Annotated in this window: 53 protein-coding genes and 1 tRNA gene (2 of these 54 only partly in view); 20 read left to right on the forward strand and 34 right to left on the reverse strand. The window is 72.7% G+C overall.

Annotated elements, in window-relative coordinates:
- Both HNR68_RS01360 and HNR68_RS01365 read right to left on the reverse strand, forming a co-directional pair.
- A protein-coding gene (locus tag HNR68_RS01360; protein ID WP_179716821.1) for a superantigen-like protein SSL4 crosses the window boundary here: on the reverse strand, positions 1-136 show its start. The gene continues 791 nt to the left of window position 1, outside the view; only the first 136 of its 927 coding nucleotides appear in the window; it begins with the start codon at positions 134-136; its stop codon lies off the left edge, out of view.
- Positions 137-248: 112 nt separating this feature from the next.
- Positions 249-1007 carry a GntR family transcriptional regulator gene (locus HNR68_RS01365; RefSeq protein WP_179716823.1) on the reverse strand — a complete coding sequence of 253 codons (759 nt, stop codon included), beginning with the start codon at positions 1005-1007 and terminating at the stop codon, positions 249-251.
- A 306-nt stretch (positions 1008-1313) separates the two neighbouring features.
- Between HNR68_RS01365 and HNR68_RS01370 the strand changes: the two genes are divergently transcribed.
- Entirely contained in the window at positions 1314-2363 is a 1050-nt protein-coding gene (locus HNR68_RS01370) for an SIS domain-containing protein (RefSeq protein WP_380575447.1), read from the forward strand.
- A 148-nt stretch (positions 2364-2511) separates the two neighbouring features.
- Here HNR68_RS01370 and HNR68_RS01375 read toward each other — a convergent pair whose 3' ends face one another.
- A complete protein-coding gene (locus HNR68_RS01375) occupies positions 2512-3354 on the reverse strand; it encodes an amidohydrolase family protein (RefSeq protein ID WP_179716827.1) in 843 nt (280 codons plus the stop codon).
- A gap of 184 nt (positions 3355-3538) precedes the next feature.
- Here HNR68_RS01375 and HNR68_RS01380 point away from each other — a divergent pair, with 184 nt between their 5' ends.
- A complete protein-coding gene (locus HNR68_RS01380) occupies positions 3539-4504 on the forward strand; it encodes an N-acetylglucosamine kinase (protein WP_179716829.1) in 966 nt (321 codons plus the stop codon).
- A 46-nt stretch (positions 4505-4550) separates the two neighbouring features.
- On the opposite strand, the gene dapA is transcribed toward HNR68_RS01380, so the two are convergent.
- From dapA to HNR68_RS01400, 4 genes are all read right to left on the reverse strand, one after another.
- Positions 4551-5393 (reverse strand): 4-hydroxy-tetrahydrodipicolinate synthase, encoded by an 843-nt coding sequence (dapA, locus tag HNR68_RS01385; RefSeq protein ID WP_179716831.1) that lies wholly within the window; start codon positions 5391-5393, stop codon positions 4551-4553.
- A gap of 31 nt (positions 5394-5424) precedes the next feature.
- On the reverse strand, positions 5425-6108 hold the full coding sequence (locus HNR68_RS01390; RefSeq protein WP_343049873.1) for a DUF3159 domain-containing protein: 684 nt from the start codon (positions 6106-6108) through the stop codon (positions 5425-5427).
- A gap of 85 nt (positions 6109-6193) precedes the next feature.
- The gene (locus HNR68_RS01395; RefSeq protein ID WP_179716834.1) at positions 6194-6928 is read right to left on the reverse strand and encodes an ESX secretion-associated protein EspG; all 735 of its coding nucleotides are present in this window, start codon (positions 6926-6928) and stop codon (positions 6194-6196) included.
- 145 nt (positions 6929-7073) lie between these two features.
- A complete protein-coding gene (locus HNR68_RS01400; protein ID WP_179716836.1) occupies positions 7074-8972 on the reverse strand; it encodes a hypothetical protein in 1899 nt (632 codons plus the stop codon).
- Positions 8973-9503: 531 nt separating this feature from the next.
- Between HNR68_RS01400 and HNR68_RS01405 the strand changes: the two genes are divergently transcribed.
- Complete coding sequence (locus HNR68_RS01405; protein ID WP_179716838.1) at positions 9504-10298, forward strand: SGNH/GDSL hydrolase family protein; 795 nt, start codon at positions 9504-9506, stop codon at positions 10296-10298.
- 349 nt (positions 10299-10647) lie between these two features.
- Here HNR68_RS01405 and HNR68_RS01410 read toward each other — a convergent pair whose 3' ends face one another.
- Positions 10648-13473, reverse strand: coding sequence for an AfsR/SARP family transcriptional regulator (locus tag HNR68_RS01410; RefSeq protein ID WP_246330368.1), 2826 nt, complete (start codon positions 13471-13473; stop codon positions 10648-10650).
- 305 nt (positions 13474-13778) lie between these two features.
- Here HNR68_RS01410 and HNR68_RS01415 point away from each other — a divergent pair, with 305 nt between their 5' ends.
- On the forward strand, positions 13779-14813 hold the full coding sequence (locus HNR68_RS01415) for an ADP-ribosylglycohydrolase family protein (RefSeq protein WP_179716841.1): 1035 nt from the start codon (positions 13779-13781) through the stop codon (positions 14811-14813).
- Positions 14814-14817: 4 nt separating this feature from the next.
- On the opposite strand, the gene HNR68_RS01420 is transcribed toward HNR68_RS01415, so the two are convergent.
- Entirely contained in the window at positions 14818-15327 is a 510-nt protein-coding gene (locus HNR68_RS01420) for an ion channel (protein ID WP_218888159.1), read from the reverse strand.
- Between the two features lie 264 nt (positions 15328-15591).
- Here HNR68_RS01420 and HNR68_RS01425 point away from each other — a divergent pair, with 264 nt between their 5' ends.
- Positions 15592-16818, forward strand: a complete 1227-nt coding sequence (locus HNR68_RS01425; RefSeq protein ID WP_425502848.1) for an IS30 family transposase — start codon at positions 15592-15594, stop codon at positions 16816-16818.
- Between the two features lie 184 nt (positions 16819-17002).
- Here the strand turns inward: HNR68_RS01425 and HNR68_RS01430 are convergent, their stop codons facing one another.
- The 5 genes from HNR68_RS01430 to HNR68_RS01450 all read right to left on the reverse strand — a co-directional run bounded on the left by HNR68_RS01430 (position 17003) and on the right by HNR68_RS01450 (position 21916).
- Complete coding sequence (locus HNR68_RS01430) at positions 17003-17773, reverse strand: transposase family protein (RefSeq protein ID WP_179724518.1); 771 nt, start codon at positions 17771-17773, stop codon at positions 17003-17005.
- Positions 17774-17952: 179 nt separating this feature from the next.
- Positions 17953-18783, reverse strand: coding sequence for a metal ABC transporter permease (locus HNR68_RS01435; RefSeq protein ID WP_218888492.1), 831 nt, complete (start codon positions 18781-18783; stop codon positions 17953-17955).
- A 44-nt stretch (positions 18784-18827) separates the two neighbouring features.
- Positions 18828-19670, reverse strand: a complete 843-nt coding sequence (locus HNR68_RS01440) for a metal ABC transporter ATP-binding protein (RefSeq protein ID WP_179716846.1) — start codon at positions 19668-19670, stop codon at positions 18828-18830.
- A 3-nt stretch (positions 19671-19673) separates the two neighbouring features.
- Positions 19674-20600 (reverse strand): metal ABC transporter solute-binding protein, Zn/Mn family, encoded by a 927-nt coding sequence (locus tag HNR68_RS01445; RefSeq protein WP_179716848.1) that lies wholly within the window; start codon positions 20598-20600, stop codon positions 19674-19676.
- 221 nt (positions 20601-20821) lie between these two features.
- Positions 20822-21916 (reverse strand): ABC transporter ATP-binding protein, encoded by a 1095-nt coding sequence (locus HNR68_RS01450; protein ID WP_179716850.1) that lies wholly within the window; start codon positions 21914-21916, stop codon positions 20822-20824.
- A 186-nt stretch (positions 21917-22102) separates the two neighbouring features.
- Here HNR68_RS01450 and HNR68_RS01455 point away from each other — a divergent pair, with 186 nt between their 5' ends.
- On the forward strand, positions 22103-23203 hold the full coding sequence (locus HNR68_RS01455) for a LacI family DNA-binding transcriptional regulator (RefSeq protein ID WP_179716852.1): 1101 nt from the start codon (positions 22103-22105) through the stop codon (positions 23201-23203).
- 94 nt (positions 23204-23297) lie between these two features.
- On the opposite strand, the gene HNR68_RS01460 is transcribed toward HNR68_RS01455, so the two are convergent.
- From HNR68_RS01460 to HNR68_RS01495, 8 genes are all read right to left on the reverse strand, one after another.
- Positions 23298-24950: a polyamine aminopropyltransferase gene (locus HNR68_RS01460; RefSeq protein WP_179716854.1), complete on the reverse strand. Its 1653-nt coding sequence runs from the start codon at positions 24948-24950 to the stop codon at positions 23298-23300.
- Positions 24947-25372, reverse strand: coding sequence for a DUF350 domain-containing protein (locus HNR68_RS01465; RefSeq protein ID WP_179716856.1), 426 nt, complete (start codon positions 25370-25372; stop codon positions 24947-24949). Before HNR68_RS01465 ends, HNR68_RS01460 begins: the two co-directional genes overlap by 4 nt.
- A 31-nt stretch (positions 25373-25403) precedes the next feature.
- Positions 25404-26333, reverse strand: coding sequence for a hypothetical protein (locus HNR68_RS01470; RefSeq protein ID WP_179716858.1), 930 nt, complete (start codon positions 26331-26333; stop codon positions 25404-25406).
- A complete protein-coding gene (locus HNR68_RS01475; RefSeq protein ID WP_179716860.1) occupies positions 26330-26767 on the reverse strand; it encodes a DUF4247 domain-containing protein in 438 nt (145 codons plus the stop codon). The genes HNR68_RS01470 and HNR68_RS01475 overlap by 4 nt, the downstream gene beginning before the upstream one ends.
- Before the next feature lie 3 nt (positions 26768-26770).
- A complete protein-coding gene (locus tag HNR68_RS01480) occupies positions 26771-27388 on the reverse strand; it encodes a DUF4178 domain-containing protein (RefSeq protein ID WP_179716862.1) in 618 nt (205 codons plus the stop codon).
- Positions 27389-27524: 136 nt separating this feature from the next.
- Positions 27525-30074 (reverse strand): trehalose-phosphatase, encoded by a 2550-nt coding sequence (gene otsB, locus HNR68_RS01485; protein WP_218888161.1) that lies wholly within the window; start codon positions 30072-30074, stop codon positions 27525-27527.
- Positions 30075-30399: 325 nt separating this feature from the next.
- Positions 30400-31839 (reverse strand): trehalose-6-phosphate synthase, encoded by a 1440-nt coding sequence (locus tag HNR68_RS01490; protein ID WP_179716866.1) that lies wholly within the window; start codon positions 31837-31839, stop codon positions 30400-30402.
- A 118-nt stretch (positions 31840-31957) separates the two neighbouring features.
- On the reverse strand, positions 31958-33400 hold the full coding sequence (locus HNR68_RS01495) for a threonine/serine exporter family protein (RefSeq protein ID WP_179716868.1): 1443 nt from the start codon (positions 33398-33400) through the stop codon (positions 31958-31960).
- Between the two features lie 221 nt (positions 33401-33621).
- Here HNR68_RS01495 and HNR68_RS01500 point away from each other — a divergent pair.
- The 7 genes from HNR68_RS01500 (at position 33622) to thpD (ending at position 39174) form a co-directional block, all read left to right on the forward strand.
- Positions 33622-33697, forward strand: a tRNA-Thr gene (locus HNR68_RS01500).
- Between the two features lie 111 nt (positions 33698-33808).
- Positions 33809-34282, forward strand: coding sequence for a DUF2127 domain-containing protein (locus HNR68_RS01505; RefSeq protein ID WP_179716870.1), 474 nt, complete (start codon positions 33809-33811; stop codon positions 34280-34282).
- Positions 34283-34557: 275 nt separating this feature from the next.
- Entirely contained in the window at positions 34558-35280 is a 723-nt protein-coding gene (locus HNR68_RS01510) for a trypsin-like serine protease (protein WP_179716872.1), read from the forward strand.
- 324 nt (positions 35281-35604) lie between these two features.
- Positions 35605-36177, forward strand: coding sequence for a diaminobutyrate acetyltransferase (gene ectA, locus HNR68_RS01515; protein ID WP_179716874.1), 573 nt, complete (start codon positions 35605-35607; stop codon positions 36175-36177).
- A 65-nt stretch (positions 36178-36242) separates the two neighbouring features.
- The gene (gene ectB / locus HNR68_RS01520; protein WP_179716876.1) at positions 36243-37490 is read left to right on the forward strand and encodes a diaminobutyrate--2-oxoglutarate transaminase; all 1248 of its coding nucleotides are present in this window, start codon (positions 36243-36245) and stop codon (positions 37488-37490) included.
- A gap of 166 nt (positions 37491-37656) precedes the next feature.
- Positions 37657-38067, forward strand: a complete 411-nt coding sequence (locus HNR68_RS01525) for an ectoine synthase (RefSeq protein ID WP_179716878.1) — start codon at positions 37657-37659, stop codon at positions 38065-38067.
- A gap of 204 nt (positions 38068-38271) precedes the next feature.
- Entirely contained in the window at positions 38272-39174 is a 903-nt protein-coding gene (gene thpD, locus HNR68_RS01530) for an ectoine hydroxylase (RefSeq protein ID WP_179716880.1), read from the forward strand.
- Positions 39175-39227: 53 nt separating this feature from the next.
- Here the strand turns inward: thpD and HNR68_RS01535 are convergent, their stop codons facing one another.
- From HNR68_RS01535 to HNR68_RS01545, 3 genes are all read right to left on the reverse strand, one after another.
- The gene (locus tag HNR68_RS01535; protein ID WP_343049874.1) at positions 39228-40505 is read right to left on the reverse strand and encodes an alginate O-acetyltransferase AlgX-related protein; all 1278 of its coding nucleotides are present in this window, start codon (positions 40503-40505) and stop codon (positions 39228-39230) included.
- Between the two features lie 46 nt (positions 40506-40551).
- Complete coding sequence (locus HNR68_RS01540) at positions 40552-41253, reverse strand: protein phosphatase 2C domain-containing protein (RefSeq protein ID WP_179716882.1); 702 nt, start codon at positions 41251-41253, stop codon at positions 40552-40554.
- Between the two features lie 175 nt (positions 41254-41428).
- Positions 41429-43486: a putative bifunctional diguanylate cyclase/phosphodiesterase gene (locus HNR68_RS01545; protein ID WP_343049875.1), complete on the reverse strand. Its 2058-nt coding sequence runs from the start codon at positions 43484-43486 to the stop codon at positions 41429-41431.
- A 143-nt stretch (positions 43487-43629) separates the two neighbouring features.
- On the opposite strand from HNR68_RS01545, the gene HNR68_RS01550 reads away from it, so the two are divergent.
- Positions 43630-44481, forward strand: coding sequence for a hypothetical protein (locus HNR68_RS01550; protein WP_179716884.1), 852 nt, complete (start codon positions 43630-43632; stop codon positions 44479-44481).
- 81 nt (positions 44482-44562) lie between these two features.
- Here HNR68_RS01550 and HNR68_RS01555 read toward each other — a convergent pair whose 3' ends face one another.
- Positions 44563-45996, reverse strand: coding sequence for an MBOAT family O-acyltransferase (locus HNR68_RS01555; protein WP_179716886.1), 1434 nt, complete (start codon positions 45994-45996; stop codon positions 44563-44565).
- A 167-nt stretch (positions 45997-46163) separates the two neighbouring features.
- Here HNR68_RS01555 and HNR68_RS01560 point away from each other — a divergent pair, with 167 nt between their 5' ends.
- Positions 46164-46982: a phospholipid scramblase-related protein gene (locus HNR68_RS01560; protein WP_179716888.1), complete on the forward strand. Its 819-nt coding sequence runs from the start codon at positions 46164-46166 to the stop codon at positions 46980-46982.
- Positions 46983-47023: 41 nt separating this feature from the next.
- Here the strand turns inward: HNR68_RS01560 and rlmB are convergent, their stop codons facing one another.
- The 7 genes from rlmB to HNR68_RS01595 all read right to left on the reverse strand — a co-directional run bounded on the left by rlmB (position 47024) and on the right by HNR68_RS01595 (position 52189).
- Complete coding sequence (gene rlmB, locus HNR68_RS01565) at positions 47024-47980, reverse strand: 23S rRNA (guanosine(2251)-2'-O)-methyltransferase RlmB (RefSeq protein ID WP_179716891.1); 957 nt, start codon at positions 47978-47980, stop codon at positions 47024-47026.
- Positions 47981-47984: 4 nt separating this feature from the next.
- Complete coding sequence (gene cysS / locus HNR68_RS01570) at positions 47985-49379, reverse strand: cysteine--tRNA ligase (protein WP_179716893.1); 1395 nt, start codon at positions 49377-49379, stop codon at positions 47985-47987.
- 71 nt (positions 49380-49450) lie between these two features.
- A complete protein-coding gene (locus tag HNR68_RS01575; protein WP_179716895.1) occupies positions 49451-50131 on the reverse strand; it encodes an HAD-IA family hydrolase in 681 nt (226 codons plus the stop codon).
- Between the two features lie 73 nt (positions 50132-50204).
- Entirely contained in the window at positions 50205-50399 is a 195-nt protein-coding gene (locus HNR68_RS01580) for a hypothetical protein (protein WP_179716897.1), read from the reverse strand.
- Positions 50400-50496: 97 nt separating this feature from the next.
- Positions 50497-50979: a 2-C-methyl-D-erythritol 2,4-cyclodiphosphate synthase gene (gene ispF / locus HNR68_RS01585; protein ID WP_179716898.1), complete on the reverse strand. Its 483-nt coding sequence runs from the start codon at positions 50977-50979 to the stop codon at positions 50497-50499.
- Positions 50976-51680 (reverse strand): 2-C-methyl-D-erythritol 4-phosphate cytidylyltransferase, encoded by a 705-nt coding sequence (ispD, locus tag HNR68_RS01590; RefSeq protein ID WP_179716901.1) that lies wholly within the window; start codon positions 51678-51680, stop codon positions 50976-50978. The genes ispF and ispD overlap by 4 nt, the downstream gene beginning before the upstream one ends.
- Positions 51681-51700: 20 nt before the next feature.
- Entirely contained in the window at positions 51701-52189 is a 489-nt protein-coding gene (locus HNR68_RS01595) for a CarD family transcriptional regulator (protein ID WP_009947449.1), read from the reverse strand.
- Between the two features lie 299 nt (positions 52190-52488).
- Between HNR68_RS01595 and HNR68_RS01600 the strand changes: the two genes are divergently transcribed.
- The 3 genes from HNR68_RS01600 to disA all read left to right on the forward strand — a co-directional run bounded on the left by HNR68_RS01600 (position 52489) and on the right by disA (position 55659).
- Complete coding sequence (locus HNR68_RS01600) at positions 52489-53067, forward strand: copper chaperone PCu(A)C domain-containing protein (protein WP_343049876.1); 579 nt, start codon at positions 52489-52491, stop codon at positions 53065-53067.
- A 115-nt stretch (positions 53068-53182) separates the two neighbouring features.
- Positions 53183-54553 carry a DNA repair protein RadA gene (gene radA, locus HNR68_RS01605; RefSeq protein ID WP_179716903.1) on the forward strand — a complete coding sequence of 457 codons (1371 nt, stop codon included), beginning with the start codon at positions 53183-53185 and terminating at the stop codon, positions 54551-54553.
- Between the two features lie 2 nt (positions 54554-54555).
- A complete protein-coding gene (gene disA, locus HNR68_RS01610; RefSeq protein WP_179724526.1) occupies positions 54556-55659 on the forward strand; it encodes a DNA integrity scanning diadenylate cyclase DisA in 1104 nt (367 codons plus the stop codon).
- A 4-nt stretch (positions 55660-55663) separates the two neighbouring features.
- On the opposite strand, the gene HNR68_RS01615 is transcribed toward disA, so the two are convergent.
- Positions 55664-56248 carry a hypothetical protein gene (locus HNR68_RS01615; RefSeq protein ID WP_179716905.1) on the reverse strand — a complete coding sequence of 195 codons (585 nt, stop codon included), beginning with the start codon at positions 56246-56248 and terminating at the stop codon, positions 55664-55666.
- A gap of 239 nt (positions 56249-56487) precedes the next feature.
- Between HNR68_RS01615 and HNR68_RS01620 the strand changes: the two genes are divergently transcribed.
- Both HNR68_RS01620 and HNR68_RS01625 read left to right on the forward strand, forming a co-directional pair.
- Entirely contained in the window at positions 56488-57393 is a 906-nt protein-coding gene (locus tag HNR68_RS01620) for an HhH-GPD family protein (RefSeq protein ID WP_179716907.1), read from the forward strand.
- Positions 57394-57671, forward strand: the 5' portion of a protein-coding gene (locus tag HNR68_RS01625) for a 2'-5' RNA ligase family protein (RefSeq protein ID WP_179716909.1). It continues 238 nt past the right edge of the window; the window shows 278 of its 516 coding nt (coding positions 1-278); its start codon is at positions 57394-57396; its stop codon lies off the right edge, out of view. It abuts the gene before it with no gap.

The raw sequence follows: 57671 nt of genomic DNA on the forward strand, positions 1-57671 counted from the left end.
AGGCCGCCGTCACCGACGCCGTGGCCGCCCCCGCGACCTGCGCCGGCTTGATCTCCAGCTTCCCGGACCCGTCCTTCTCGCCGACCTCGTCCTCGTCGTCCCGCTCGTCCTGCCGATCCTCTTCCCGCCTGACCATGGGACTCCCACGCTCGTCGAACGCACTCCCTCCAGGACGGGGAACGGCCGACCGGGCGCCCTTTCTCCTGCCAGACGACTTTCGTGAGGACCCCCACTCGGCGTAACGCCGCTCAGCTGGACGGCGGGTTGAGGCGGGCGACGAACTTGTACCGGTCGCCGCGGTAGATCGACCGCACCCACTCCACCGGGCGGCCCTCGGTGTCGAAGGAGTGCCGGGACAGCAGCAGCATCGGCAGCCCCACCTCGGAGCCCAGCAGCTCCGCCTCCTCCGGGCTGGCCAGCGCGGTCTCGATGGTCTCCTCGGCGTGCCCGAGCTCGACGTCGAAGTTCTCCCGCAGCACCTGGTACAGCGAGCCCCCGGACTCCAGCCGCCCGGTGAGCCCGCGGAACCGGGTCAGCGGCAGGTGGGTGGTCTCGATGGCCATCGGCTCACCGTCGGCGAGGCGCAGTCGGCGCAGCCGGAGCACGGTGGAGCCGGCCTTGGTCTCCAGCAGCTCGGCCAGCTCGGCGTCGGCCGGTTCCTCGACGACCTCCAGCAGGCGCGAGGTGGGCTGCCTGCCCTGCGCCCGCATGTCCTCGGTGTAGCTGCTCAGCTGCAGCCGCTGAGCGACCTTCGGCTTGGCGGCGAAGGTGCCCTTGCCCTGCACCCGCAGCAGCCGGCCCTCCACCGTCAGCTCGGCCAGCGCCTGGCGCACGGTGGTGCGGGAGACGTCGAACTCGGCGGCCAGCGACCGTTCGGTGGGGATCGGCGATCCGGGCGGCAGCGAGCGGAGCATGTCCAGCAGGTGCTGCTTGAGCCCCCAGTACTTGGGTTCGCGCTGCGCGCGCCCCGTCGAGTCCGCTCCGCCGGACGCGGACGTTTCGAGCATCGTTCCTCCTACCACCACGACCTGCCTGGAGCGCCGCGGCCGCTGCGTCACCGAAGTCGTCCAGGCCTCCAGCATGCCGGAACCGCGCGGCGCCGCGTGCGCCACCGGACGGCGTCGGCCCTGGAGCCCGGACCAGCCTTGTGCGTGGGTGCACAGTAACCCCGCGCGGTCGTGACACCGGGTGTGTCGCACCACATTCCTCGCGCGCGCCGCGAGCGCTCACCGCGCGGGCCCGCGGCAGGGCGGGCGACGATTGAGGTGCGCGGCGACCGCCGAGTACGATTGGTCTAGACCTCAAGCGAAGGGATGGGCCCGATGACCGCCACCCGTGGCCAGCACATGGCCGACGAGATCCGCCAGCAGCCCGCGATCTTCGCCGACCTGCTGGCGGCCCGGGACGCGATCGCCGACGTCGCCGCCGTGGTCGCCCAGCGCCGTCCGCGCTTCGCGCTGCTGGCCGCGCGCGGGTCCAGCGACCACGCCGCGCTCTACGCGAAGTACCTGGTCGAGACCCTGCTGCAGCTGCCCGCGGGGCTGGCCTCGCCGTCCACCACCACGCTGTACGGCGCGCAGCCGGACCTCACCGACGTGCTGCTGGTGTCGGTGAGCCAGAGCGGCGGGTCGCCGGACCTGCTGGAGGTCACCGAGTCCGCCCGCAAGCAGGGCGCGCTGACCGTCGCCGTCACCAACACCGCCGACTCCCCGCTGGTCACGGCCGCCGAGCTGTCGGTCGACGTCCGCGCGGGCCGCGAGCAGGCGGTCGCGGCGACCAAGACCTACGGCGCCACCCTGCTGGCCCTGTACCTGCTGGTCGACGCCGTGCGCGGCGGCACCGGCGAGCAGGCGGCGGACCTGCCGGACCTGGCCGAGCAGACCCTGGCCTCCGGTCGGGAGGCGGTGGACGAGGCGGTCGGCCGCTACCGCTTCCTGGAGCGCATGGTGACCACCGCCCGCGGCTACTCGCTGGCCACCGCCCACGAGGCGGCGCTGAAGCTGGCCGAGACCAGCTACCTGTCCGCCCGCTCCTACAGCGGGGCGGACCTGCTGCACGGCCCGGTCGCGGCGGTCGACGCGGACACCGCGGTGCTCGCGGTGGCCAGCCGGGGTCGCGGCGGTGCGGCGATGCGCGAACCGCTGGAAGCGGTGGCGGAACGCGGCGCGGATGTCTGCGCGATCGGCTCGGCGGCCCAGGACGTGCCGGCCACCCACCGGATCCCGGTCCCGGCCTGCGCCGAAGAGCTGGCGCCGGTCCTGGAGATCCTGCCGGTCCAGCAGCTAGCGCTCGGCCTGGCCCAGGTGCGGGGCTTCGACCCGGACAACCCACGGGGCCTGAACAAGGTGACCCGGACCCGCTGACCGCGGGCTCGCCGCCGCGCGCGGGACGGGATGCACCCGAGAAGAGCCCGCCTCACCGAGGGGGCGGGGTAAGGCGGGCACCGCCAGGTTACGCCGATCGGAGCAGGCCGCAAACGTCGGGGCGCGGTTGCGCCAGAGGCGGAAGTCCTCAGATGTCGTAGACCGCGCGGGCGTTGGCGTCGAAGACCGCCGCGCGCTGCCGGTCGTCGAGGTCCGCCAGCAGCTGCTTGGTCAGCTCGATGACCTGGCGGTACTCGGCCGCCAGCAGGCACACCGGCCAGTCCGAGCCGAACAGGAGGCGGCGGGGCCCGAAGGCCTCCAGCACCACGTCCACGTAGGGGCGCAGCCTCACCGGATCGGGTTGCCGTGCCCACTCGTCCTCGGTGACCAGACCGGACAACTTGCACACCACGTTCGGGTGGGCGGCGAGGGCGCGGAGGCGGTCCGCCCACGGCTGCAGCTCACCGCTGGCCACCGGCGGCTTCGCGCAGTGGTCGAGCACGAACGTCAGCTGCGGGAACTGGGCGACCGCCTTGGTCGCGGCGGGCAGCTGGTCGACCCGCACCAGCAGCTCGTAGACCAGGCCCGCGTCCTCGACCGCGGCCAGCCCGTTGAGCACGGCGGGCCGCAGCAGCCAGTCCGGGTCGGGTTCGTCCTCGACCTGGTGGCGGAGGCCCTTCAGCCAGCGCCCGGAGGGGTGGGTCTGCAGGCGGCCGATCTGCTCGCGCACGTCGCGGGCAGTCAGGTCGACCCAGCCGACGACCGCCGCGATGCGGTCGACCGTGTCGGCCAGCACCAGCAGCTCGGGGGTCTCGTCCGGGTCGGAGACCGTCTGCACGAGCACCGTGGCGTCCACGCCGGTGCCGCGCAGCGCCTCCTGCAGGTCAGCGGGCCGGAAGTCGCGGCGCAGCGGCTCCATCTCGGGCCCGACGATCCACGGCTGGTCGCGGACGTCGAGGTCCCACAGGTGGTGGTGGGCGTCGACGGTCATCGGCCCTCCTCGTCCACATCGGACGGTGCGGGCCGGGCGTGGTCGACCATGGTGCTTCTCCCCGACTGATCACGAAACGCCTCGATGTATAGCCGGTCCCGGACGCGGGGTCCAGCGGTTGGCGAGATCGGTCATGTTCGGGGTTGTCGTCCTGCCCGCCACCCCGGACGCGTAGAAAGGGCGCATGCACTGCGACGCAGCACCGGCCGTCCTCGGCATGGACGTCGGCGGCACCAGCAGCCGCGCGCTGGTCAGCGACCTGTCCGGCCGCGTGCTGGGCCGCGGCGAGGCCGCCGGCGGCAACCCGAACTCGCACCCGGCCGACGAGGCCGTGCGGCAGATCGCCGCCGCCACCCGGACCGCCCTGCGCGAGGTCGACCCGGCGCGGGTGCGCGCCGCCGTCATCGGCATGGCCGGGGTGAGCAAGATGGCCGACCCGCAGTTCCGCGAGCTGTTCGAGCGGGAGTGGGCGCGGCTCGGCCTGAGCTGCGGGATGCGCGCGATCAGCGACTGCGAGGTGGCCTTCGCGGCGGGGACGCCGGAGCCGACCGGCACCGTGCTCATCGCGGGCACCGGGGCGATCGCGGCCCGCATCGACCGGCACGAGCTCACCCGGACCGCGGGCGGCTACGGCTGGCTGCTCGGCGACGAGGGCTCGGCCTACTGGCTCGGCCGCGAAGCCGTCCGGGCCACCCTCGCCGCGCTGGACCGGGGCGAGGAGCTGCGCGGGCTCACCGCGGCGGTCCGCGAGGCCCTGCTCCCGGACGTGCCGGAGGTGACCCGCAAGCAGCTGATCACCGCGGTGAACGCGGAGCCACCGATCCGGCTCGCGGAGCTCGCGCCGCTGGTCACCGGGGCCGCGGACGCGACGGCCGCGGACATCGTGGCGCGCGCTGCGCGGGTGCTCGCCGACACCGCGGAGCAGACCCGCGCTCCGGGCGACAGCACCCCGATCGTCCTGGCCGGTGGGCTGGTCGCCCCGGGCAACCCGGTCGGCGACGCGCTCCGCGCGGAGCTCGCCGACCGCGGCTTCCCGACGCCGAGCACGGCGGGTCCCGGCGCGGCGGGCGCGGCCTGGCTCGCGGCCCTCGACCTCGCCCCGGACCCCACCGCCCTGCACCGCCACCTGCTCCCGGCGACCACGCCCTGACCGCACCGCCACACGCGGCGCGCGGTCCCGGGCGGTGGGACGGTCGTCAGAGGAGGCCGACTTCGGTGAGGGCGTTGCGGATGACCGCGAGCTCGGAGTCGTCGGCCTCCACCAGGGGCAGCCGGACGCCGCCCACGCGGTGACCGAGCAGGTTCAGCGCCGCCTTGACCGGGATCGGGTTCGTGGTCACCGACAGGGCGGAGAACAGCGGCTTGAGCTCGGCGTCGATCTCCGCGCGGCGCTCCGGCTCGTCGACCATCCGGCGCATCCGCTCGCCGACCAGGTGGCTGGCCACCAGGATGCCGCCGCAGCCGCCGAGGTCGAGCGCCTGCGCGAAGCCGTCGTCGTTGCCCGCGTACAGCCCGAGGCCGTCGATCTGGGCGAGCGCGGCGTTGTCCGCCTGCTTGACGTAGTCGATGTGCTCGACCTGGGCCAGCTCGGCGAGCAGGTCGTTGTCCAGCGCCAGCCCGATCCGCGACGGCACGTTGTAGAGCACCACCGGCTTCTGGGCGGCCCGCGCGATCTCGGTGAAGTGGCGCACGAGGCCGCGCCGGTTCGGGCGGTTGTAGTACGGGGTCACCGAGAGCACCGCGTCGGCGCCCAGCTGCACGGCCCGCTCGGTCATCGCGCAGGCGTGCGCGGTGTCGTTCGACCCCGTCGAGGCGATCACGGTCGCCCCGGCCGGGCGCTCGGCGCAGGCGAGCTCGATCAGGCGCAGGTGCTCCTCAGCGGTGAGCGTGGGGGCTTCGCCCGTGGTCCCGCACACCACCACCCCGTCGGACCCGTGGTCGACGAGGTACCGGAACAGGGTCATGAAGGCTTCTTCGTCGACGCGCTGCTGCTCGTCGAACGGGGTGACGATCGCGGTGATCACGCTGCCGAGAGACATGTGCGCATTCTGCGCGCAGCGCCCCGCGCTGTCATTCCCGGGTGCGCTCCGCCGCGACCCGCGGGTGCCGCAGGCCCGGGTGCTCCGCGGGCAGCGACCGCCGCACGACCCACCAGCTGCCCGCCACGCACACCGCCACGAGCGGCCAGGTCAGCACCACCTGCGAGACGGTCAGCGGCGTGGTCGCGCCCAGCAGCCACAGCGGGACGAACACCGCCAGCCGCACCACGTACTGCCCGACCCACACCCAGCTGCCGCGGCTGTACGCGCGCAGCAGGTCCGGGTCCCGGCGCCACCGCCGCGCCTGGCCGAGCGCCGTGCCGACCACGACGCCCAGCAGCGGCCACCGGACGGCGATGCTGGTCATCCAGGCCAGCGCGCTGAGCGCGTTGGTCACCAGCCGCGGCAGGAAGAAGTCCACCGCGTCCCCGGTGTAGAGCGCGATGAGCGCGCCGAGCGCCACGGCCAGCAGGCTGATCAGCACGGCCAGCGGGCGGGCCTTCTGGGACAGCCGCCACGCCGCCAGCACGGCCCCGACCACCACCGCCACGAGGCCGCCGACCGCGATCGACTCGCCGCTGAGGTACCACCCGAGGCCGAACGCGACGGGCGGCAGCATCGCGTCGACCGCGCTCGCCCGACCGCCGAGCAAGCGCATGAACGAATCGCGGTCGTCCTGGTCCTCGACGAGCTCCGCCTGCCGGTTCTGCGTCACGCCACCCAGCCTGCACCAAGGCCCGCCTCACGCGCACCCACCCGTGGCACGGACCTCGGCCGACGACCCGCGCGGCCGCCGCAGGTCACATGCGGGCCGGGCGGGCGCGGTCGACGAGCGCGGCCAGCTGGCCGGCGATCGCCCGCTTGTCCGCCGGGTGGCAGGTCACCACGTCCTGCGTCTCGGTCCGCTCGCCCTGCACGACGTAGCGCCCCTGGTCGTTGTCGAACCAGATCAGGTTCGGCAGCCGGGGCCCGGCGCGGCGGTCGCCGCTGACCACGAAGTGCCCGAGCCGGAACTTCTGGCGCGAGGTGATCGCGCGCAGCTGCGGCAGGCCCTCGATGTCGGCGTCCGCCGGGTGCCCACCGCTGCGGTCGGCGACCGCGCGCACCGCTTCCGCGGTCCCGGGCGGGGCGTCGGGAAGCAGGTCGGCACCGGCCCGGGGCAGGGCGTCCGGTGCCAGGAAGCTCATCCGCAGCCCGCGGCCGTCGAGCACGCCGACCACGCCGACCTCACCGGTGGCCACCACCCGCGCGGCCAGCCGGTGCCCGGCCCGCACGTCGAGCAGCCCGGCCGCCGCGATGGACACCTCGGAGCTGCACAGCAGGTAGAGCGCGTCCTCCACCTCCGGCTCCGGGCGCCCGCCGCGGGCCAGGCCGGTGGACTCCAGCTCCTGCCAGACCTGCTGGGCCAGCCGGGTGCGGTCCTCGCCCAGCTCCCCGATCCGGGGCAGCTCGAACGGGTACTGCCGCACGGTGAGGTTCAGCTGCTCACCGAGCAGGTCGACCGCGGGGATCGACAGGGTGATCGTCTCGACCATCGCACGCTCATCTCGAGTCCGGGTGCACCCGCCGGTGCTGGACGGTTGTCTGCTCTTCGGGCCGCTGGCGCGCGGCGCGCCCCCGCCGCCACGGGGGCGCTGCGGGCCGCGGGGCGCTGCCGCCGGCGCGCGCGGGACCAGTCATCTAGAAGTCCCGGTAGCTCGCGGGCGATTCGCCCAGCACCGGCGGCGCCACCAACCGGTTCTCGCCTTCGTCCTCGTCGAAGAGGTCGTCGGCCTCGATGAGGAACTGCGGCACCACGTTCCGCCCGTCCTCGCCCGGCTTGTAGCCGGCACCGGCCTGCAGGTCGCCGTCGGCGCGGCGCTCCTCCTTGAAGTCGTCGGGCGACCACGTGGGGTTGCGGCCGTACCCGGGACGCGCGGACGACGACGCGGCCAGGGAGCCCGTCGACCCCATCGGACCGAACCCGCCGTCGGCACGCTGCGTGAACTTCGGTGCGCGGGCCGGCGGCACCGGGCGCGGCGGTTCCGGACGCTGCTGCTGCTCCGGGCGGGGCTGCTGCTCCGGGCGGGGCTGCTGCTCCGGCTGCCGCGGCGGTTCCGCGTGCGGCGGCGCGGGCTGCGGCGGGCGGGTGCCCTGCGGAGCCCTCTCCGGAGCCGGGGGCGGCGGCCCCGGCGCGACCGGCGGACGCGGCGGCGGACCGCCCAGGGCGGGACCGCCCGTGGGCGGCGACGGCGGCCCCTGCGGCGCAGGGGGCGGCGCCTCTCCCGGCGGCGGCCCCGCGAAGCGGGGACCGGTCTCCGGCGGCACCGGGCGCGGGACGTCCTGCGGGGCCTCCGGCGGCGGGCCCGCGTCGGGGCGTGGCGGAGCCGCGGGGTGCGGGTCGACCTCGTGCCGGGGACCGTCGGGCGCGCCCTGCGGCGGGAGGTCCAGCGGTCCCGAGGGCGGACCCTCGCGACGCGGCGGGGGCCCGGCCTGGGCGTGCGGCTCGGCCTCGTGCCGCGGCGGACCGTCCGGCACCGGCTGGGCGAACGGGCCGCTCGGCGGACCCACCTGCGGTGCCGGGCCGTCCGGTCGCGGCGGCGGGCCGTCCACCCCGACCTGGGCGAACGCACCGCTCGGCGGCCCCACCTGCGGCGGCGCGCTGTCGAGCTGCGGACCGGGCGCGTCGGCGCGCGGGCCCTCCAGCAGCGGCGCGCTCGGGGCCGGCGGCTCCGGCGCCACCTGGCCGAGGGGACCGCTCGGCGGCCCCACCTCGACCCCCTCCGGGCGCGGCGGCGCGTCCAGCGGCGTCGGCTCGCCCGGCTCCGGGCCGAGCTGGCCGAGCGGACCGCTCGGGGGGCCCAGAGGGCCGTCGGGGCCCTCCCGGCGCGGCGGTGGGCTGTCGATCAGCCCGCGGTCGAAGCGCGGCTCGTCCGGGCGCGGTGGAGCGGGCGGGGGACCGCTCGGCGGTCCGTCCCGGCGCGGCGGCGGACCGCCCAGCACCCCGGGTTCGGGACGCGGACCGTCCACGGGCCCCGGCTGCGGCGGAGCGCCGGGCGGCGGGGCGTCGACCGGTCCGGGCTGGACGAACGGACCGCTCGGCGGACCGGGCGGGGGCTCCAGCGGCAGCGAACCCGCCAGCTGGCCCTCCGCGGCCAGGGAGCCGCTCATGCCGCTGGGGCGCGGCGGCTCGGGCACGTCGACGTCGAGGGAGCCCGACAGCTCCGGCTCGGCCGGGGCGCCGAGGTCACCGGACAGCGCCGACACCCCGGCAGCCGGCGGCTTCGGCCGGTCCGGGGCCGGGCGGGCGGCCTGCAGCTGCCTGCGCTGCTCGTGCTCGAAGCGGTCCGGCAGCTGCTCCACGCGCTGCCAGAACGCGAACGGGTGCGGTTCACCGGTCAGGGCCGCGAACTCGGCGCGCAGGTCGAAGCGCATCGGGCGCGGCGCGGGCCGCGCACCCCCGGGACCGGGCCCGGGCGGCGGCGCATCACCGAGCGGGCCGCGCGCGGGCGCCTCCGGGTGGCGCCTGCCCCGGCCTGCCTGCTGCGCGTCGAAGCCCGCCGGCCCCGGCGCGGGCGCCGGATTCTGCGGTGACGTCACGATTCCCCCAGGTGCTTGGGACGGTCGAAACACCTCGCTCCGCCCGGACGGATCCGGGCGGCGGGCACACTGGAACCGACGTGGTGGAACATCTCCGCCGTTCCCCGATCAACCGACCGCGATGGCGCGGGCAGGCGTGCGGCCGTGCGCATCCCCGAGCGCACAGCGGGCTGTCACCTGCATCGATGCCGACATCGCGGGCCCCCTCGTTGCTTCTGCTACCGCCGAAGGACAGTAGCAGCTGCGCCTCACCCGTACTGGTGTTTCCGGGAACAGCCCCCGGTTGCCGCCGTGAACAGCCAAAAGCGCCGCGTGCCACCGAAATCCGGCGCACCGCGGTGGCGACGCGGCTCCCGGGTCCGCGCGCCGCCGGCCCCCGGGACGACCAGGCGCGCGCACCCCCGCGACCAACGAGGCTCGTCAGTGCCGTCGATCACTCAGCCGCTACCGACGGTGGCGTAGGTGGGGATCCGAGAGCCAATGTTGTTCAAGGACCGCGTGGGCGGGAGGAACCACCAGGAAGGAACGGGCATGGCAGCGCAGCGCAGCGTCGGGTCGGCGAGCTGGGACAGCTTCGTCGCACTGGGAGACAGCTTCACCGAAGGCCTGGCCGACGCCGGGCCGGACGGCAGCTTCCGGGGCTGGGCGGACCGGTTGGCCGAGCACCTCGCCGAGCAGAACCCGGACCTGCGCTACGCCAACCTCGCCGTGCGCGGCAAGCTCGTCCGCCAGATCGTCGACGACCAGGTGCCGAGGGCGATCGCGCTGCGCCCGGCGCTGGTCTCGCTCACCGCCGGCGGCAACGACATCATCCGGCCGGGCAGCGACCCGGACGTCGTGGCGGCGATCTTCGAGGGCGCGGTCGCGGAGCTGCGCGCGGCGGGCTGCGACGTGCTGATCGGCACCGGCTTCGACACCGTCGAGACACCCGTGCTGCGCCGCGTCCGCGGCAAGGTCGGCACCTACAACTCGCACCTGCGCGCCATCGCCGACCGGCACGGCTGCTTCGTGCTGGACCTGTGGTCGATGCGCGTGCTGCGGGACCCGCGGGCCTGGAGCGACGACCGGCTGCACCTGTCGTCCGAGGGCCACCGCCGGGTCGCGCTGCGCGCCTGCGAGGCGCTGGGCGTGCCGACGAGCGAGGACTGGCGGGAACCCTGGCCGGCGGCGCCGGGCCTGTCGTGGCGGGACCAGCGCGCCCAGGACATCCGGTGGGCGCGGGAGCACCTGGCGCCGTGGATCGGCCGCCGGTTGCGCGGGGTCTCCAGCGGGGACGGCCGCAGGCCCAAGCGCCCGCAGCTGGAGAAGCTGACCGTCGCGAAGTGAACTGCGGACAGGACGAAGTGCGGACCTCCGGCCTCGGTCACCCCAACCCGGCCGAGGGCCCGCACTCACCCCCATCGTCCATTCGGGAGGCGTCCCGAATGATCCGCCCCCCTTTGCGGTCGCCCCGATCGCCGCGCAGGACGACCGGGGCGACCGGGCGACATTCCCCCCTTGGAACTCCCCCCAGAGCCGCCCTAGTGCGGACCTCGCACGGCTGGCCCGCACTGCAGACAAGTTCCCAGCGATCACTACACAGCCGCTAAACGCGCGCTAAACGCCGCGCGCGGCACGAGGAGGACGCGCGCGTGCCGTCCGGCCACCCGGCGCGTGTTCGACCAGCCAAGCACGTTCAGGCCGTCTTGGCCAGCGCTTCCAGGCGTTCTCGCACTTCCGCGGCGCGCGGCGAGCCCTCCGCCTCGAAGATCGCCAGCGCGGTCTCCCACCGGGTGCGGGTCACCGCCAGGTCGCCGCGGCAGCGCGCCGCGTCGCCCAGTCCCAGGTAGGCGGCGGCCTGCCGCATCGCCGAGCCGCACTTGAGCGCGACGTCCAGCGCCTCGTGGTGGTAGCGCTCGCCGTCGTCGAGCCGCCCGAGCTCGATGCAGACCTCACCGCAGTTGTTCAGCACCATCGCCAGCGTGTCCAGGTCGTCGGCGGCCCGGTACAGCGCTTCGGCCTCGCGCAGGTGCGCCAGCGCCTCCTCCCGCTCGCCGTTGACCTGCTCGACCATGGCGAGGTTGTTCAGCGCCCCGGCCGCGAAGTAGCTGTCCCCGAGCGAGCGGTAGACCCGCAGCGCGTCCTGGCAGTGCGCCTTGGCCTCGTCGTAGCGCTGCAGCCGGAACAGCACGCTGGCCATGTTGATCTGCGTCATCGCCCGCCGCGACGCGTCGTCGTTGGCCTGCGCGACCCGGTAGGACGCCTCGTAGTGGGCCAGCGCCTCGTCCAGCCGGCCGGACCGCGAGTGCGCCACGCCGAGCCCGGCCCGCATGAGCACCTCGCCGGTCGGGTCGCCCACCGCCCGCGCGGAGGCGAGACCGTCGGTGTAGACGCGGATCCAGTCCTCCCACGGGCAGCGCACCGACAGGTAGTTGAACTGCAGCCGGGCCAGCTGCCAAGCCTCCTCGTGCATGCCCCGCGCGTTGGCCGCCCGCACCGCGGCGACCAGGTTCGGCCACTCCGCGTCGAACCAGTCCAGCGCCTGGGTCCGGTCGTGGATCCGCGGCGGCCGGGTGGCGCTGGGGAAGTGCAGCTCGTCGCGCGTCGGGCGCAGGAAGCGGCGCGCGTGGTCGGCGACGACCAGGTAGTGGTGCAGCAGCCGGCGCAGCGCGGCGGGTTCGTCGTGCCCGGACAGCAGGTCCCGCGCGTACACCCGCAGCAGGTCGTGCATGCCGAAGCGGTCCGGCTCCGGCTCGGTCACCAGGTGCGCCAGCGCCAGCGCCCGCAGCCGGCGCTGGGCGCCGGGCGGGTCGGTGTCGCACAGCGCGGCCACGGCGTCGGCGGTGAAGGTGTGGCCCGGCACCAGCCCGAGCAGCCGGAAGGTCTCGGCGTGCACCGGGTGCAGGCTCCGGTAGGAGATGTCGAAGGCGCGGCGCACGCTGGTGTCCGCGTCGTCGTCGATGTCCAGCGCGTGCAGCCGGTTGCGCTCGTCGGTGAGCTCGTGCACCAGGTCCGACACCCCGCGCGCCGGGTTCGCCGCCAGCCGCGCGGCGGCGATGCGCAGCGCCAGCGGCAGCCCGCCGCACAGGTCGGCCAGCTGGGCCGCGGCGACCGGTTCGGACGCCGACTTGCCGGGCACGCCCGCGCGGTCCAGCAGCTCGATCGCCGACTCGGTGGGCAGCGTCTCCAGCGGCAGCACCGTCGCCCCGCTGCGCACCGCCAGCGCGTCCAGCCGCCGCCGGCTGGTCACCAGCACCATCGACTCGGCGCTGCCGGGCAGCAGGGGCCGCACCTGGTCGGGGTCGCGCGCGTTGTCCAGCAGCACCAGCACCCGGCGCTTGGCCAGCATCGACCGGTACAGCGCGGCGCGGTCGTCCAGCTCCACCGGGATCGCCTCGGCGGCCACCCCGAGCGCCTTGAGCATGCTGCTCAGCGCCTCGCCCGGGCTCAGCGGCCCGCGCTCGGAGTCGTAGCCGCGCAGCGAGGCGTAGAGCTGGCCGTCGGGGAACTCGTGCTCCACGCGGTGCGCCCAGGTCAGCGCGAGCGCGCTCTTGCCGACACCGGCGATGCCGGTGAGCACCGCGAGCAGGCTGGAGCCGCGCTCCCGCTCGGCGAGCAGCCGGTCCAGCGCGGCGAGCTCGCGGTCGCGCCCGACGAAGCCCGCCGGCGCCGGGGGCAGCTCGGCGGGGATGGGCCGCTTGACGCCGAGCGCGGGTTCCGCGCGGCGGGGCGAGCTGCGCAGCGTCGGGTCGTCGCGGAGCACCTTCTCGTAGAGCTCGCGCAGGTCAGGGCCGGGGTCCAGGCCCAGCTCGTCGGAGAGCCGGCGGCGCAGCGCGTGGTACCTGGCCTGCGCCTCGGCCCGGTGCCCGGCGCGGTAGCTGGCCAGCATCAGCTGCCCGGTGAGCCGCTCGCGCAGCGGGTACCGGTTGACCAGCGTGGACAGCTCCAGCAGCAGCTGGTGGTGGCGACCGAGGTCGAGGTCGGCGTCGATGCGCTCCTCGAGCGCGAGCAGCCGCAGGTCCTCCAGGTTCGGCGCGACCGTCTGGTAGAGGCGGCTGTCGGCGATGTCGGCGAGCACCGCGCCGCGCCAGAGGGTCAGCGCCTCGGCCAGCACCCGCGATCGCTCGGCCGGGCCGAGGCCGTGCGCCCGGTCGATCAGCGCGCGGGCCCGGTGCGCGTCGATCCGCTCGGCGTCGACGCGCAGCAGGTAGCCCGGCGGGCGGGTGATGATCTCGGGGCCGTCCGCACCGCCTTCGGCGAAGAGCTTGCGCAGCCGGGAGACGTAGCCCTGGACGATGGTGCGCGCGCTGGCCGGCGGGTCGTGCTCCCAGATGGTGTCGATGAGCCGGTCCATCGACACGACCTGGTTCGGCTCCAGCAGCAGGCAGGTGAGCAGGGCGCGGACCTGGCTGCTGCCCACCGGGCGCGCGACGCCGTCCACGAGCACTTCCAGCGGACCGAGCACGCGGAACTCGAACCCCGCGGCCGGTGCTCCGCTCGATCGGTCGTGCGGCGCCATCATCCCCTAATCCGATTCTTGCTCATGTTTTGTTGAGCCTTCAGACAGTCTCGACCAAGGTCCACACCGAGTCCACACCCCCGGCAGGCCGCACCCCAGGGTCGACACACGGTAACGAGCAGGCAGCACACCCGACCGGAACGCCGAGCGCGACTCACCCCAATGGACGAATAGGACACGCGTACCGGATGCAGTGCGCGACATCCCACCGTCGCCGGTGAAGGTTTTCCCGCCCGCGAACACGCCGAGTAAAGTCGTGATCTGTCGATCACCCGTACGAGGACACTGTGGAAGGAGAGCTCCCGCCCGTGCCCACACCATCCACAGTGGTCGATCGCGCGATCGCCTGCCTGCTCGGCGGGGCTCTGGGCGACGCCCTCGGCAGCCCGGTCGAGTACGCGCAGCTGGAGGACATCCGCGCCGAGTTCGGGCCCGAGGGGGTGACCGAGCCGCCCCCGCAGGCGCTGCTCGGCGACGCCACGCAGATGGCGCTGTTCACCGGCGAGGGCTACCTGCACGCCTGGACCACCGGCAACAGCGGCGGTCCGTGGCGGCCCGTCGAGTCGATCGCGGCCGCTTACCGACGGTGGTTGATCACGCAGCAGGAGGAGAAGCCGCAACCCGGGGCCACCGGGCTGCTGGCCGAAGCCGAGCTGTACGCCAGCCGGGCCCCCGGCCTCACCAGCCTCCGCGCGCTCCAGGAACCCGAGCTCGGCACGCCCGACCGCCCGCGGAACAGCTCCAAGGGCTGCGGCGGGGTCGACCGCAGCGCCCCGCTCGGCCTGGCCCCGACCGCCGAGATGGCCTACCAGCTGGCCTGCCAGTGCGCCGCGCTCACCCACGGCGGCGTCGGCGGCTGGGCCTCGGCCGGGGCGATGGCGCTCATCGTGCACCTGCTCGCGGTCCAGCAGCGCAGGCTGCCGCAAGCGGTGGACCAGGCCGCCGGGCGGGTGCTGCGGGAGGACGTCGAGACCGCGACCGCGCTGGCCGAAGCCGCCACGCTGGCCCGGCTCGGCGTCAGCGTCAACCACATCGAGCGGCTCGGGCAGGGCTGGATCGGCCCGGAGGCGCTGGCCATCGGCGTCTACTGCGCGCTGGCGCTGCCCAAGCCGGACCAGTTCACCGACGCGCTGCGGCTCGCCGTGAACCACTCCGGGCACAGCGACTCCACCGCTGCGGTGACCGGCAGCATCCTCGGCGCCCGCCACGGCACCGCGGTGCTGCCGCGCCCCTGGCTGGCCCGGCTGGAACTGGCCGACGTGGTCGAGCGCATCGGTCACGACCTCGGTGCCTCGTGCTCGGGCGACCAGTTCAACGAACGCCGCTACCTCGGCATCGCCTGACGCGTCAGCCCCGGTCCCGGCGGGACGCCCTGGTGCGCAGCACCGCCACCGCCGCGCCGAGGAAGCCGATGTTGAAGGCCATCTGCACGATGGCCACGGCCCGCGCGAGCTGCGAGACCGCGTGCACGTCGCCGAAGCCGACGGTGCTGGTGATCGACAGCGAGAAGTACAGCGCGTCGGTCCGGGTGCGCAGCGAGTCGATGGCGCCCGGGGCGTGCTGGGCGATCGCGAAGTAGACGGCGGCGAAGAACAGCACGGCCAGGTACAGCGCCGCCACCACACCGGCGATCGAACTGCCGTGGTGGCGCGGGCCGCCGCCGAACCGGCGCACCTGCACCACGATCAGCGCCGAGAGCACGAGCAGGCCCGCGCCGAAGCCCGCGACGGCGCCGAGCGCGCCCTGGACCCCGAGCACGTCCAGCGGCAGCGCGTAGTAGACGCCGGTGCACGCCGCCACGGCCCCGACCGTGGCGAGGACGTCCACCAGCACCGCACGCCGCACACCCCCGACCACGCCTGCCAGGTTCGACCACCCAAGCCCCCACCGCGACCCAGGAGCTCCGCTCGTCCGGGGCTCCCCCGGTCGCCGCCGGCCGGCGCCGACGCGGCGGTGCCGGTCGTCCCGGCCCGGCGATGCCGGTGCGGCGTGCCGGCGCGGCGGTGCCGTCATCCAGCGCCGTTCCCAGCCGCGAGGGCGGAAGGAGGTGAAGGGCACCTTTCGCCAACTCAGCTCGGGTTCTAGCGGTGGTTGCAACGCCTGATTTGTTCAGGGGTTGCGGTGTTCGAGATCCGTCAGGACAGGTCGCCTCAGGGGTGTAAGAAGTTGCTTGCTGAGCGCGAGGTCTATTTTGATCTTGTGGCGCGGGGTGTGGGCACGGTTGAGGCATGCCGGATCGTGGGGGTCAGCCGCACGACCGGGTATCGGTGGCGATTCGGCCGACGGGCGGGGCGTGGGACCACGTGTTCTTGCGCCCCGCCGTCACCTCCGGCTCGTGCCCGGCCCGAGGTGTCGTCCCGGTTTTTGTCTCAGGACGAGCGGCTGGTGATCGCTGACCTGCGTCGGGCCGGCCTGGGTGTGCGGGCCATCGCAGGCGAGCTGGGGCGTGATCCTGGCACGATCAGCCGGGAGCTGCGGCGCAACAGTCATCCCGGTAGCGGTGACTACCGGCCCTATGCCGCTCAGGCTCGCGCCGAGGCGCGCCGCGCCCGGCCGAAGACCGGCAAGATCGCCGCCCATCCCGAATTGCGTGAACGGGTGCAGGGCATGCTCGACGACCGGTACAGCCCGGAGCAGATCAGCCATCGGCTGCGCCGGGACCATCCCGACCGCCCGGAGCTGCACGTGACCCACGAGACGATCTACCAGGCCCTTTATGTCCAAGGTCGCGGCGGACTGCGTCGTGAACTGGCCCGGGCGCTGCGCACCGGCCGTACGGTGCGCCGACCCCGCCGGACCACCGAGCAACGCCAGTCCCGCTTCACCGCACCGATGCTGATGATCAGCGACCGCCCGGCCGAGGTCGCGGACCGGGCCGTGCCCGGCCACTGGGAAGGTGACCTGATCCTCGGTGCCGGCGGGGCATCCGCGATCGGCACACTGGTCGAGCGCACCACCCGCTACGTGCTGCTGGTCCACCTGCCAGAACGACACGACGCCGAAACCGTCCGCGACGGCCTCATCACCACCATCCAGACACTGCCCACCCACCTGAAACGGTCCCTGACCTGGGACCAAGGCGCTGAGATGAGCCGCCACCACGAGTTCACCCTCGCCACCAACATCCCGGTCTACTTCTGCGACCCTCACTCGCCCTGGCAACGCGGCAGCAACGAAAACACCAACGGCCTGCTCCGCCAGTACTTCCCCAAAGGCAGCGACCTCTCTGTCCACACCCCCGACGACCTCGCCGCCGTCGCCGCCCAACTCAACCGCCGACCACGCAAAACGCTCGGCTGGGACACCCCAGCCGAGCGCCTGACTAAACTCCTGACCCAAACCAATTGATCAACCGCGTTGCAACGACCCCCCGAAACCGCCCAGTTGGTGAAAGGTGCCCTTCACCCCTCTCTGCCGTGGGCCCCGCGACCCCACCGCGCGGTACCGGTTCCCGTCTCAGCTGGTACCGGTCCCCCGGCTCAGCTGCGGTCCACGACCGGGTCCGGGGAGATGCGGTTTCAATGAGGTTTTTTCATCGTGTTTGGTGTTCGAGGGTGAGGATGGCTTGGGCGAGGGTGGTGACGTGGTGGGGGCTGCAGCGGACGCGGTCGAGGACGTGCCAGTTCTTGAGGGTGGCGAAGCCGCGTTCGCCGTGGCAGCGGATGCGGGCGTGGGCGGTGTTGGCGTCGGTGTAGGGCGTGGTCAGGGGCCCGTGCCAGCTCTTGTAGGGGGTGATCACGCCGGGCGCGAGTTTGTGGTAGCCGCGGTCGGCCAGCAGCCAGATCCCGGCTTTCTCGGCCAGCTCGGGGATGCGGTGGGCGCGGGCGGCGCTGGTGTCGTTGACCGACCCGGCGGGCAGGCCCGGTGAGATCCAGATCAACCTGCCGTAGGGGTCGGTGAGTCCTTGCAGGTTGATGGCGTGATGGCGGTGTTTGCCGGAGTAGAACGGGCGGTTGGCCGCCACACGGTTGATGCGGATCTCGGTGCCGTCGAGGATGGCGAAGTTGTTGTGCGTCCAGGCCAGCCGCCACAACGCCGCCTGCAGCGAGGGGGCACGCCCGGCCAGCAGCCGGGTGGTTTCGTGGATGTAGCGGTAGACGGTGGCCACCCCGATGCCGAACCCGGCGGCCAGCCGCGCGTAGGTGTCGCCATGCCGCAGAAACGCCAGCACCAGTCGTGCCTGCTCATGGGCAGCCAGCTTGCGCCACCGCGACCCCACAGCCCTGCGGTGCGCCCGCAGCAGGTCGGCGACATACCGCAGCGTGGTAGTGGACAGATCGATCGTCGACGGATACAACAACACCCGAAGCTCCTGGCGCGCTGGTTTGATCTTGGTCGACAACCCAGCTACCAGGAGCTTCACCACTTTCCCCGCACCGACACGCCACACCCACCCAACCAGACACCAAGTTGAAAAACCTCAATGGAAACCGGACGTCTGATTTCCACCGGGATTGCGGACGAACCCTCGGCGGAGCCTGGTCAGGGGGTGGCGGGGGTTCGGGTCATGCGGGTGAGGCGGTGCTTGCCGATCACGCGGCAGGCCAGGTAGATCACGAACGAGATGATCGTGACGAAGGCGCTCACCGGCGCCCCCGGGGCCAGCGACAGCACGATGCCGCCCAGGACCGCCACCTCGGCGAACACCACCGCCAGCACGGTCGCCCCCAGCGGGCTCGCGGTCACCCGCGCCGCCGCCGCGCCCGGGGTCACCATCAGCGCCAGCACCAGCAACGCCCCCACGGTGTGCACGCCGAGCGCCGTGGCCACCCCGACGAGCACCGCGAACAGCGGGGTCAGCACCCGCGCGGGCACCCCGCGCGCCGCCGCCACGTCGGGGTCGACGCTGGCGAACAGCAGCGGCCGGTACACGCAGGCGAACACCAGCAGCACCACCACCGCGCAGCCGGTCAGCAGCAGGACGTCGGCGGAGTCCACACCGACGATCTGCCCGACCAGCAGGCTGAACTTGTTCGCGGTGCGCTCCGGGTTCAGCCACAGCAGCAGCACGCCGACGCCCAGGCCGAACGACAGGATCGCGCCGATCACCGAGTCCCGCTCGGTGCCGCGCTGCCCCAGCAGACCCAGCAGCAGCGCCGCGACCACGGCCCCGGCCAGCGCACCGACGCCCACGCTGGCGCCGATGAGCAGCGCCGCCGCGGCCCCGGTGAAGGCGAGCTCGGCCGTGCCGTGCACCGCGAAGGACATCTTGCGCGCCACCACGAGCGGCGCCAGGCACCCGGACACCAGGCCGAGCGCGGCCGCGGCGAGCAGCGCCTGCTGGACGAACGGGTAGCCGAGCAGGTCCACCATCGTGGAGAAGTCGGTGAACTTGCCCAGCGCTTCGGAGATCGCGTTCACTCGTCGTCCGCCTCGTGCACGTGGTGGTCCTGGTCCTCCGCGCCCGCGACCACCAGCCGGCCGCCGACGCGGGCGACCTCGATGTCGGTGCGGTACAGCTCCGACAGGGTCGCCGAGTTCATCACCTCGTCCGGGGTGCCGATCCGGAACCGGCCGTCGACGAGGTAGAGCACCCGGTCGACCAGCGGCAGCACCGGGTTGATCTCGTGGGTGACGAACAGCACCGCGGCCCCGGTCTGCCGCGCCTGGTTCGCGATCAGCCGGCTCACCTTGCGCTGGTGCGCGATGTCCAGCGACAGCAGCGGCTCGTCGCACAGCAGCACCGACGGGTCGCTGACCAGCGCCTGCGCCACCCGCAGGCGCTGCTGCTCACCGCCGGAGAGCAGGCCCAGCGGCATCCGCGCGTACGCGGTCGCCTCGACGGCCTCCAGCGCCGCGGCGACCCGGCGCCGGCGCTCGCGGCGGTTGCGGAACCCCAGGCCCCAGCGGTGGCCGTCCAGGCCGAAGCCGACCAGGTCGCTGCCGCGCACCGTCACGGTCGCCTCCAGCGCCCGCTGCTGCGGGATGTAGCCGATCCGGTCGCTGCCGCGCCGGGCGGGCCCACCGGCGACCTCGACGGTGCCCGCGCTCAGCGGCTGCAGCCCGAGCAGCACCTTGAGCAGGCTGGTCTTGCCGGAGCCGTTCGGCCCGAGCACGGCCAGGAACTCGCCGGGGGCGACGTCGAGGTCCAGCCCGGACCACAGGGTCCGGCTGCCGTAGGAGAGGGCGGCGTCGCGCATCCGCACCGCCGGTGCGGTGGGCGGCGCGAAGGTCGTCCCGGTCTCAGAGGTGGCGGTCATGGCTCATCGTTCCTGGTCGAGGGCGTTGCGCAGTGCGGCGATCTGGCCGCCCATCCACTGCACGTAGGTCGCGCCCGGGGGCGGGGTCTCGGTCATCTCCACGACCGGGATCCCCTGCTGCTCGGCGGTGGAGCGCACGGTGCGGGTGACCGGGGACTCGGTCTGCGGGTTGTGGATGACGGCCGCCGCCTGCCCACTGCCGAGCGCGTTCTGCAGCTCCGCGACGGCGGCCGCCGACGGGTCGGTCTCGGCTTCGACGGCGTTGACGAAGGACGGCGGGGTGATGTCGCGCAGCCCGGCTGCTTCGACCAGGTAGTGCGCGATCGGCTCGGTGACGATCACCGGTCGGTCCCGGTGGGCGGCGGCGATCTCGTCGACCTGGGTCTGCAGCGCGCCGACCTCGCCGCGGAACCGCTCGGCGGCCTGGCGGAACTGCTCGGCCTGCGCGGGCCGGAGCCGGCCGAGCTCGGCGGCCACCCGGTCGGCGACCTCCTGCACCACGTGCAGGTCGTACCAGACGTGCTCGTTCTGCGCGTGGTCGTGGTCGTGCCCGGCGTGCTCGCCCTCGTGCTCGGACTCGACGGCCGACACCGTGGGCTTCCCACCACCGCTGCCGAGGATCTGCTCGATGAACTCGTCGTAGCCGCCGCCGTTGAACACCACCAGGTCGGCGTCGGTGACCTCGGCGGCGTCCCGCGGGGTGCTCTCGTAGGAGTGCGGGTCGGCGCTGGGGTCGTCGATGATCGACTCGACCTCGACCGCGTCCCCGGCGACGGCCTGCACGACGCTGCCCCAGACACTGGTGGACACGACGACCTTGACCTCGTCGCCGGGCGCGGCGCGCTCGCCGTTCCCGCAGGCGGCCAGGACCAGGGCGGCAGCGGTCAGCCCGGCCAGGGCAGTAGACGCAGAGCGACTGCGGGAGGTCATCGAGCGCACTCCTAGGTGATCACTGTGCGCAGCAGGCTGACGGCTTACTGCGAATGGTAACGGAAACCGTTGTCATCTGCAGTCTAGACCTGCCCTCCGCCCCACTCCACCGAGTGGGTCACCCAGACACGCGGACGCCCCCGCCGGGACCAGCGGGGGCGTCCGAGCGCGACTGGTGCGCGAACCGGCTGCGCGCGGGCGCTCGGCCCGCGTCCGGGACCTCAGGCGGCCAGCCGGTTCCCGGTCTCCGGGTGGAACAGGTGCACCTCGGAGGCGTCGCGCAGCGCGACCTTGACCTTCTGGCCGAGCGCAGGCGGGGTGCGGCCGTCAGCCCGGACCACGAAGCGCTCCTGCGAGCCGTTGACGGCGATCGCGCCGTGGATCAGCGCGTCCGCGCCCAGCTCCTCGACGAGCTCGACGGTCATGTCCATCCCGTCGTCCTCGGAGGAGACCAGCCGCAGCGCCTCCGGGCGCACGCCGAAGGTGACCTCCTTCAGGCCGTCCGCGGCGGACAGCGCCTGCCGCGGCAACGGGATCGTGGTGCCGTCGATCTCCGCCCCGTCGCTGGTGAGCGGCACCGTCTTGAGGTTCATCGCCGGCGACCCGATGAAGCCGGCCACGAACGCGTTCGCCGGGTTCTCGTAGAGCTCGCGCGGGCTCGCGCACTGCTGCAGCACACCGTCCTTGAGCACCGCGACCCGGTTGCCCATCGTCATCGCCTCGACCTGGTCGTGCGTGACGTAGATCGTGGTGGTGCCCAGCCGCTTCTGCAGCGCGGCGATGTTCGCGCGGGTCTCCACGCGCAGCTTGGCGTCGAGGTTCGACAGCGGCTCGTCCATGAGGAACACGCTGGGCTCGCGGACGATCGCACGGCCCATCGCCACGCGCTGCCGCTGACCACCGGAGAGCGCCTTGGGCTTGCGGTCCAGGTACTTCTCCAGGTCCAGCATCCGCGCGGCCTCGGTGACCTTCTGCTTGATGACGTCCTTGGGCGTCTTGCGGAGCTTGAGCGCGAAGCCCATGTTCTCGGCCACCGTCATGTGCGGGTACAGCGCGTAGGACTGGAAGACCATCGCGATGTCCCGGTTCTTCGGCGGCGTGTGCGTGACATCGGTGCCGCCGATCGTGATGCCACCCTCGTCGACGTCCTCCAGCCCGGCGAGCATCCGCAACGCCGTCGACTTGCCCGACCCGGAGGGGCCGACCAGCACCAGGAACTCACCGTCGGCGATGTCCAGGTCCAGCTGGTCGACAGCGCGGACCGGTGGGTTTCCCTGGTACACGCGCGACGCGTTGACGTATGCAACCTCAGCCATTGTGACGCACCTTTCACTGAACCGGTCCCGAAACGGTAACCGCTGCGCACGCAAAGGTCACCCCCTCTGATGACGTCTTTTCGTTGAGTGATCACGCGGCGTCGCTCCGTGTTCGGGACTCGAACAAGTGTGGGATATGCATCATGCGCACTTCACCGGCCGGTACTGAACCGTTACGGTTCCTGCATGGCGCGGTCAACGAATGCCCGGCGGCCTGCGACGCTCGCCTCGCTCGCAGCTGAGCTCGGGGTGTCCAGGACCACGGTGTCGAATGCGTACAACCGTCCTGACCAGCTCTCACCCGAGCTGCGCAAGCGAGTGCTGGAGACAGCTCGCCGGCTCGGCTACCCCGGTCCGGACCCGGTGGCGCGCTCGTTGCGCACCCGCAAGGCCGGCGCGGTCGGGCTGCTGCTCACCGAGAACCTCTCCTACGCCTTCCGCGACCCGGGCGCGATCAGCTTCCTCGAAGGGCTGGCGCTGGCCTGCGAGGACGCCGGCCAGGGCCTGACGCTCATCCCGGCGAGCCCGGAGCGCGAGGACGTCGCCGCGGTGCACCGCGCCGGCGTCGACGGCTTCGTCGTCTACTCCGTCCCCGAGGACGACCCGCACCTGGCCGCGGTGCTCGAACGGCCGGTGCCCGCGGTGATCTGCGACCAACCGCGGCTGGACGGCGTGGACTGGGTCGGCCCGGACGACCGCAAGGCCATCAAGGGCATCGCCGACCACCTGATCGGGTTGGGCCACCGCCGCATCGGCGTGCTGTGCATGCGCTTGGCGCGCGGCCGCAACGACGGCCCGGCGTCCGTGCAGCGGCAGGCCAACGCCAGCTTCCACGTGCAGAAGGCCCGGTTGACCGCGCTGGCCGAGGAGTTCAGCGAGGCCGGTGTGGACTGGACGACGGTGCCGGTCGTGGAGCGCTTCGACCACACCGAGGCCTCTGGCGCGTCGGCGGCGGCGCAGCTGCTGGAGATCGACCCGGACATCACCGCGATCGTGTGCACGTCGGACATCCTGGCGCTGGGCGCGATCAGCGAAGCGCGCAGCCGCGGCCTGCGGGTGCCGGAAGACCTGACGGTCACCGGGTTCGACGGCATCCCGGAAGCCGAGCGCGCGGGCCTGACGACGGTGCGGCAGCCGTGGCTGGAGAAGGGCCGCGCGGCGGGCCGCCTCCTGCTGGAGACCGCCGAGCCGGGCCGGCCCCGCCAGATCCAGCTGGAGACCGAGCTCATCACCGGCTCCACCTCGGCCCCGCCCCGGAGCACCGAGGAGCGCTGGTTCGGCCCGTGACGAGGGTCTGGACGCGGTCACTCCCGCCTGGAGCCGGCGAGGCGCCCCGCCGATTCCAGGTGGGACTGGCGCCTGCCCGCGTCCCGGGGTGCGGTCAGTAGTTCTCCCACTCGCCCTGGGCGTGCTGGAGGATCGTCGGGTGCATCAGCGTCGACGGCTCCATGCCGGGGATCCTGGTGCGGTCCGGGGGGAACGTCGCCGCGGCGCGCAGCGTCGCGGCGTCCAGGGAACGCAGCGGCGGGACGTCGCTCGGGAGGCGCAGTTCCGGTGCGCCCGGGGAGGCGAGCGGGCTCCGCACCGCAACGTCCGTCGGAGCTGCGCCCCCCTGCGGTGCGGGGTCGTCGCCGGGGGTGGTGGCGAGGTGGAAGCCCCACTCGCCGAAGCTGGGGACCGTCACCGCGTACGGGACGGTGCGCAGGTCCACCGCGCGCATGGTGGCCTCGACGCACCAGAACGCCTGGGGCGCGAAGTACGGCGAGCCCGCCTGCACCACCACTCGCGCGTCGCCGGCCATGGCGTGCCGGACCAGGCCGTAGAACTCCGTCGAGTACAGCTTCGCGGTGGCCGTGGAGTCGGGGTCGGGCATGTCCACCAGCACCACGTCGTAGCGGTCCCGGTTCTCCCGCAGCCAGGTGAAGGCGTCCTCGGCGACCATGCGCACCCGCGGGTCGTCGAAGGCGTGCCCGTTCAGGGAAGCCACCCGCGGGTCGTCGCGAGCGATCTGCAGCACCGCGGGGTCCAGCTCCACCAGCGTCACCTCGCGGACGTCCGGGTAGCGCAGCACCTCCCGCAGCGCCAGCCCGTCCCCGCCGCCGAGCACCAGGACGCGACCGCGGGGGCCCGCCATCGCCGGGTGCACCATCGCCTCGTGGTAGCGGTACTCGTCCAGCGAGCTGAACTGCAGGTCCCCGTTGAGGTACAGGCGGGTGTCGGTGTTGCCGCTCAACGACACCGACTCGGTGAGCACGACCTCCTGGTAGGGCGTGCGCTCGGCGTGCACCACGGGGTCGGCGTACAGCGCCTGCCGCGCGGTGACCTCGAAGTCCTCGGCGAACGCGTACGCGCCCACCAGGGCCCCGCCGACCAGCACGGACGCACCGGTCAGCAGCAGCACGGCGCGCTTGGACAGCTCGCGGCGGAACACCGACAGCACCAGCCCGAGCCCGGCCACGGCGTTCACCATGCCGACCGCCAGCGCCCCCTGCACCTGGCCGAACAGCGGCAGCAGCAGGAACGGGAACGCCAGGCCACCCACCAGGCCACCGACGTAGTCGGCGGCGAACAGGTCCGCGACCGCCGAGCCCGCGTCCTGCCGGCGGATCCGCTGCAGCAGCACCATGAGCAGCGGGATCTCCGCACCGATCAGCACGCCCAGGACCAGCGCGGTCGCGATCAGCGCCGGGGTGTAGAGGCTCAGCCAGGCGAAGGCCGCGTAGAGCAGCAGCACGCTGAGCCCGCCGAGCAGCGCCAGCAGCAGCTCGATCGCGGCGAACGCCTCGGCCGCCCGGCGCTGCAGGGGCTTCGCGGCCAGCGCGCCGACGCCCATCGCGAAGACCATCAGCGACACCACGATCGACGCCTGGCCGACGGTGTCGCCGATCAGGTAGCTGCCCAGCGCGACCAGCGCTAGCTCGTAGACCAGGCCGCAGGCGGCGCAGACGAACACCGCCACCAGCACGGCGGTCCGGGCGAGCCGGCCGCGCGGCGCGCGGGTGGCGGTGTCGGGTTCGGCGGCGGTCGCCGTCACCAGATCGCCGCGGCGATGATCACCGCGATCACCAGGTGGGCGCCCGCCGACACCCAGGTGGCCGGGTGCAGGTCCGGGGTGGCCAGCTCTTCCCCGAGCTTGCCCGGGGTGATCGCGTCGACCAGCAGGAACGACAGGCTCATCAGGATCAGCCCGAGGATGCCGTAGGCGAGGGTGCCGACCAGCCCGGCGACCAGGTCGTCGGAGCTGGCCGCGATCGCCGTGGTCAGGATGATCCCGACGCCGAGCAGGCCGGAGACCAGCAGCAGCGCCGCGTTGGGGTTGCGCTGCACCCAGATCAGGTCGCGGAGCCTGCCCGGGGTGGCCAGGTCGACGAGCACGTAGCCGAGCGCCATCATCGCCACGCCGACCACCCCGTAGGCGACCGCGGCGAGCAAACCGGCGAGGAGTTGCTGGAGCAAGGTGGTGTCCTTCTCGTGTCGTGTGCGGGGGTCAACGGCCAGGACCGGGCGGCCACGGCGGTGGCTGCGGCGGCCGACCGGGAGGTGGGGCCTGTCCGGGGAACGGGCCGGGCGGTCCGGCCGGTGGCGGCCCCGGCGGTCCGGCCGGTGGCGGCCCCGGCGGCCCCGGCGGAGGCGGACCGGGCGGCGGCCCCGGAGGCGGCGGTGCCGGGGTGTCCGATGCGGCCCCCTGCCGGGACCGCGCGCGGAAGCCGAGCACCAGCGCCACCACCGCGACGGCGCCCAGCCCGCCGAGGGACCCCCAGAGCATCCAGCTCGACGAGCCCGCCCCGCCCGCGGGCGGCAACGGCGGCACCGCGCCGCTGCCCGGCGCCTCGCCCGGCTCCGGCGGGGCGGTCAGCGCACCCCGCTCCACCAGCAGCAGCGGCAGTCCCAGCGCCGCCTGCCCGGTGACCGACACCGGCTCCTCGGCCAGGGCGTCCGCGGTGACGCCCAGCTCCACGAAGTCCGACTGCGTCGGCAGCGGCCGCAGGTCCGGCGAGCCCGACACCCGGACGGCGGCGGCGTCCGGGTCGTCCCCGGAGCCCAGGGCGACCACCACCTCGACCTCGGCCCAGCGCGGGCAGGTGTCGGCCGGGACGCCCGGGCCCCGGCTGGAGCCCTGGTCGGCCTGCTTCGTCGACCCGTCGACGAGCTTCCAGCCGAAGCACACCCCGTGCACCCGCTCGGAGGCGGCCAGGCCCTGCGCGAGCTGCTGGGAGTCGGCGGGCAGGAACCGCTGGACCGGCGGGCCGGTGTAGGTCCGTCCTTCGGAGTAGACGGCGGTGTCCTCGGAGGTGAACTGCGTCTGCTCCCCACCGCCGCCGAGCGCGCCCGTGAGGCCGCCGACGACGCCGACCCCCACGAAGGCGGCCAGCACGGCGCCCGGGACGCGCCACTGCCGAGCGGGCCTGGGCGTCATTTGCCGGCTCCCGGACCGCGTCCGCGGAAGCTCTCGCCGTGCGGGCTGGTCCAGCCCCAGACCCCGCCGAGGCGGGAGTGGTAGCGGCGGTAGGCGTGGTCGACGTCCAGCACGTGGACGACCGAGCCGCGCAGGTGCGGCTGGACCACCACGGCGTCGTCGGGGTACCGCAGGTAGATGCCGGTGGAGTCGTGGTACCGCGCCTGCGGCCGCCACTTCGAGCTGATCTGGAACGCCACCGCGCTCGGCGCCAGCGGGCTGGTGTAGGCGCGGTTGTCGGAGTCGCCCGGCAGGTCCAGGTGCGCGGCCCGGGTGAAGTGCTTGTCGACGTAGCCGCGCGGGCCGGTGCCGGTGGAGAAGATCGTGACCAGGCCGATGATCAGCGCGAGCACCGCAGCGGCGCCGGCGATCGCGAACCAGAACTTGGGTTTCACAGGTCAGCTCGCAGCGGGGTAGATGATCACGTCGTAGCGACTGAGCGCCTCGCCGGTGCTGGCTTCCCAGGCGGCACCGCCGTAGGACTCGAAGCCCAGCAGGGCGCCGTCCGACGACTGGTAGTCGTGGTAGCGCACGGTGCCGCGCTCGGCGAGGCCGGTGGTGGCCTCGCTGCGGAACTCGGCGCTGCCGGACTCCTCGGAGTGGTAGGTGCGGCCGCCGAAGCTGATGGTCTTCGGGCCCGGCTCACCAGCGTCGTCCACCGGTGTCCACAGCGAGAGGATCAGGTCGGGGTCCTCCTCGACGGCCAGCCACACCTGGGTGCCCTGGGCGTCGTCGAGCAGGTGCTCCGACCAGGTCCAGCCGCCTTCGGACAACCGCAGGGTGCCGCGCACGGTGTACGTGCGGCCGCGCACCTCGACGATGTCACCGGCCTTCAGCGCACGCGGGTCGCCGCGCAGCGAGTCCTGGTCGCCGGTGTGGAAGGGGTCGGTGGGGCGCGGCTGCTCCTGCGGCCGGGCCGCGGCCCGCTTGGCACGCAGCCCGAAGACGACGGCGACCACCGCGAGGACGACCAGCACGATGATGACGACGACCAGCGTCGCGATCAGACCGTTCACCCCTGAGCCCTTCCCTCGGCACGAGCGTGCGGCACAGAGGGTATTAGCGGGCGTCCGATCGGATGACCCGAATCGCCCAAATCGTGACCAGCGTCCCCGGCGGAGCGCACGCTCCGCCGGGGACCCGGTCAGCCGGTCACGCCGACAGCAGCTGGGCGCAGCGGATCAGGCCCAGGTGCGAGTAGGCCTGCGGGTGGTTGCCCAGGGAGCGCTCCGCGATCGGGTCGTACTCCTCGGACAGCAGGCCGGTCGGGCCCGCGGTGTCCACGATCTGCTGGAACAGCTCCTCGGCCTCGGTGCGGCGGCCGATCAGCAGGTACGCCTCGATCAGCCAGGCCGCGCAGAGGTGGAACCCGCCCTCGTCACCGGGCAGGCCGTCGTCGCGGCGGTAGCGGTACACGGTGGACCCGCTGCGCAGCTCGGCCTCGATGGCGGTGACGGTGGCCTGGAACCGCTCGTCGGCGGGGTCGATCAGCCCGGACAGGCCGACGTGCAGCGACGCGGCGTCCAGGTCCGAGCCCTCGTAGGCGGTGGTGAACGCCTGCACGTCCGGGTGCCAGCCGTTCTTCACCACGTCCTGGGCGATCTGGTCGCGCAGCGGCCGCCACGACGGGTCCTCGTCGCGGTCGTAGGCGGCGGCCAGCTTGATCGCGCGGTCCAGCGTCACCCAGCACATGACCTTGGAGTACACGTGGTGGCGCGGCACGTCGCGCTCTTCCCAGATGCCGTGGTCCGGCTCGAACCAGCGCTGCGACACGGCCTCGGCCATCGCCTTGACCAGCTCCCAGTCGACGTCGCGGATGCGGCCGGTGGCCTGCGCCAGGTGCGCGATCAGCTCCACGACCGGGCCGAACACGTCCAGCTGGACCTGCTGGTCGGCGAGGTTGCCGACGCGGACCGGGCGGGACCCGGCGTAGCCGGGCAGGCTGTCGATCACGGCCTCCGGGCCGAGACCGGTGCCCTGCAGCGTGTAGAGCGGGTGCAGCCGCTCCGGGCCGGGCAGCGTCTCCAGCACGCGGTGCAGCCAGTCCAGGAAGGCCTCGGCCTCCTGGGTGGAGCCGAGGGTGACCAGGGCCTGCGCGGTCATCGCGCCGTCGCGCAGCCAGCAGTACCGGTAGTCCCAGTTGCGGACGCCGCCGATCTCCTCGGGCAGCGAGGTGGTGGCGGCGGCCATGATGCCGCCCGTGTCGCTGTTGCACAGGCCGCGCAGCGTCAGCGCCGAGCGGGCCACCAGGTCGCGCTCCACCTCGGGCAGCGTCAGCGTCTTCATCCAGTCCGACCAGTACCGGTCGGCCAGGTCGCGGCGCTCCGGCTCCGGCTCTCCCGGGGACAGGTCGTCGGTGCCGCAGCGCAGCTCCAGCACGACCGGCGAGCCCTCGGTCAGCTCCAGCACCGCGCGCGCCGACTCGTGCATGCCGTCGGAGGTGATCTCCCACTGCACGCCCGGCGAGTACAGCACCATCGGCTCGGAGGTGCCCAGCACCCGCAGGCCGCCCGCTTCGGCGGTCAGCCGCACCGGCACCTGGCCGAACTCGGGGCGCGGGGCGAACTCCACGTCCGCGGTGGTGGAGCCGCTGATCACCCGCACCAGGTCGGTGCGGTGGCTGTCGGTGCCGTGCGCCAGGTAGTCGGTGACCAGCAGCCGCGACCAGCGGGTCTCCACGGTCATGGTGTTCGGCACGTAGCGCTGGCCCAGCGGCAGCGGGCTGCGCTGGGTGCCGCCGCCGCCGTGCGGGCGGACGCTGAAGTGGCCGGCGCCGGGGCCGCCGAGCAGGTCGGCGAACACCGCGGCCGAGTCCGGGCCGGGGTGGCACATCCAGGTCACCCGCGCGTCCGGGGTGAGCAGCGCGACCGTGCGCTCGTTGGACAGCATCGTCAGCCGCTCGATCGGCGGCGCCTGCTCGCCGTAGAGCCAGGTCCGCCGCTCCTCCATCAGGAAGGCCAGCACCGTGGCCACGTCGGAGGCGTCGTTGACCCGGTAGTGCGCCAGGGTGTCGCCCTCGCCGACCTTGATGCCCAGGTCGGGGCCGTGCAGCCGGGCGAACGCCTTCTCGTCGGTGACGTCGTCGCCGAGGAAGACCGCGGCGGTCGCACCGACCTGGTGGCGCAGGGTGTCCAGCGCGTTGCCCTTGTCGGTCTGCACGACCGACAGCTCGATGACCGCCTTGCCCTCGGTCACCGACACGCCGTCCCACTTGCCGGGCCCGTTGCGGACGGCCTCCAGCACCTCGTGGGCGACGTCGGGTTCGGCGCGGCGGACGTGCACCGCGATGCTGGCGGGCTTGGCCTCGAGCGTCACGCCGTCCTTGCCGCGCACGACGTCCTGCACGCCCCGCTGCAGCTCGGTGCGCAGCTGGGTGGCCTCGGGCTGGAGCTCGTGCACGAACCCGACGTCGAACTCCGACCCGTGGCTGCCGACCAGGTAGACCTCGGCGGGCAGGCGCGACAGGGTGGCGAGGTCGCGCAGGGCGCGCCCGGAGATCACCGCGGTGGTGGTGGCGGGCAGCGCGGCCAGCGAGCGCAGGGCGTGCACCGATTCCGGCAGCGGCTTCGCCTGGGTGGGGTCGGCCACGATGGGCGCCAGGGTGCCGTCGTAGTCGCAGGCGACCAGAAGTCGGGGTGTCCGCGCGAGCTGCACGATCTCGCGGCGCAGCTGCGCAGGCAGGGCTTCGGCGGTCAACGCCATACTCCTCATCAAGGGGGCGTGGTCTACGGGGTTCTCTCAGGATGCGGCAGGAGCCGCATGCGGTGCGGGATCCAGCCCGCGCGGCCGCAGGTCCTCAGGCGCCACCTGGAGCCCCGGCGCCGCGCTCCGGGCCCGCGCCGGGTGGGGTCGAGCCGGCTTCGGCGGCGTATGGGGTTCCGCCACCGGCAGAGCCAGGCAAACCATGCTGAACAACTCCAGGTCTGAGGTTGATCGATCCGGATGCGGCCATCGATGGCGACCGACCGGGGTCCGACCAGTATCGCTGACGCTTGGCGGTCCGTGTTGCGGACCAGTCCGCTCGCAGCTAGTCCGCGAGAGGCGTGCCCAGAGACTCGAGGAACGACCGCGCCCAGCGGTCGACGTCGTGCGTGAGCACTTGCCTTCGCAGTGCGCGCATCCTACGGCGTCCCTCGGCCTCGTCGATGTTGAGGGCGGCCAGCAGCGCGTCCTTGACGCCGTCGAGGTTGTGCGGGTTGACGAGGAAGGAGCTGGTCAGCTCGGCCGCGGCCCCGGCGAACTCGCTGAGCACCAGGGCCCCGCCCAGGTCGTACCGGCAGGCGACGTACTCCTTGCACACCAGGTTCATGCCGTCGCGGACCGGCGTGACCACCATGACGTCCGCGGCGCAGTAGAAGGCGACCAGGTCCTTGCGGTCCACCGAGGTGTGCAGGTAGTGCACCGCGGGGTGGCCGACGCGGCCGAACTCGCCGTTGATCCGCCCGACCTCGCGCTCGATGCCCTCCCGCATCTGCTTGTAGTGCTCGACGCGCTCCCGGCTTGGCGTGGCGATCTGGATCATCGTCACGTCCTCGGCCTTGATCTGCCCCTCGGCCAGCAGCTCGTGCATCGCGTGCAGCCGCACGTCGATGCCCTTGGTGTAGTCGAGGCGGTCGACGCCGAGCATGATCTTGCGCGGGTTGCCGAGCTCGGCGCGCAGCGCCTTGACCCGCTGCTGGATCTCCTTGGTGCGCGCCATCCGGTCCAGCTCGGCGGAGGCGATGGAGATCGGGAACGCACCGACCCGCACCGTCCGGTCGCCGACCTGCACCACGCCGGGACGCGAGCGCACGCCGACCTGGCCGCGGCTGGGCTCGAACCCGGCCAGCCGCCGGGCCAGCCACAGGAAGTTCTGCGCCCCGCCCGGGCGGTGGAAGCCGACCAGGTCGGCGCCGAGCAGCCCGCGCACGATCTCGGTCCGCCACGGCAGCTGCATGAACAGCTCGACCGGCGGGAACGGGATGTGCAGGAAGAACCCGATGCGCAGGTCGGGACGCAGTTCCCGCAGCATCGCGGGCACCAGCTGCAGCTGGTAGTCCTGCACCCACACGGTCGCGCCCTCGGCGCTGACCTCCGCGGCGGCCTCCGCGAACCGCTGGTTGACCCGCTGGTACGCGTACCACCAGCTGCGGTCGAACACCGGTGGCACGACCACGTCGTGGTAGAGCGGCCACAGCGTGGCGTTGGAGAAGCCCTCGTAGTACTCCGCGAACTCGGCGGACGACAGCCGCACGGGGTGCAGCTGCAGGTCGTCGTCGGAGAACGGCTCGACGTCGACGTCGGCCACGCCCGGCCACCCGACCCACGCTCCGTGCCGGGCGCGCAGGAACGGTTCGAGCGCGGTGACCAGGCCGCCTGGGCTGTGCTTCCAGCGCTGTGTGCCGTCGTCGAGGCGTTCCAGGTCGACCGGTAGCCGGTTGGCGACCACGACGAAGTCCGCTCGGTTGGGCGTGCGGCCCTTGTTCACCGGTAATTCCTCCCGCCGTGTCCACGACCTGTCGCGAGGCTAGCCAATGTCGCCGGGTGCGGCGTGCTGCGCGCGGGGCAACCCGGCCCAGCGCGCCCGGGTGGTGTACCCGGGGAGATCAGTCCAGCCTCCTCTTGCTGGGCCGCAGCGGACCGGACAGCCGGGGTCCGGAGATGCGGCGTTCCAGCCTGCCCAGCCGGGTGCGGACCGGCTGGGCGAGGTACTCACCGAGCACGACACCGGCGCCGAGCGCGAGCCCGATGGCCGCGGCGAGCATCAGCGTGGTCGCGCCGCTCGGGCTGCCGAGCACGGACAGCTCGTACAGGCCGCGGTAGGTCGCCAGACCGGGCAGCAGGGGCGCGACGCCGGACACCGCGATCACCAGCGTCGGGATGCGCAGGCGGCGCGCGATGATCCCGCCGGCGAAGCCGACCACGGTGGTCGCCACCGCACCGGCCAGCACGGTGTGCACGTCGGCCAGCGTCAGCAGCGCGTGCGTCCCGGCGGCGACGGCGCCGCCGATGCCGGCGATGAGCAGCGGTCGCGGCGGGGCGTAGCTGGCCAGCGCGAAGCACGCCGAGGTGGACGCGCCGGCGAGCACCTGCAGCGACAGCGACAGCGCCGGGGCGAGGACCTGGGCCCGGCCGATGGAGGTGGCGTCGAGCCCGGCCATGGTGTCGCCGCCGATGCGCACGCCGATGTAGAGCGCGAGCACCACCCCCGCGATCAGCCCGGCCGACATCAGCGCCAGTTCGGCCATCCGGCCGGCGGCGGTCACGTTGTAGCCGGTGATGGCGTCCTGCATCGAACCGACGACGGTCAGACCGGACAGCAGCACGATGATGCTCGCGGCCACCGCCAGCTGCGGGTTGCCGAGCCAGCCGAGGGCGTAGAAGGTCACCGCGACGCTGGTGGCCACGGCACCGCCGACGGCCTGCTGGAAGAAGAACGGCAGGGCCCGCCGGTTCAGCAGCCGCCCGATGCGGTCGACCACCGCGGTCGCGGCGGCCGCGGTCACCGGCAGCATGACGCCGCCCTGACCACCGCTGAGCAGCACGGCCAGCGAGGCGGCCATGCCCGCCCAGGCCACGGTGGCCACCCACCGCGGGAAGGGGTGCGGCGCGGTGGTGATCCGGTCGAGCTCGGCGTAGGCCTCGGGGGCGGACAGCTCGTTGTTGGTGATCCGGCGGAGCAGGTCTTCGACGTCGGCGAGGCGGGTGTAGTCGATGGAGCGGTTGCGGACCACCCGCAGCGAGGTGATCGGCGGGACTTCGGTCCCCCGGTAGCAGGAGACGGTGATCGACGTGTAGATCACGTCGACCTCGCAGTGCGGCAGACCGTAGGCGGTGACGACGGCGATGATCGTCGCGGTCACGTCCGAGGCGCCCGCCCCGCTGGCCATCTGCACCTCACCGATGCGCAGGCCGAGGTCGAGCACGAGGTGGACGGTGGACTCGTCGGGCAGGGCCGGCCCGAAGACGACGTTGCGCGACCCCGGCGGGATGGTGGCTTCCGGGTCGCGCCGCCGCAGCACACCCCGGGCGCGCTGCGTGATTCCCAATGCAGTCCTTCCCTCCTGCCGCCCTGTCCTGCGGGCGGACCGCCGTCGCTGATCTTCCCCTCGGGCATCGCCTGTCATGAGCCGACCGTTGCACTCAGATCACGTGGCGTCCATCACCACCGCACCCGTCCCTGCCAGCGGCGGAGCCATCGTCCGCCCGCACGGACGCGGCCGCTTACCGAACCCGGGGGATCGATGCTTACGATGTCCCCGCAGCCCACGCCGCTGTAGCTCAGCTGGTAGAGCGCCCGCCTTGTAAGCGGATGGTCAGGGGTTCGAGTCCCCTCAGCGGCTCCAAACGTACCTGACCAGGTGTTTCTTCCGGTCGCTGTCGACCTGTCAGGTGCAGCACAGCGCCGGGGCCGATCACGCCCGGCCGAGGCGGTCAGGCGCGCGCATGATGGACCGGTGCGCGAGCCGACCACGGTGACCGACCGGCTCTTCCTCGTCGCCGTCCTGCTCAAGGGGCTGGACGGCGCGGTGCAGCTGGTCAGCGGGGTCCTGCTGGCCTTCCTGCCACCCGAGGCCCTCACCCGCCTGGCGCACGCGGTGGTCACCCGCGACCTGGTCGGCCCGCCCACCGGGGCGCTGGCCGGGCACTTCGAGGAGGCGGTGCGGCACTTCGCCGCCGGGGACCGCACGTTCGTCCTCGGCTACCTGCTGCTGCACGGCGCGATCAAGCTGCTGCTGGCGGTCGCGCTGGTCCGCCGGGCGCTGCCGATGTACCCGGTGGCCGTCGGGGCGCTGGGCCTGTTCGTCGTCGCCGAGCTGGTCCGCGCGGCGCAGACCCGGTCGATCGTGCTCCCACTGCTGGCCGTGCTCGACGTGGTGATCATCGCCCTCGTCGTCGAGGAGTACCGGGAGTTGCGGCCGCGGCGGTGAGGCCCTCCCGCCGCGGGAACCGCCCACCGAGTCCTCAGTGGACGGACGGGGAGCGCCATTCCCACGCGTCCGGGCGATTCCCGGTTCCGCCGAACGGCACGGGCGGGAAATCCGGGAATTCCCAACGTTTCCACCGGTCACCACCTTGATCATTTTTCCGCGTGTTCCGCACGCGTGGCGAATTGTGCCCAGTGGATGGACATAATCACTCGAACGAGTGAAGAGTCTCCTTCGGTTGGAACCAGCTGCGTTCTCGCGGACCGAAGGAGATCAGCGTGTCGCTCGCCCGAAACCTCGCAGGCGTCGCCGGGGCCGTGCTGGCCGCCGCGGCGTTCGCCGCCCCCGCCCAGGCCACCGAGCCCCAGGCCCAGGACGTCCGGCCGAACATCATCGACGGCCGGGAGGTCGACAGCGCGCCGTGGGCCGCCCGCCTGTTCGTCGACGGCCAGGAGAACTGCACCGCCACCATCATCGCCCCGGAGTGGGTCCTCACCGCGCAGCACTGCGTGGCCGGCGGCGGCCAGCTGAGCTTCAACATCGGCGACGTCGACCAGACGCAGGGCGAGCACGCCGAGGCCAAGTCCGGCGGCGTGGTGGTGCACGACACCGCCGACCTGGCCCTGGTCAACATCGACCACGCGGTGCAGACCGAGTACGCGCCGCTGGGCTCGGTCGGCGACGTCGAGGTCGGGGACACCGTGCAGACCTACGGCTGGGGCGCGACCTGCACCGACAAGCCCGAGATCGAGTGCCAGGCGCAGATCCTCAAGGTCGCCGACGTGGACGTGACCGACATCGCGTGCAGCGACTACCGCGGCGGCACCGCGGTGTGCGCCACCCGCGGTGACGGCATCCCGGCCGGCGGCGACTCCGGCGGCCCGATGTTCTCCGGGGGCGTGCAGGTCGGCGTGGCCTCCACCAGCGACCGGCAGTCCACCACCGCCTACACCAACATCACCGAGTACCGCGACTGGATCCAGTCCGTGGCGGGCGTGTAAGCAACCACACGCGGTCGGCCGGCCGCCCGGGTGCGCACCGTCACCCGGGCGGCCGGTGCGCGTTTTTCGCACGCCCGCGCGGGCGCGAATCCACAATTCGTTCACCCACGCTGAACCGCGCGAAATCACAGTGTTTCAGCAGGTCAGAGCACGTGCGAGAGGGCATTCGCAATCTTGCGTGACACGCGGGTAACACCGCGCCGCAGCCAGGATCAACATTTCTGTAGTGCTCATCACGTGCGAAATCGCGTCTCGCCTGGTAGATGACTGGTTATCGCGTCGAGAGCCTGACGCGTTACCGATGTTCTGTTAAGTTGGCGAAGCATGACCGGCGACAAACCGAGCCATAGCATCGAAGAACGAAATGGCGGAAGCGGTTCAGCCGGACGGTTGGAGATCGACACTCCGGTCGTCGCGGACGGCCCCGCGCTCTACCGGATCACCTGCGATTCGGGAGTGCTCGACGTAAACTCGTCCTACGCATATCTGTTGTGGTGCCGGGACTTCGCGCAGACCTCCGCGGTGGCGCGCATCGACGACGAAGTCGTGGGATTCGTGACCGGCTACATCCGGCCCGACGCCCCCGACACGCTGGTGGTGTGGCAGATCGCCGTCGATGCCTCCCAGCGCGGTGGTGGCGTGGCCAGTCGGCTCCTGAACCACCTGGTGGACCGCGTGCTGCCACGAGGAGTCCGCTACCTGGAGACGACGATCACACCGGACAACGCCGCCTCGATCAAGCTGTTCACCGCGCTGGCGCGCACCCGTTCGGCCGAACTGCAGCGCAGCGAGCTGTTCACCGCCGACCTGTTCCCGGATGCGCACCTGGGGGAGGACCTGTACCGCATCGGGCCGTTCGCGGCGGCCCCTGCCGTCGCGGCTGCCACCGACCGCTGACGCACCTGCTCTTGCCTGCTGCCGAGGCGCGCTCACCGCGCTGCCCGGCACGAACGGAGGAACCCGTGAACGACATCTTCGCAACCCTGGAATCCGAGGTCCGCAGCTACTGCCGAACGTGGCCGACGGTGTTCGACCGCGCCTCGGGCAGCTACCTCTACGACCAGGACGGCACCGCCTACCTGGACTTCTTCGCCGGCGCGGGCGCCCTGAACTACGGGCACAACAACCCGCTGCTCAAACGCAAGCTCCTGGAGTACCTGGAGCGCGACGGCGTCACCCACGCGCTGGACCAGTCCACCGTCGCCAAGGGCGAGTTCCTGAAGACCTTCCAGCAGCGCGTCCTCGAACCGCGCGGGCTCAACTACAAGGTCCAGTTCCCCGGCCCGACGGGCACCAACTCGGTCGAGTCGGCGCTGAAGCTGGCCCGCAAGATCACCGGTCGCGAGTCGATCATCAGCTTCACCAACGCCTTCCACGGCATGACGCTCGGGTCGCTGTCGGTGACCGGCAACTCGATGAAGCGCGGCGGTGCGGGCATCCCGCTGGTGCACGCCACGCCGATGCCCTACGACGACTACTTCGACGGGCAGGTCCCGGACTTCCTGTACTTCGAGCGGATGCTCGAGGACAGCGGCAGCGGCCTCAACGAGCCGGCCGCGGTCATCGTCGAGACGCTGCAGGGCGAGGGCGGCATCAACTCGTCCCGCCCGGAGTGGCTGCGCGGCCTCTACGAGCTGTGCCAGAAGCACGGCATGCTCATGATCGTCGACGACGTGCAGATGGGCTGCGGCCGCACCGGCCCGTTCTTCAGCTTCGAAGAGGCCGGCATCCAGCCGGACATCGTCTGCCTGTCGAAGTCCATCGGCGGCTACGGCCTGCCCATGGCGATCACGCTCATCAAGCCGGAGCACGACGTGTGGGAGCCCGGCGAGCACAACGGCACCTTCCGCGGCAACAGCCCGGCGTTCGTCACCGCCACCGAGGCCCTGGAGCAGTACTGGGCCGACGACGCGCTGGAGAAGTCGACCATCGCCAAGGGCGAGCGGGTCGGCGCCGTGCTGGAGGAGATCGCCAACGAGCACGGCGGGGCCATCGCCAAGGGCCGCGGCCTGGCGCGCGGCCTCGGCTTCGAGGACTGCAACGTGGCGGGCAAGGTGTCCAAGGCCGCGTTCGACCGCAAGCTGCTGGTGGAGACCTCCGGCCCGTCCAGCGAGGTCCTCAAGATCATGCCGCCGCTGACCGTCTCGGACGACGAGCTGGAGCAGGGGCTGCACATCATCCGCGAGTCGGTCCGCTCGGTGCTGGCCTGACTCACCCCTGAGGCGTTCCACCGGACAGCCCCGCCCACCCGGTCACCCCGATCGGGTGCTGGGGGCTGTCCTCGTGCGGGCGGCTCTGGGACCCTGCGGCGTGCCGGTCGTGACATGTGCCCGCGACCGGCGCGGACCCGACCTGAGCACATCTCTTGGAGGAAACGTGATCGTCCGGCACCTGTCGGAAATCGAGGACACCGACGCCGACATCAAGACCGAGAACTGGCGGAGCAAGAGGATCGTCCTCGCCAAGGAGAAGGTCGGCTTCTCGGTCCACGAGACCACGCTCTACGCGGGGACCGTGAACGACTTCTGGTACGCCAACCACATCGAAGCCGTGTTCGTCACCGAAGGTGAGGGCGAGATCGAGGACAAGGCGACCGGCGAGGTGCACCAGCTCAAGCCGGGTTCGCTGTACCTGCTGAACAACCACGACAAGCACCAGGTCCGCCCCCGCACCACGATGAAGACCGTGTGCGTCTTCAACCCCCCGGTGACGGGCCGTGAGGTGCACGACGAGAACGGTGTGTACCCGCTGGTCGTCGAGGACGACGAAGAGGCAGCCGCCAGCTGACAGCTCCGTTCGCGCTTGTCCAGTCCGCGTGGCGGGTAACCCCCGGGTTGCCCGCCACGCGCACTACCGGTCTTCCCCGCGCGTGACGCGGGGATCTGCGGGCGCACCGCGTGCCGCTTCTAACCGAGGAACCGAGAACTGGCGGTCAGTGCCCCCCCGGGGCACCGACCGCTCCGGCGGGAATTCGCGAAGGAGGCGCATTCAATGACCGTCGCTGATCTCAGCACCCAGGACCGCTACCCGACTCGGGTGGACGGTTCGTCGGCCATGATCGACCGGGTCGACCCGACGGTGTGGCCCGGTGTTGACGCGGGGCCTGCGAGCGCGGAGGAGCTCCGCGCGCACGACGCCAAGGGTTTCCACATCGTCGAGGGGCTGCTCTCCCCCGCCGAGGTGCAGACCTACTGGCAGGAGCTGGAGCGGCTGACCGCCGACCCGGAGGTGCGCGCCGACGAGCGCACCATCATCGAGCGGTCGTCCGACGAGGTCCGGTCGATCTTCGAAGTGCACAAGATCAGTGATCTGATCGCGGAGCTGGCCCGCGACCCGCGGGTGCTGGACCGGGCCCGCCAGATCCTCGGCTCGGACGTGTACGTCCACCAGAGCCGGATCAACTACATGCCCGGCTACCGGGGCACCGGCTTCTACTGGCACTCCGACTTCGAGACCTGGCACGCCGAGGACGGCATGCCCGCCATGCGCGCGGTCAGCATCTCGATCGCGCTGACGGACAACTACCCGTACAACGGCGGCCTGATGATCATGCCGGGCTCGCACCGGACCTTCGTGTCCTGCGTGGGCGAGACCCCGGACGACAACTACAAGTCGTCGCTGAAGGAGCAGCGCATCGGCGTGCCGTCCGAGGACGACATCACCAAGCTCGCCTACGAGCACGGCATCGAGCAGTTCACCGGCCCGGCCGGCTCCGCGCTGTGGTTCGACTCGAACTGCATGCACGGCTCGGGCAACAACATCACGCCGTTCCCGCGCTCGAACATCTTCATCGTGTTCAACAGCGTGGAGAACGAGCTGACCAAGCCGTTCGCGGCCAAGCAGCCGCGTCCGGAGTTCATCGCGTCCCGCGACTTCACGCCGCTCACCCGCTGACCGGCCTCGCGGAGACCTCGAAGTGCCCCGCCCCCGGGCGGGGCACTTCGTCGTCAGCGGACGGGGTGGGCGGCGAGGACCGCGCCGACCTGGTCGGCGACCGCCGCGTCCAGCATCGGGTAGCGGCCGCCGGCGACGAAGCGCTCGGAGAGCTCGAAGGTCACCACCTCGCCCTCGGCGAGCAGCCGGCCGGCCGCCGCCGGGTCCACCGCGACCTGGTCGGGGTGCACGATCGTGACGTCGGTGAACGTCGCCGCCAGGTACGGGCTGGCGAACTGGGTGAACGAGTCGCCCACCATCCGCACCGGCCGGTCGACCATGCCCGGCTTCGCCGGTGACGCCAGGTGCAGCGGCTCGTGGAAGTCGCTGGGCTTGAACCGGGTGTTGTCGACGTCGCTGCCGTCCGGGGCCAGCGAGTACGCCTGGATCGGCACGGTGCGGTCCTGGCCCAGCAGGTCGGGGATGTCGGCGCTGTGCGGGTACTGCCGCGAGGGCCGGACCTTCCAGCCGCTGGTCACGCCCGGCTCCAGCCGTTCGGCCAGCTGGTAGACCATGGTGATGCCGCCCTCGTGCGTCCAGTGCGTGTCGATGTCGTGGTAGATCGGGCGCTGGTTGCGCTCCGCCACCGCGCGCAGCTGCGCGCGCATGTCCAGGGCGCCGGTCTCCCGCGGGACCCGCCGCCAGAACTCCGCGCGGGCCCGGCTGGAGCAGTCCTCCCCGGCGTAGTCGTCGGGCATGTTCTCCGGGTACACCGTCGACTTGTCCGGCGCGATGACCAGCTGGAACCGGCGCCCGGAGGCCTCCACCACCTGGCGCCAGCGGCGCAGCCCGGCGATCACCTGGTCCAGCGAGCGCTTCGGCACGCAGCGGTAGGACACGTCGTGGCCGAGGAACAGCCAGCCGCCCTTGCCCTCGATGACCGGCGGGAACACGGTCTCGTCGAGCTGCGGCTTCCCGTCGTCCTGCCCGGCGCCCACCGGCGGGGTGTGCGAGCCGCCGGACAGCCGGGCGGGCTCGCCGAAGAGGCCGCGGCTGATCGCGTCCACCGAGTGCACGGCCTGCTCCCGGAACGGCAGGTGGTCGGTGGCCCAGGCGCTCAGGCCGGTGAAGAAGCCCCAGCCGTCGGTGATGCTCGGGAACTCCGCCAGCGGCCGGTTCTCCAGCTGCGTGGGGCGCGCGCCGAGGACCAGGCTGACCAGGGGCGCGGTGCAGAACAGCACGGCGCACACCAGCGCGGTGAGCTGCCGCCTGCCGTGCCGCGGGCGGTGCAACGGGTGCTCCCGCGGCAACCACGCCTCGTGGACCGGGGGGAGGTTCGTCTGCCGCGACACGATCACACGGTATCCGGACACGCACCGCGACGAGCCCGGAACGGGCCTACTCGACGTTGACCACGACGGCGCTGACGTTGTCGTCGGCCTGCTGCTCGACCGCGGCCGCGACGAGCTGGTCCGCGGCGTCCTGCGGGTTCGGCTCCGAGGCCAGGACCTCCTCGATCTCCTCCGTGGTCAGCGTCTTGAACAGGCCGTCCGAGCAGAGCAGCAGCCGGTCGCCCGGCCGGCAGGCCAGCTCGAAGGTGTCGACCTCCAGGTCCGGTCTCACCCCGACCGCCCGGGTGAGCACGTTGCGGTGCGGGTGCTCCTCGGCCACGTCCTCGCTGACCGCGCCCGCGCGCACCAGCTCCGCGATGACGGTGTGGTCGCGGGTGAGGGCGTCCAGGTTCCCGTCCCGCAGCCGGTACAGCCGCGAGTCCCCCACGTGCGCGGCCACCACCCCGGCGTCCGTCGTCTCCGCCACGGCGACCAGCGTGGTGCCCATGGTCACGGACTCGCGGTCGGCGCGGCGGAGCACCGCCAGGTTGGCCTGCCGGCAGGCGTGCACGAGCCCTTCGGCGGTGCGGTCGGTGGCGAAGTCCGCCGTGAGCGCGTCCAGCGCGAGCCGGCTGGCCACCTCCCCGCTGGACAACCCGCCCACCCCGTCCGCGAGACCGAACACCCCGTCGCCGACCACCACGGCGTCCTGGTTGGTCTCCCGTCCGCCCGGGTGCGTTGCTGCGCCGGCGACAAGCGTGCTGGTCACTTCGGGTCCCTCCGTCAGGTCGACCGGTCGATCTGCTCCATCGGAAGACGGCCACCGGCCCGCCGAGGTTCGCACGATCCCGCGATCCCAGCGCGCAGATCACCGACCAGTCGAGCGTGGACCCTTCCCACAGGGGGAAGTCAAGCACCCCCGCACCGGGGGCACTGGGCGCGGGTCAGCGCGGCTGGGCGCCGTGCGCGGTGCCGACCTCGAGCATCGCCCGGAAGTCCTCCGCAGGCACCGCCGGGGAGAACAGGAAGCCCTGGTAGTAGTCCATCCCGATCGAGTTCAGCACGCGGAGCTGGTCGGTGGTCTCGACGCCCTCCGCGAGGCAGAGGTGGCCCATGGCGTGGGACATCGAGCACACGGCCCGCGCCACGGCGAGGTCGGTGTTGTTGCGGTCGATGTCGGAGACGAACCGGCCGTCGAGCTTGATGATCTGCACGGGCAGGTGCTTCAGGCGGGCCATCGAGGAGTAGCCGGTGCCGAAGTCGTCGATCGCGAAGCGCGCACCGCGCTCGACCAGCCGCTCCATGGCGTACCGGTTCTGCGGGCGCAGGTCCACCAGGTCGGTCTCCACCAGTTCGAGCGTGATGCGGTTCCAGTCGATGCCCGCGGTGGTCACGGCGTCGGCGACGAAGTCGACGAAGTTCGGCTCGCCGGGCAGCAGGCCCGCGAGGTTCACCGCCACCGTGACCGGCCGACCGTGGACCCACGGCCACCCGGCCGCCTCGCGGAGGGCGGTGCGCAGCACCCACTTGTCCAGGTCGTGCAGCTGCCCGGCGCGTTCGGCCACGGGCAGGAAGACCGCCGGGCTGATCGGCCCGCGCTCCGGGTGCGGCCAGCGCACCAGCGCCTCGGCGGCCGCGATGGAGCCGTCGGCGGACACCACCGGCTGGTAGTGCACGGTCAGCTCGTCGTGGTCCAGCGCGTCGCGCAGCTGCGCCTCCAGCGGCAGCTGGCGGTCCGCGGCGGCGATCAGGTCGGGATTGGCCAGCACGACCTGGTTGAAGCCCTTCCGCTGCGCTTCGGACGCCGCGATGGAGGCGTGGCGGAACAGGTCCTCGGCGGTGGTGCCGCCGCCGCGCGGGGTGGCCACGCCGATCGAGCCGGACAGCTGCACGAGGTGGTTGCCCACCGGCAGCGTGGTGCGCAGCAACCCGGACAGGAGCGTGATCAGCGCTTCCATCCCGCCCACGGCACGGGTGTCCGGGCAGACGACCATGAACTTCTCCCGCCGGGGAGTGCGGGCACCGAAGCAGCTGTCCGGGAGGCCTTCCGCCAGGCGCTCGGCCACGGACGCCTCGACGTCCGCCGCGGCCTCGGACCCCAGCGAGTGGTCGATCCGGTGCAGGTTGTCGATCACGCAGGCCAGCACGGCCACGTCCTCGGCCCCGGCACCGCGCAGCAGCCCTGCCAGCGCCTCGACGGCCGACGGCATGTCGACCAGGGCGCTGCTGCGGTCCGGGACCGCGTGCGGGCTGGCGCCGACGTCGTGGGCCGTCCCCACCACCAGCGGCGGGCGCCCGTCGCGACCGCCGCTGAACACGCCGTACACCCGCAGCCGCCGCAGCGCACCGTCCCCGCGGAAGAACCGGTGCTCGAACTCGACCGGCTCGGAGCGCTCGACCGAGGACAGCACCTTCTCCCGCACCATGTCCCGGTCCTCGGGGTGCACGAAGACCAGGAACTCCTCGAACGGCATCGCGCCCCGCTGCGGGATGCCGGTCAGCTCGTGCAGCACCTTCGACAGCCACAAGGTGTCGGTGGCCGGGTCCAGCTGCCAGGTGCCGATCTTGGCCGCCCGCTGCAGGTCCAGCAGCGGCGCGTTGCTGATCTGGTCGGCCCGCTCCCCCTCCAGCGAGTCGTCGGCCTTGCCGAAGGCCGGGCGGGCCGGGGGCGCGACGAGGTCCGACACGTCGCAGAGCACGGTGAACAGGAACCGCTCGTCGTGCCCGTACGGCCAGCTCACGGTGCGCACGGCACTGCCCGGGCGCCCGTGGGCGTGCTGCGGCCCGTCACCGATCCCCAGCTCGTCGAGCTGCCGCCCGACCAGGTCGTCCGGGTCTTCCGTCCCCAGCAGCGCGGCCGCCTGCGCGGTCGCGCGCACGACCACACCCCCACGGGTGCACAGCAGGACCGGGGCGTCGGGCAACGACTGCTCCCGCGCCACCCGCACCCAGTCCGCGAGCCCGGTCGATGCGGCATCGGATCGCTCACTCTGGGTACTCACCGACACCTCCCCCTGCCGCCGAACCGTGCCTGGCACAGGCGGTACCCACAGGCTTCCCCGATCGCCCCCGTCGAACACCGCACCCAGGCGTGGGCCGGACCACCGGAGGTGGGGTGGGCCGACGTAGTGCTGGAAAGGGTTCGGTGCTGGCCGATGGACAGATCACCGGAGGGCTCAGCTTGTCCGGCGCGGGCCTGACCGCGACCAACGGCCCAGCCCTGACCGCGGACCAACTCACCGTCAACGGCAGTGTGTTCCTCAACGATGGCTTTCAGGCCAGCTCCGACAGCGAAGACGGCACCCTCCGCCTGCTCAGTGCAACCATCACCGGCCAACTCAGCCTAACGGCCGCCAAGATCGAGAACGCTGGTCCAGCAGGACTGGTGGTGAACGTGACGGGCACGACGAAAGTACGGGGGAACCTCATCCTCCCCGTACATTCCTTCTCCGCAGACCAGGATCGTTCCTTCCGTCTCGATCTCGACGGCTTCTCCTACGCCTCCGTTCCGTGGGACGCCACCTTGTCGGAGTGGCTGCGCCTGCTGCGCGAGCACACCCCTGCCTACGCTCCGCAGCCTTACCAGCAGCTTGCTGCTGTGCACCGGGCCGCTGGACATGACCGGGAAGTTCGCAAGATCCTCATCGCTCAGCAGGTCGACCGCCGACGCCGTGGGGAGATCGGTGGCTGGTTGCGCAAGCTCCTCCACGCGGCCGGTGGCTTGTTCATCGGGTACGGGCACCGGCCATGGCGGGCTCTCGGGTTCCTCGCCGCCGTCTGCCTGCTCGCGGTCGTCGTCGCCATCGTCGCGAGCCAGCTCGGGGTGGCTGTGCATCCCACCAAGGCGCCGGGTGAGCCTGTGACCGCCTGTTCGACGGCCGAGGCCGTTGGGATGGCGCTGGACACCTCCGTGCCCGTGTTCAAGCTCGGGGGTGAGAAGCGGTGCGAGATCGCCGCTACCACCACCTGGGGGCAGGTGTTCTACCTCGCCAACTAGGTGCTCCAGGCGCTCGGGTGGGCGTTCGCGACCTTGTTCGTCGCCGGGTACACCGGGCTCGTCCGGAAGACCACCTAGGCGTCAGAACTGGTAGTACAGGAACGGGCTGAACGAGCCCGTGGCGACCAGCAGGCCGGAGTAGCCGAGGCCGAGGGTGAGCACGCCGAGGCGCAGGGCGTGGGCCTCGCGGGTGCGCACCGACTCCAGGAACGGGCCGGTGCCCGAGCTCGCCGGGAGGAACACCACGACCAGGGCGAGCAGCAGGAACACCACGCGCTGGTGGGTCACCGAGGCCGCCACGATGTCGGTCAGGCCCGAGAAGTCCGGGACCAGCATGTGCCCCAGCATCACGAACGCGCTGCCGAGGTCGGGGGCGCGGAAGAACACCCAGCCGACCACCACCAGCAGCATCGTCAGCGCGCGGCGGGCGAGGCGGGCGCGGAGGTCGGCCGGGGCGTGCGTCCAGCCGCAGGAACGCTCCACCACCAGCAACAACCCGTGGAACAGGCCCCACACCAGGTACGTCCAGGCCGCGCCGTGCCAGAAGCCGGTGAGCACGAAGATGATCGCCAGGTTGCGGTAGGTGCGGGCCCGGCCGCGGCGGTTGCCGCCGAGCGGGATGTAGACGTAGTCGCGGAACCAGCGCGACAGCGACATGTGCCAGCGCCGCCAGAACTCGGTCACGGTCACCGACGAGTACGGGCGCGCGAAGTTCTCCGGCAGCCGGAACCCGAGCATCCGGCCCAGCCCGATCGCCATGTCCGAGTACCCGGAGAAGTCGAAGTACAGCTGCACCGTGTACCCGATCGCGCCCAGCCAGGCGATCGCGAACGTCATCTCCTCGCCCGGGGTGGCGAAGCAGGTGTCCACCATCGGCGCCAGCGTGTCGGCGACGACCACCTTCTTGGTCAGGCCCCACGCGAACCGCGGGAAGCCGGCCGCGATGTCGTCCAGCCGGTGGGTGCGCTGCTGCGGCAGCTGGTCGGCGATCTCCCGGTAGCGCACGATCGGACCCGCCACCAGCTGCGGGAACATCGCGATGTAGGTGACGAACGAGACCGGGTTGCGCAGCGCCGGGCGCTCCCCGCGGTAGATGTCCACCACGTAGGAGACGTGGTGGAACGTGTAGAACGAGATGCCGATCGGCAGCGCCAGCTCCAGCACCGGGAAGTCCCCGCCGAACCAGCTGCTGAGCACCGCCAGCTGCTCGGTGGCGAACCCGGCGTACTTCCACACCGCCAGCACCGCCAGGTCGAACGACACGGTGCCGATGAGCAGCCACCGCCGCCGGGACCGCTCGAAGCCCCACTCCACCGGTTCCAGCCGCAGCCCGGCGAGGTAGTTGACCACGACGCACGCCAGCAGCAGCAGCGTGGTGCCGCCCGCGCCGCTGGCGTAGAACACCAGGCTCGCCACCGCGATCACGGCGTTGCGCCCGGCGCGCGGGGCGACGAGCACCGCCGCCAGCACGGCGGGCAGGAAGTACCACAGGAACAGGGGACTCGCGAACGACATCGGGGCCTCGGGGTGCGGGAGGCCCTGGCCTCCTCACGTCGGACTGCTGTTCGGACTCTAACCGAGCCCGGAACGTCACCGGGCCGGAACGGACCGGGTTCTGCGGCCGGGTGTGACGCGCGTGAAAGCGCGGACAGCGCCGAAGACGATCACCTAGCCTGGGCCCCATGAACGCTCCGCCGCCAGGCTGGTACCCGGACCAAGCAGACCCGCGCTACGTCCGCTGGTGGGACGGGCGGCAGTGGACCCCGCACGTCCAGCCCGCCCAGCAGCCGGCGCCGCCGCAGGCCGACGTCTCGGCCCTGGAGGTGTCGTTCGGCAGCACCGGGGACCCCGCCTCGGTCCAGCAGCAGGTCCAGCAGCGCGCCGGGGTCGGCGGCCCGGTCGCCGGCGGCGGGGGCACCCTGTTCACCGAGCCGATCCTGGTGATCAACCAGAAGGCCAAGCTGATCGAGATGAGCAACGAGTACGCCATCTACGACCAGCACGGACGCCAGCTCGGCTCGGTCGTGCAGGTCGGGCAGAGCGGGGCGCAGAAGGCCCTGCGGGCGTTCACCAAGCTCGACACGCTCATGTCGGTCAAGCTGGAGATCCGGGACATCACCGGCCGCCCGGTGCTGCTGCTGACCCGCCCGCCGCAGCTGATCAAGGGCACCGTCCACGTGCAGCGCCCGGACCAGACCCCCATCGGCGACGTCAAGCTGGCCAACTTCTGGGGCAAGGCCCGCTTCGACTTCGAGGTCGGCGGCCAGCGCATCGGCGGCCTGCAGGCGGAGAACCTCCGCGCGTGGGACATCAAGGTCCTCGACCACGCGGACCAGGAGATCGGCAAGATCACCAAGACCTGGCAGGGCTTCGCCAAGGCCGCCTTCACCACGGCGGACAACTACGTGCTCCAGCTCCACCGGCCGCTGCAGGACCCGCTGCTGAGCATGGTGCTGTCCTCGGCGCTGACCTTCGACACGGTCTTCAGCCAGCACCAGTGACGTCGCGGGTGGTCAGCGGGCGTCCGCTGACCACCCCGCCGTCAGCGGAGGCGGCGCCGGCGGGCCACCTCGGCGAGGACCACGCCCGCGGCCACCGAGGCGTTGAGCGACTCCACGCCGGTGGCCATCGGGATCGAGACCGTCTGGTCGCAGGTCTCCCGGACCAGCCGGGACAGGCCCCGGCCCTCCGAGCCCACGACCACCACCAGCGGCCCGGAGGCCAGCTCCAGGTCGTCGACGGTCACGTCGGCGTCCGCGTCGAGGCCGACCACCATCAGCCCCGCCTTCTTCAGGTCCTTGAGCGTGCGGGTCAGGTTCACCGCCTTGGCCACCGGCAGCTTGGCCGCGGTGCCCGCGCTGGTGCGCCACGCGACGGCCGTGAGCCCGGCGCTGCGGCGCTGCGGCACGACCACGCCGTGCGCGCCGAAGGCCGCCGCCGAGCGGATCACCGCGCCGAGGTTGCGCGGGTCGGTGACCCCGTCCAGCGCGACGATGAGCGGCGGGATGCCGGACTCGATCGCCGCGTCCAGCACCTCCTCCGGCTGCGCGTACTTGTACTGCGGCACCTGCAGCGCCAGTCCTTGGTGGACGGCGCCACCGGTCATCCGGTCCAGCTCGGTGCGCGGCACCTCGAGCACCGAGATGCCGCGGGTGTTCGCCTCCCGGACCGCTTCGGTGACCCGGTCGTCGACGTCGATGCCCTGCGCCACGAACAACCCGCTCGCGGGCACGTCCGCCCGGATGCACTCCACCACCGGGTTGCGCCCGCACACCAGCTCCGGCTGCGACTCCGCCGCCGCCTGGCGCTTCAAGCGCTGCTGCTCAGCCCTCGCGCGCGCGTCCGCGCGCCGCTTCGCGGGGTGGCTGACCCGGTGCTCGGCCTTCGGCGTCGGCCCCTTGCCGCGCAGTCCCTTGCGCCGCTGTCCGCCGGAACCGACGACCATGCCCTTCTTGTTGGACTTGCGCATGCCGCCGCGGCGCCTGTCGTTGCCAGCCACGTGATCAACCGTCCCTCAATGTCCACATCGGACCGTCGGGGGTGTCCTCGACGGCGATCCCGCTGGCCTGCAACCGGTCTCGCAACAGGTCAGCGGTGGCGAAGTCGCGCTCCGCCCGGGCCCGCTCGCGCTCCTCCAGCATGGCCTCCACCAGCTGCGCGAGCGCGCGGTGCGCGGCGTCGCCGCCGCCGGAGTCCTCGGCCCACTGCTCGGACAGCGGGTCGAGCCCGAGCACGTCCGTCATCGCCCGCACCGAGGCCGCGGCGCTGCGGGCCGCCGCGTCGTCACCGCGGTCCAGGGCCGCGTTGCCCTCGCGGGCGACGTTGTGCACCACCGCGATCGCCTGCGGCGTCGACAGGTCGTCGTCCATCGCCGCGGCGAACTCGGGGTGCACCTCGCCCAGCTCCACGGCACCGGTGCGCTGACCGACCCGCCGCACGAACGACTCGATGCGGCGGTAGGTGGCCACCGCCTCGGCCAGGCCCTCCTCGGAGAACTCGATGGTCGACCGGTAGTGCGGGGTGACCAGGTAGTACCGCAGCTCGGCCGCCCGGGCGCGCTTGAGCACCTCCGGGATGGACAGCACGTTGCCGAGCGACTTCGACATCTTCTCGCCGCTCATCGTCACCCAGGCGTTGTGCATCCAGTACTGGGCGAAGCCGTCCCCGGCCGCGTTGGACTGCGCCAGCTCGTTCTCGTGGTGCGGGAAGACCAGGTCGAGCCCGCCGCCGTGGATGTCGAACTCGCTGCCCAGGTAGAAGGTGGCCATCGCCGAGCACTCCAGGTGCCAGCCCGGCCGGCCGTGGCCCCACGGCGTCGGCCAGCTCGGCTCGCCCGGCTTGGCGCCCTTCCACAGCGTGAAGTCGCGCGGGTCCTTCTTGCCGCTGGCCAGCGACTCGCCCTGCTGGACCTCGTCCAGGCGCTGCCCGGACAGCGCGCCGTAGTGGTCGGCGTAGGAGGAGACCGAGAAGTAGACGTCCCCACCGGCGGCGTAGGCGTGCCCCTTGTCGATCAGGCGCTGGATGAGGTCGATCATCTGAGTGATGTGCCCGGTCGCGCGGGGCAGCACCGACGGCGGCAGGCAGCCGAGCTGGTCGTAGGCGCGCTCGAAGGCCCGCTCGTGCGTGGCCGCCCACTCCCACCAGGGCCGACCCGCCTCGGCGGCCTTGGTGAGGATCTTGTCGTCGATGTCGGTCACGTTGCGGACCAGGCGCGTGTCGTAGCCCTTGCGCTGCAGCCAGCGCCGGAGCACGTCGAAGTTCAGCCCGCTGCGGACGTGGCCGACGTGCGGAACGCCCTGCACGGTGGCACCACAGACGTAGATCGACGCCACTCCGCCGCAGCGCGGGTGGAACTCGCGCGTCGTTCGGGTCGCGGTGTCATGCAGGTGCAGGCTCACGACCTCGATGGTACGGGCACGGGTCGGAGCCCAATCACGACAGGGGCCGTCTCGTCAAGACCCCGCGGCGCTCAGCGCAGCACGTCGCCCACGGCGGTGAGCAGACCGTCGCGGCGCTCCGCGGTGGGCGCGGGGTCCACGATCGCCACCTGGCAGCCGACCGCGGCGGCCCCGCCGTCCGCCTCCTCGCTGTCGCCGACCATGAGCGCCTCCTGCGGCGCGACGCCCAACCGCTCGCAGGCGCGCAGGAAGATCTTCGGGTCCGGCTTGATCACGCCTTCGAGGTAGGAGAGCAGGAACTCGTCGACGTGCCCGGCGACCCCGATCCGCTCGAACGCGGGACGGATGTCGAAGGCGATGTTGCTGATCACGCCGACCTTGACCCCGGACTCGCTCAGCCGGCGCAGCACCTCGGCGGTGTCCGGGTACGCGGTCCAGCAGTCCGGGTCGATCAGCTTCTCGTAGAGGCCCTCGGCCTGCCCGTCGCGCACCCCGGAGCTGCGCAGCACCTCCAGGTAGACCTTGCGGTGCAGCGCGGGGTCGAGGTCGCGGTTCTCCCACGCGTGCTCGTACTCGGCACCGAGCTCGACGACCCGCCCGCTCGGCGCGGTCATCCGGCGCATGATCTCCGCCTGTGCGGACAGGTCGAACGGGGCGCCGTCGGCGTCGGTCAGCTCGGCGTACCAGGAGGGGTCTTCCTCGAGCCGGAACAGCGTGCCGGAGAAGTCGAAGAGCACCGCGCGCAGAGTCACGTCGCCCACGGTAAGGGCAGCGGATCTTCCCGGCACCGGGTTGCGGCCAAGCTCACCCGCTCGCCGACGCCGGTCAGCAGCGGGAGGTCCGCCGCATCGGCACGACGATGCCCGCGACGCTGACCGCCGCGCTCCCCCACAGCAGCACCACCGCCAGCGCCAGGCCCAGCCCGTCACCGCCGGACCACAGCACGAACGACACTGGCCACACCAGCACCGGCTGCACCACGAGCAGCCGACGCACCCACCGGTTCCGCTCGACGCCCATGATCCGAGCATGGCGCGCTGCGACCCCGGTGTTCCAGGCCTCGGACCCTGAGTTCTCCCCGACTCCGACCGGCGGTCACCCCGAGCTCTCCCGCAGGTCAGGAGGCGGGGAAGACCAGGGCGGTGGCGATCGCGGCGATCCCCTCGCCGCGGCCGGTCAGGCCGAGCCCGTCCGAGGTGGTGCCGGAGACCGACACCGGCGCCCCGACGGCGTCCGAGAGCACCCGCTGCGCCTCGTCGCGGCGCTTGCCGATGCGGGGCGCGTTGCCGATGACCTGCACCGTCGCGTTGCCGACGCGCAGCCCTGCGGCGGCGACGCGGTCGCGCACCTCGGCCAGGAAGTCGACGCCGTGCGCACCGGCCCAGCGGTCGTCGGAGGTGCCGAACACCGCTCCGAGGTCGCCCAGGCCCGCCGCCGACAGCAGCGCGTCGCACAGCGCGTGCGCGGCGACGTCACCGTCGGAGTGGCCCGCGCACCCGTCCACCCCGGGCCAGTGCAGGCCCGCGATCCAGCAGTCGCGGCCGGGCTCGACGGGGTGCACGTCGACCCCTTGGCCGACGCGGGGGAGCAGCTCGGTCACGCGCGTTCTCCAGCGTCCTGCGGGATGTCCACCGCCAGCACCGACTCGGCGATGGCCAGGTCGAACGCGGTGGTGATCTTCAAGGCGTGCGGGTGCCCGGCCACGGTGTGCACCGTGCCGCCGATGCGCTCCACGAGACCGGCGTCGTCGGTGGCGACGCCGTCGGCGGCCGCGTACGCCTCGCGCAGCACGTCGAGGGTGAATCCTTGGGGGGTCTGCACCGCCCGGAGCTCGGCGCGGTCCACGGTGGCGACGACGTTCCCGGCCTCGTCGACCTTCTTGACCGTGTCAGACACCGGCAGCACCGGCACCACCGCCGGGGCGCCCTGCTCGACCGCCCGCACGACGTCCTGGACCACCGACGCCGGGGTGAAGGCGCGCGCCGCGTCGTGCACCAGCACCACCCGGGCGTCCGGCGCGACCCGCTCGACCGAATCGAGCGCGAGGCGCACCGAGTCGGTCCGCTCCGCTCCCCCGGGCACCACGTGGGCGTCCGGGACCTCGGCCAGCTCAGCGGCCACCACGTCGACCTGGTCGGGCGGGGCGGCCACGACGACGTGCTGCACGCAGCCCGCCGCCAGCAGACCGCGGACCGCACGCAACAACAACGACTGACCGTTCACCGGAACCAGCGCCTTGGGCCTGCCCAGCCCCAAGCGCACCCCGCGGCCAGCCGCGGGGACCAGCGCGACCACGCTCACGCTCGTCCGATCCCGATGCCTCAGACCGCGGTGGCGAGAACTTCGTCCAGCAGGGTCTCCGCCTTGCCCTCGTCCGTCCCCTCGGCCAGCGCCAGCTCGCTGACCAGGATCTGGCGGGCTTTCGCCAGCATGCGCTTCTCGCCCGCGGACAGACCACGATCCTTCTCGCGTCGCCAGAGGTCGCGCACCACTTCGGCCACCTTGTTCACATCGCCGGAGGCGAGCTTCTCCAGGTTGGCCTTGTACCGTCGAGACCAGTTGGTGGGCTCTTCGGTGTGCGGGGCCCGCAGCACGTCGAAGACCCGGTCGAGACCCTCTTGGCCGACCACGTCCCGGACGCCGACGATCTCGGCGTTGTCCGCAGGGACGCGGACGGTCAGGTCACCCTGTGCGACCTTGAGCACGAGGTACTGCTTCTCCTCGCCTTTGATCACACGAGTCTCGATGGCTTCGATCAGCGCGGCACCGTGATGCGGGTAGACGACGGTCTCTCCGACCTTGAAAACCATGTGTCCTCTGCCCCTTTCGCTATGCCCACTTTACCACGCCAAGCAACTCCACCTCGACGCCCCACCATCCGTAATCGCAGGTCAGGCCATGGACAGGGGTTGACAAAGGGCACCCGAACGTGCAAGGCGCAACCTTTCGGCCCGCTGAAATCGTCCACTGTGGACATCCATTTCGCGCGCCTGTTCAGCTGGTCGGCGGCCGCCCATGCGTAGGTCGGCAAGACCCTGGAGCACCCCTCGCGCGGGCGGGGGATTAAGCTCCACCTGGTTGTCCGGCAATCAGGAAGGACGCTGCAACCGTGAGCCGCCCTCAGCACCACAAGGCCGCCCGCCTGCGGCTGATCTCGGCCGCACTCGGGCTCGGCGCCGTCGTCGCCCTCGGTGGGTGCAGCGCCGGTCAGGTGACCGAGACCGACACCCAGGTCGCCGCCGTGAACGGCGGAGCAGGCGACGTCCAGGAGATCGCCGTCCGCAACGCCACGTTCAGCTTCCCGGCTTCCGGCACGCTCTACCCGGCCGGTTCCTCCGCCCCGCTGCAGGCGGTGCTGACCAACGAGGGCGCGGACGACAAGCTCGTCGAGGTCACCAGCCCCTACACCACCGCGCCGGCGACCGTGAGCGGGACCACCGACCTGCCCAGCCGCACCGCGCTGCACGCCACCGGCACCAACGCCGAGCTGAAGGCGCAGGCCGAGGCCACCGGCGCCCGCACCGTGCAGATCACGCTGAACGGGTTCAAGCAGGACATCACCCCCGGCGTGACCATCCCGGTGACCTTCGTCTTCCAGAACGCCGGCCCGGTCACCGTCCAGGTGCCGATCGGCGAGGACGAGAAGCCGCGCCCCGAGCTGCACGACAGCGAGGCCGGCGGTCACTGACCCACGACCTGCCGTGATCGGGCCGTCCGCACCCGCGGGCGGCCCGATCCGCGTCTGCGGCGACGTGCCGCGGGCGTGCCACCGCTCCGTCGCCGCGGGTCGATAGCCTCGCCCCGTGCCTCCGAAGAACGTCCGAGCCGCCCGCCCCGCCTACCGCTGCGCCGACTGCGGCCACGAGGTCGCCAAGTGGGTCGGACGCTGCCCGAGCTGCCAGGCGTGGGGCACGATCGACGAGGCCGCCCCCGCCCGCCCCGCACTGGCCAAGGTCAGCGCCGGCGCCCCGGCCACCCCGGCGCGGCCGATCGCCGAAGTCGACCTGGACTCGGCCCGCGCGGTGTCCACCGGCATCGGCGAGCTGGACCGGGTGCTCGGCGGCGGCATCGTGCCCGGCGCGGTGGTGCTGCTGGCCGGCGAGCCCGGTGTGGGCAAGTCCACACTCCTGCTCGAGGTCGCCCACCGCTGGGCCTGCGCCCCCTCCCGCGGCCCGTCGCTGTACGTGACGGGCGAGGAGTCCGCGGGCCAGGTGCGGTTGCGCGCCGAGCGCACCGACTCGGTGCACCCGCAGCTCTACCTCGGCGCGGAGAGCGACCTGTCCGCGGTGCTCGGGCACGTCGACGCCGTCAACCCCGGCCTGCTCATCGTCGACTCGGTGCAGACCGTCCAGTCCCCCGAGGCCGAGGGCAGCCCCGGCGGCGTCACCCAGGTCCGGGCGGTCACCACCGCACTGGTGGCGCTGGCCAAGGAGCGCGGGCTGCCGGTGGTGCTGGTCGGGCACGTCACCAAGGACGGCGCGGTCGCCGGTCCGCGGGTGCTGGAACACCTGGTCGACGTGGTGCTGCACTTCGAGGGCGACCGGCACTCGGCGCTGCGGATGCTGCGCGGGGTGAAGAACCGGTTCGGCCCGGCCGACGAGGTCGGCTGCTTCGAGCAGCGCGACGACGGCATCGCCGAGGTCCCCGACCCGTCCGGGCTGTTCGTCAACCGGCAGGAGACCGTGGTCGACGGCACCGCGGTGACCGTGGTGGTGGAGGGCAAGCGGCCGCTGCTGGTCGAGGTCCAGGCGCTGCTCATGCACACCCAGATGGCGATGCCGCGCCGGTCGGTGAGCGGGCTGGACTCGGCGCGGGTGTCGATGGCGCTGGCCGTGCTCGGCAAGCACGGCAAGATCCCCACCGGGGAGTACGACGTGTTCGCCGCGACGGTCGGCGGCCAGCGGGTGACCGAACCGGCCGCGGACCTCGCGGTGGCGCTGGCCATCGCCTCCTCGCGCAGGAGCACGCCGCTCCCGCCGAACCTGGTCGTGGTCGGCGAGGTGGGCCTGGCGGGCGAGATCCGCCGGGTCAACGGGGTCGGCCGCCGGTTGGCGGAGGCCGCGCGGCTGGGCTTCGACCGCGCGCTGGTGCCGCCGGACTCCGGCCCGCTGCCGGAGGGCGTGCGAGCCACGGTCGTGTCGAACATCGGCGACGCGCTCAAGATCGTGAGGTGACGATGAGCCACGAGGCGCTGCGCGCCACGCTGGCCCGGCTGGCACCCGGGACCGCCCTGCGCGACGGCCTCGAACGCGTCCTGCGCGGCCGCACCGGTGGCCTCGTCGTGCTCGGCTACGACCCGACCGTGGAAGCGCTCTGCGACGGCGGGTTCCACCTGGACATCGAGTTCAGCGCCACCCGGCTGCGCGAGCTGTCCAAGATGGACGGAGCGGTGGTGCTGTCCACCGACGCCAAGCGCATCATGCGGGCGAACGTGCACCTGGTGCCGGACGCGAGCACGCCCACCGAGGAGTCCGGCACCCGGCACCGCACCGCGGAGCGCACCGCCAACCAGACCGGCTACCCGGTGGTGTCGGTCAGCCAGTCGATGAGCATCATCAGCGTCTACACGCAGGGCCACCGGCACGTGCTCATCGGCTCCCCGGCCATCCTCTCCCGCGCCAACCAGGCGCTGGCCACCCTGGAGCGCTACGTCGCCCGGCTGGACGAGGTGGCGCAGGCGCTGTCGGCGCTGGAGGTGCAGGACTACGTGACGCTGCGGGACGCGATGACCGTCGTGCAGCGGATGGAGATGGTGCGCCGGATCGCCGACGAGATCGAGGGCGACGTGGTCGAGCTCGGCGAGGACGGGCGGCTGATCGAGCTGCAGCTCGACGAGCTGGTCGGCCCGCTGCGCGACACCCGCGCCCGGCGCGGCCGCGACGGCATCGACCTGGACCGCGAGCTCATCGTGCAGGAGTACCTGCCCACCAGCGGCGCGATGCCGACGTCGGAGCAGGTGGAGGCGGCCCTGCGCAAGCTCGACGCCACCGAGCTGCTGGACCTGACCGCGATCGCCGGCGCCTTCGGCTACCCGACCACCCCGGAGGCGCTGGACCAGCACCTCGAGCCGCGCGGGTACCGCCTGCTGGCGCGGGTCCCGCGGCTGCCCGCGGGCGTCCGGCGGCGGGTGGTGGAGCACTTCGGCTCGCTGCAGCGCCTGCTCCGGGCGACCGAGGACGAACTGCGCGCAGTGGACTCGATCGGGGAGGTGCAGGCCCGCCGGATCCACGAGGGCCTGTCCCGGCTGGCGGAATCGTCCACGATGGACCCGTTCGCCTGACCGCTCACGGGGTCAGGCGGAACTCCACCGGCTCGCTGTTGAGCGAGGCCAGCCGGGCCACCACCTGGTACTGGCCCGCCGCGGCCCGGGGCTGGCCGGGGTCGCAGTCCGGGGTGGACGTCACGCCGGACCACTGCACGTCGTTGCGGACCGGCTGCCCCGGTTCCAGCAGCGGCTGCTCGTTGGTCGACTCCGAGTAGCAGTCGTTGCTGGACCACACGTGCTTGCCGCTCTGGGAGGTCACGGTCAGCTCGCGCAGCATCCGGTTGGTGTCGCGCACGCACGGGCGGTCGCCGGCGTTGGTGACCACGATGCTCATCGGCACCGGGTCACCGACCCGGAACTCGGGGCGGGGCACCTCGGCGGCCACCCGGATCACCTCGTCCGGGCACTGCGGCGGTGGTTCGTCCGCCGCGATCGCGACCGGCGCGCCCTGCGGCGGAGCGGCCTGCGGTTCCCGCGCCGATCCACCCAGCAGCGCCACCGCGCCCCAGCCGACGAGGCCGACCGCGGCCAGGACCGCGACGATCGCCACCGCGCGGCGGCGCCAGTACACCGCGGCGGGCAACGGCCCGTTCGGATCAAGCACGCGTCGACAGTAACCCGGCGGATACTCCGAACAGCGCCGTCGATGATCACCCGATCGGGTGCAAATCCCGGAAAACCGCCCCGCGCCGCACCGAGACCACGCCGTCGAGTGAGCGAGGGCGGTTCCCTTCCGCCCGGTGCGACCGGCCGGGTCGTCCCGGGGCCCGGAGGTGACGGTGCGTGCTGGACGTGGGCGTGGCTCATCGCCGGATCCGGGGGCCTGGCACCATCAGCGGTGCCATGAAGACCTCCGCCGCGAACACCACCGCCCCGCCGCTGGACCCGGTCGAGCTGATCGACTGGTTCACCGCCTCCGCCCGCCCGCTGCCGTGGCGCGCCCCCGGCACCACGGGGTGGGGCGTGCTGGTCAGCGAGACGATGCTGCAGCAGACGCCGGTCAACCGGGTCCGGCCGATCTGGGAGGAGTGGATGCGCCGCTGGCCGCGCCCCTCCGACCTGGCCGCCGCGTCGCAGGGCGAGGTGCTGCGCGCCTGGGGCAAGCTCGGCTACCCGCGGCGAGCGCTGCGCCTGCACGAGGCCGCCGGGATCATCGCGGCCGAGCACGGCGACGTCGTGCCGTCGGACGTCGACACGCTGCTCGCCCTGCCGGGCGTGGGCGCCTACACCGCGCGCGCCGTGGCCGCGTTCGCCTACGGCAAGCGGGCCCCGGTGGTCGACACGAACGTGCGGCGCGTGGTGGCCCGCGCGGTGCACGGCGCCGGGGACGCCGGGCCGCCGTCGACCAAGCGCGACCTCGCCGACGTCGAGGCGCTGCTGCCCGCCGACGACGCCACCGCGGCCAGGCTCTCCGCCGCGCTCATGGAGCTCGGGCAGGTGGTGTGCACGGTGCGCTCGCCGCAGTGCGAGGCCTGCCCCATCGCGCAGGACTGCGCCTGGCAGCGCGCCGGGCGACCGGCCTACGCGGGGCCGCCGAAGAAGGTGCAGAAGTTCGCCGGCACCGACCGCCAGGTGCGCGGCAAGCTGCTCGACGTGCTGCGCGGCTCCGACGGACCGGTGGAGCGCGCGCAGCTGGACGCGGTGTGGTCCGACGCCGGGCAGCGCGACCGCTGCCTGGACTCGCTGCTGGTGGACGGGCTCATCGAGCAGACCGACGACGGTCGCTTCGCGCTGCCCGGGGAGCACTGAATGGCGCACGCGCTGGTCTTCCTCTTCGACGAGAGCACGGAGTCGCGGCTGCGCGACCTGTGCCGGCGGCTGGACGAGGCGGGCGTGCCGAGCACGGCAGGCAAGCACCGGCCGCACGTGACGCTGGCGTCCGCGGGGAGCATCCCGGCCGCCGCCCGGAAGGCCGTGCGCGCCGAGCTGGAGCTGCTGGCGGTCCCGGACCTGTGGCTGCACACCCTCGGCACGGTCCCCGGCGAGGACCGGACGCTGCTGCTGGGCGCGGTGGTGGACGCCGAGCT

Origin of the sequence: Saccharopolyspora hordei (genome assembly GCF_013410345.1) — a bacterium.
Classification (GTDB): Bacteria; Actinomycetota; Actinomycetes; order Mycobacteriales; family Pseudonocardiaceae; genus Saccharopolyspora; species Saccharopolyspora hordei.

Coding starts and splice junctions, on each gene's coding strand:
- HNR68_RS01375 (WP_179716827.1), bottom strand. CDS start 3,354: ATGACCGTCGACGCCCACCACCACCTGTGGGACCTCGACGTCCGCGAC.
- thpD (WP_179716880.1), top strand. CDS start 38,272: ATGACCGTCGCTGATCTCAGCACCCAGGACCGCTACCCGACTCGGGTG.
- HNR68_RS01370 (WP_380575447.1), top strand. CDS start 1,314: ATGGGCCCGATGACCGCCACCCGTGGCCAGCACATGGCCGACGAGATC.
- HNR68_RS01470 (WP_179716858.1), bottom strand. CDS start 26,333: ATGACGCCCAGGCCCGCTCGGCAGTGGCGCGTCCCGGGCGCCGTGCTG.
- ectA (WP_179716874.1), top strand. CDS start 35,605: ATGACCGGCGACAAACCGAGCCATAGCATCGAAGAACGAAATGGCGGA.
- HNR68_RS01580 (WP_179716897.1), bottom strand. CDS start 50,399: ATGGGCGTCGAGCGGAACCGGTGGGTGCGTCGGCTGCTCGTGGTGCAG.
- HNR68_RS01435 (WP_218888492.1), bottom strand. CDS start 18,783: ATGGTGGACCTGCTCGGCTACCCGTTCGTCCAGCAGGCGCTGCTCGCC.
- HNR68_RS01455 (WP_179716852.1), top strand. CDS start 22,103: ATGGCGCGGTCAACGAATGCCCGGCGGCCTGCGACGCTCGCCTCGCTC.
- HNR68_RS01365 (WP_179716823.1), bottom strand. CDS start 1,007: ATGCTCGAAACGTCCGCGTCCGGCGGAGCGGACTCGACGGGGCGCGCG.
- HNR68_RS01440 (WP_179716846.1), bottom strand. CDS start 19,670: ATGACCGCCACCTCTGAGACCGGGACGACCTTCGCGCCGCCCACCGCA.
- dapA (WP_179716831.1), bottom strand. CDS start 5,393: ATGTCTCTCGGCAGCGTGATCACCGCGATCGTCACCCCGTTCGACGAG.
- otsB (WP_218888161.1), bottom strand. CDS start 30,074: ATGGCGTTGACCGCCGAAGCCCTGCCTGCGCAGCTGCGCCGCGAGATC.
- HNR68_RS01450 (WP_179716850.1), bottom strand. CDS start 21,916: ATGGCTGAGGTTGCATACGTCAACGCGTCGCGCGTGTACCAGGGAAAC.
- HNR68_RS01555 (WP_179716886.1), bottom strand. CDS start 45,996: ATGTCGTTCGCGAGTCCCCTGTTCCTGTGGTACTTCCTGCCCGCCGTG.
- HNR68_RS01395 (WP_179716834.1), bottom strand. CDS start 6,928: ATGGTCGAGACGATCACCCTGTCGATCCCCGCGGTCGACCTGCTCGGT.
- HNR68_RS01405 (WP_179716838.1), top strand. CDS start 9,504: ATGGCAGCGCAGCGCAGCGTCGGGTCGGCGAGCTGGGACAGCTTCGTC.
- HNR68_RS01620 (WP_179716907.1), top strand. CDS start 56,488: ATGAAGACCTCCGCCGCGAACACCACCGCCCCGCCGCTGGACCCGGTC.
- HNR68_RS01380 (WP_179716829.1), top strand. CDS start 3,539: ATGCACTGCGACGCAGCACCGGCCGTCCTCGGCATGGACGTCGGCGGC.
- disA (WP_179724526.1), top strand. CDS start 54,556: ATGAGCCACGAGGCGCTGCGCGCCACGCTGGCCCGGCTGGCACCCGGG.
- HNR68_RS01445 (WP_179716848.1), bottom strand. CDS start 20,600: ATGACCTCCCGCAGTCGCTCTGCGTCTACTGCCCTGGCCGGGCTGACC.
- HNR68_RS01410 (WP_246330368.1), bottom strand. CDS start 13,473: ATGATGGCGCCGCACGACCGATCGAGCGGAGCACCGGCCGCGGGGTTC.
- HNR68_RS01560 (WP_179716888.1), top strand. CDS start 46,164: ATGAACGCTCCGCCGCCAGGCTGGTACCCGGACCAAGCAGACCCGCGC.
- HNR68_RS01595 (WP_009947449.1), bottom strand. CDS start 52,189: ATGGTTTTCAAGGTCGGAGAGACCGTCGTCTACCCGCATCACGGTGCC.